This window comes from Marinomonas sp. SBI8L, from assembly GCF_001624705.1.
Classification (GTDB): Bacteria; Pseudomonadota; Gammaproteobacteria; order Pseudomonadales; family Marinomonadaceae; genus Marinomonas.
In genome coordinates this window covers 1-57,671 of sequence record NZ_JSEO01000005.1, presented here as the reverse complement: position 1 = coordinate 57,671, position 57,671 = coordinate 1, and the positions used below count along the sequence as shown (strand labels likewise).

48 protein-coding genes and 4 tRNA genes (1 of these 52 running past the window's edge) are annotated in these 57,671 nt (G+C 41.4%); 41 read left to right on the top strand and 11 right to left on the bottom strand.

Annotation, left to right across the window (positions count from 1 at the left end):
• Together OA91_RS08605 and OA91_RS08600 are read right to left on the bottom strand one after the other, a co-directional pair.
• Window positions 1-548 carry the start of an HlyC/CorC family transporter gene (locus OA91_RS08605; protein WP_063337918.1) on the bottom strand. It extends 709 nt beyond the left edge of the window, so only the first 548 of its 1,257 coding nucleotides appear in the window; it begins with the start codon at window positions 546-548; the stop codon falls past the left edge of the window.
• Between the two features lie 79 nt (window positions 549-627).
• Entirely contained in the window at window positions 628-1,398 is a 771-nt protein-coding gene (locus OA91_RS08600) for a cytochrome C assembly family protein (protein ID WP_063337917.1), read from the bottom strand.
• A gap of 128 nt (window positions 1,399-1,526) precedes the next feature.
• Here OA91_RS08600 and ffh point away from each other — a divergent pair, with 128 nt between their 5' ends.
• From ffh to OA91_RS08500, 20 genes are all read left to right on the top strand, one after another.
• Window positions 1,527-2,906 carry a signal recognition particle protein gene (gene ffh, locus OA91_RS08595; RefSeq protein WP_063337916.1) on the top strand — a complete coding sequence of 460 codons (1,380 nt, stop codon included), beginning with the start codon at window positions 1,527-1,529 and terminating at the stop codon, window positions 2,904-2,906.
• 279 nt (window positions 2,907-3,185) lie between these two features.
• Window positions 3,186-3,434, top strand: coding sequence for a 30S ribosomal protein S16 (rpsP, locus tag OA91_RS08590; protein WP_009833903.1), 249 nt, complete (start codon window positions 3,186-3,188; stop codon window positions 3,432-3,434).
• Between the two features lie 14 nt (window positions 3,435-3,448).
• A complete protein-coding gene (gene rimM, locus OA91_RS08585) occupies window positions 3,449-3,994 on the top strand; it encodes a ribosome maturation factor RimM (RefSeq protein ID WP_046017845.1) in 546 nt (181 codons plus the stop codon).
• Between the two features lie 20 nt (window positions 3,995-4,014).
• A complete protein-coding gene (gene trmD, locus OA91_RS08580; protein WP_046017846.1) occupies window positions 4,015-4,767 on the top strand; it encodes a tRNA (guanosine(37)-N1)-methyltransferase TrmD in 753 nt (250 codons plus the stop codon).
• 72 nt (window positions 4,768-4,839) lie between these two features.
• On the top strand, window positions 4,840-5,202 hold the full coding sequence (rplS, locus tag OA91_RS08575) for a 50S ribosomal protein L19 (protein ID WP_046017847.1): 363 nt from the start codon (window positions 4,840-4,842) through the stop codon (window positions 5,200-5,202).
• Window positions 5,203-5,304: 102 nt separating this feature from the next.
• Complete coding sequence (locus tag OA91_RS08570; protein ID WP_063337915.1) at window positions 5,305-6,042, top strand: thioredoxin fold domain-containing protein; 738 nt, start codon at window positions 5,305-5,307, stop codon at window positions 6,040-6,042.
• Between the two features lie 183 nt (window positions 6,043-6,225).
• Window positions 6,226-7,527 (top strand): homoserine dehydrogenase, encoded by a 1,302-nt coding sequence (locus OA91_RS08565; RefSeq protein WP_082827845.1) that lies wholly within the window; start codon window positions 6,226-6,228, stop codon window positions 7,525-7,527.
• A 43-nt stretch (window positions 7,528-7,570) separates the two neighbouring features.
• Window positions 7,571-8,956, top strand: coding sequence for a threonine synthase (gene thrC / locus OA91_RS08560; protein WP_046017849.1), 1,386 nt, complete (start codon window positions 7,571-7,573; stop codon window positions 8,954-8,956).
• A gap of 107 nt (window positions 8,957-9,063) precedes the next feature.
• The gene (locus tag OA91_RS08555) at window positions 9,064-9,783 is read left to right on the top strand and encodes a 16S rRNA (uracil(1498)-N(3))-methyltransferase (protein WP_063337914.1); all 720 of its coding nucleotides are present in this window, start codon (window positions 9,064-9,066) and stop codon (window positions 9,781-9,783) included.
• 53 nt (window positions 9,784-9,836) lie between these two features.
• On the top strand, window positions 9,837-11,564 hold the full coding sequence (recJ, locus tag OA91_RS08550; protein WP_063337913.1) for a single-stranded-DNA-specific exonuclease RecJ: 1,728 nt from the start codon (window positions 9,837-9,839) through the stop codon (window positions 11,562-11,564).
• A gap of 137 nt (window positions 11,565-11,701) precedes the next feature.
• On the top strand, window positions 11,702-12,547 hold the full coding sequence (gene folD, locus OA91_RS08545) for a bifunctional methylenetetrahydrofolate dehydrogenase/methenyltetrahydrofolate cyclohydrolase FolD (RefSeq protein ID WP_063337912.1): 846 nt from the start codon (window positions 11,702-11,704) through the stop codon (window positions 12,545-12,547).
• A gap of 198 nt (window positions 12,548-12,745) precedes the next feature.
• A complete protein-coding gene (locus tag OA91_RS08540; protein WP_063337911.1) occupies window positions 12,746-13,333 on the top strand; it encodes a UPF0149 family protein in 588 nt (195 codons plus the stop codon).
• An 82-nt stretch (window positions 13,334-13,415) separates the two neighbouring features.
• A complete protein-coding gene (locus OA91_RS08535) occupies window positions 13,416-14,717 on the top strand; it encodes an aminopeptidase P N-terminal domain-containing protein (protein ID WP_063337910.1) in 1,302 nt (433 codons plus the stop codon).
• A gap of 37 nt (window positions 14,718-14,754) precedes the next feature.
• The gene (ubiH, locus tag OA91_RS08530; RefSeq protein WP_063337909.1) at window positions 14,755-15,981 is read left to right on the top strand and encodes a 2-octaprenyl-6-methoxyphenyl hydroxylase; all 1,227 of its coding nucleotides are present in this window, start codon (window positions 14,755-14,757) and stop codon (window positions 15,979-15,981) included.
• 36 nt (window positions 15,982-16,017) lie between these two features.
• Window positions 16,018-17,211, top strand: a complete 1,194-nt coding sequence (locus OA91_RS08525) for a UbiH/UbiF/VisC/COQ6 family ubiquinone biosynthesis hydroxylase (protein WP_063337908.1) — start codon at window positions 16,018-16,020, stop codon at window positions 17,209-17,211.
• 200 nt (window positions 17,212-17,411) lie between these two features.
• Window positions 17,412-18,815 (top strand): DUF4856 domain-containing protein, encoded by a 1,404-nt coding sequence (locus OA91_RS08520; RefSeq protein WP_063337907.1) that lies wholly within the window; start codon window positions 17,412-17,414, stop codon window positions 18,813-18,815.
• Window positions 18,816-18,883: 68 nt separating this feature from the next.
• Window positions 18,884-19,885 (top strand): sterol desaturase family protein, encoded by a 1,002-nt coding sequence (locus OA91_RS08515; protein ID WP_063337906.1) that lies wholly within the window; start codon window positions 18,884-18,886, stop codon window positions 19,883-19,885.
• 82 nt (window positions 19,886-19,967) lie between these two features.
• Window positions 19,968-21,041: a Fe(3+) ABC transporter substrate-binding protein gene (locus OA91_RS08510; RefSeq protein ID WP_063337905.1), complete on the top strand. Its 1,074-nt coding sequence runs from the start codon at window positions 19,968-19,970 to the stop codon at window positions 21,039-21,041.
• 53 nt (window positions 21,042-21,094) lie between these two features.
• Window positions 21,095-22,747, top strand: coding sequence for an ABC transporter permease (locus tag OA91_RS08505; RefSeq protein ID WP_046017860.1), 1,653 nt, complete (start codon window positions 21,095-21,097; stop codon window positions 22,745-22,747).
• A gap of 26 nt (window positions 22,748-22,773) precedes the next feature.
• A complete protein-coding gene (locus OA91_RS08500) occupies window positions 22,774-23,847 on the top strand; it encodes an ABC transporter ATP-binding protein (RefSeq protein ID WP_046017861.1) in 1,074 nt (357 codons plus the stop codon).
• An 89-nt stretch (window positions 23,848-23,936) separates the two neighbouring features.
• Here the strand turns inward: OA91_RS08500 and OA91_RS08495 are convergent, their stop codons facing one another.
• Window positions 23,937-24,803, bottom strand: coding sequence for an HDOD domain-containing protein (locus tag OA91_RS08495; RefSeq protein ID WP_046017862.1), 867 nt, complete (start codon window positions 24,801-24,803; stop codon window positions 23,937-23,939).
• Window positions 24,804-24,964: 161 nt separating this feature from the next.
• Between OA91_RS08495 and OA91_RS08490 the strand changes: the two genes are divergently transcribed.
• Window positions 24,965-26,170, top strand: coding sequence for a class I SAM-dependent rRNA methyltransferase (locus OA91_RS08490; RefSeq protein WP_197477782.1), 1,206 nt, complete (start codon window positions 24,965-24,967; stop codon window positions 26,168-26,170).
• Window positions 26,171-26,228: 58 nt separating this feature from the next.
• On the opposite strand, the gene OA91_RS08485 is transcribed toward OA91_RS08490, so the two are convergent.
• Entirely contained in the window at window positions 26,229-26,885 is a 657-nt protein-coding gene (locus tag OA91_RS08485) for an HAD family hydrolase (RefSeq protein ID WP_063337904.1), read from the bottom strand.
• Window positions 26,886-27,034: 149 nt separating this feature from the next.
• Between OA91_RS08485 and OA91_RS08480 the strand changes: the two genes are divergently transcribed.
• From OA91_RS08480 to OA91_RS08460, 5 genes are all read left to right on the top strand, one after another.
• Window positions 27,035-27,538, top strand: coding sequence for an RNA pyrophosphohydrolase (locus OA91_RS08480; protein ID WP_036181759.1), 504 nt, complete (start codon window positions 27,035-27,037; stop codon window positions 27,536-27,538).
• Window positions 27,539-27,563: 25 nt separating this feature from the next.
• The gene (gene ptsP, locus OA91_RS08475; protein WP_063337903.1) at window positions 27,564-29,849 is read left to right on the top strand and encodes a phosphoenolpyruvate--protein phosphotransferase; all 2,286 of its coding nucleotides are present in this window, start codon (window positions 27,564-27,566) and stop codon (window positions 29,847-29,849) included.
• Between the two features lie 100 nt (window positions 29,850-29,949).
• Window positions 29,950-30,762, top strand: a complete 813-nt coding sequence (gene lgt, locus OA91_RS08470; protein ID WP_063337902.1) for a prolipoprotein diacylglyceryl transferase — start codon at window positions 29,950-29,952, stop codon at window positions 30,760-30,762.
• 67 nt (window positions 30,763-30,829) lie between these two features.
• Complete coding sequence (locus OA91_RS08465) at window positions 30,830-31,663, top strand: thymidylate synthase (protein ID WP_063337901.1); 834 nt, start codon at window positions 30,830-30,832, stop codon at window positions 31,661-31,663.
• A gap of 29 nt (window positions 31,664-31,692) precedes the next feature.
• Entirely contained in the window at window positions 31,693-32,208 is a 516-nt protein-coding gene (locus OA91_RS08460) for a dihydrofolate reductase (protein ID WP_046017867.1), read from the top strand.
• Window positions 32,209-32,278: 70 nt separating this feature from the next.
• Here OA91_RS08460 and OA91_RS08455 read toward each other — a convergent pair whose 3' ends face one another.
• The 3 genes from OA91_RS08455 to ilvD all read right to left on the bottom strand — a co-directional run bounded on the left by OA91_RS08455 (window position 32,279) and on the right by ilvD (window position 36,544).
• Window positions 32,279-33,514, bottom strand: coding sequence for a diguanylate cyclase domain-containing protein (locus OA91_RS08455; RefSeq protein ID WP_063337900.1), 1,236 nt, complete (start codon window positions 33,512-33,514; stop codon window positions 32,279-32,281).
• A gap of 141 nt (window positions 33,515-33,655) precedes the next feature.
• Window positions 33,656-34,498: a 23S rRNA (adenine(2030)-N(6))-methyltransferase RlmJ gene (locus OA91_RS08450; RefSeq protein WP_063337899.1), complete on the bottom strand. Its 843-nt coding sequence runs from the start codon at window positions 34,496-34,498 to the stop codon at window positions 33,656-33,658.
• 189 nt (window positions 34,499-34,687) lie between these two features.
• Entirely contained in the window at window positions 34,688-36,544 is a 1,857-nt protein-coding gene (ilvD, locus tag OA91_RS08445; protein ID WP_063337898.1) for a dihydroxy-acid dehydratase, read from the bottom strand.
• Between the two features lie 132 nt (window positions 36,545-36,676).
• Here ilvD and OA91_RS08440 point away from each other — a divergent pair, with 132 nt between their 5' ends.
• Window positions 36,677-37,894, top strand: a complete 1,218-nt coding sequence (locus OA91_RS08440) for an EAL and HDOD domain-containing protein (RefSeq protein WP_046017871.1) — start codon at window positions 36,677-36,679, stop codon at window positions 37,892-37,894.
• Between the two features lie 1,055 nt (window positions 37,895-38,949).
• On the opposite strand, the gene fdxA is transcribed toward OA91_RS08440, so the two are convergent.
• Together fdxA and mutS are read right to left on the bottom strand one after the other, a co-directional pair.
• Window positions 38,950-39,273 (bottom strand): ferredoxin FdxA, encoded by a 324-nt coding sequence (gene fdxA, locus OA91_RS08435; protein ID WP_063337897.1) that lies wholly within the window; start codon window positions 39,271-39,273, stop codon window positions 38,950-38,952.
• Window positions 39,274-39,415: 142 nt separating this feature from the next.
• The gene (gene mutS / locus OA91_RS08430) at window positions 39,416-42,040 is read right to left on the bottom strand and encodes a DNA mismatch repair protein MutS (RefSeq protein ID WP_063337896.1); all 2,625 of its coding nucleotides are present in this window, start codon (window positions 42,038-42,040) and stop codon (window positions 39,416-39,418) included.
• Window positions 42,041-42,154: 114 nt separating this feature from the next.
• Here mutS and OA91_RS08425 point away from each other — a divergent pair, with 114 nt between their 5' ends.
• The 3 genes from OA91_RS08425 (at window position 42,155) to OA91_RS08415 (ending at window position 45,607) form a co-directional block, all read left to right on the top strand.
• Complete coding sequence (locus OA91_RS08425; RefSeq protein ID WP_082827844.1) at window positions 42,155-42,679, top strand: CinA family protein; 525 nt, start codon at window positions 42,155-42,157, stop codon at window positions 42,677-42,679.
• A 110-nt stretch (window positions 42,680-42,789) separates the two neighbouring features.
• Window positions 42,790-43,845 (top strand): recombinase RecA, encoded by a 1,056-nt coding sequence (recA, locus tag OA91_RS08420; RefSeq protein WP_197477778.1) that lies wholly within the window; start codon window positions 42,790-42,792, stop codon window positions 43,843-43,845.
• Between the two features lie 190 nt (window positions 43,846-44,035).
• The gene (locus OA91_RS08415; RefSeq protein WP_063337895.1) at window positions 44,036-45,607 is read left to right on the top strand and encodes a hypothetical protein; all 1,572 of its coding nucleotides are present in this window, start codon (window positions 44,036-44,038) and stop codon (window positions 45,605-45,607) included.
• Window positions 45,608-45,632: 25 nt separating this feature from the next.
• Here OA91_RS08415 and OA91_RS08410 read toward each other — a convergent pair whose 3' ends face one another.
• Window positions 45,633-46,091: a regulatory protein RecX gene (locus tag OA91_RS08410; RefSeq protein WP_063337894.1), complete on the bottom strand. Its 459-nt coding sequence runs from the start codon at window positions 46,089-46,091 to the stop codon at window positions 45,633-45,635.
• 212 nt (window positions 46,092-46,303) lie between these two features.
• Between OA91_RS08410 and alr the strand changes: the two genes are divergently transcribed.
• From alr to OA91_RS08370, 8 genes are all read left to right on the top strand, one after another.
• Window positions 46,304-47,383 (top strand): alanine racemase, encoded by a 1,080-nt coding sequence (gene alr / locus OA91_RS08405; protein ID WP_063337893.1) that lies wholly within the window; start codon window positions 46,304-46,306, stop codon window positions 47,381-47,383.
• 266 nt (window positions 47,384-47,649) lie between these two features.
• A complete protein-coding gene (gene alaS / locus OA91_RS08400) occupies window positions 47,650-50,265 on the top strand; it encodes an alanine--tRNA ligase (RefSeq protein WP_157203812.1) in 2,616 nt (871 codons plus the stop codon).
• Between the two features lie 42 nt (window positions 50,266-50,307).
• Window positions 50,308-51,549 carry an aspartate kinase gene (locus tag OA91_RS08395; RefSeq protein ID WP_063337891.1) on the top strand — a complete coding sequence of 414 codons (1,242 nt, stop codon included), beginning with the start codon at window positions 50,308-50,310 and terminating at the stop codon, window positions 51,547-51,549.
• A 162-nt stretch (window positions 51,550-51,711) separates the two neighbouring features.
• The gene (gene csrA / locus OA91_RS08390) at window positions 51,712-51,900 is read left to right on the top strand and encodes a carbon storage regulator CsrA (protein ID WP_046017879.1); all 189 of its coding nucleotides are present in this window, start codon (window positions 51,712-51,714) and stop codon (window positions 51,898-51,900) included.
• Window positions 51,901-51,990: 90 nt separating this feature from the next.
• Window positions 51,991-52,080: transfer RNA gene (locus tag OA91_RS08385), tRNA-Ser, on the top strand.
• 11 nt (window positions 52,081-52,091) lie between these two features.
• Window positions 52,092-52,168: transfer RNA gene (locus OA91_RS08380), tRNA-Arg, on the top strand.
• A gap of 61 nt (window positions 52,169-52,229) precedes the next feature.
• Window positions 52,230-52,306 (top strand) — tRNA-Arg (locus tag OA91_RS08375).
• 46 nt (window positions 52,307-52,352) lie between these two features.
• Window positions 52,353-52,429: transfer RNA gene (locus OA91_RS08370), tRNA-Arg, on the top strand.
• Window positions 52,430-52,708: 279 nt separating this feature from the next.
• Here OA91_RS08370 and OA91_RS08365 read toward each other — a convergent pair.
• Window positions 52,709-53,635: a tRNA dihydrouridine synthase gene (locus OA91_RS08365; RefSeq protein ID WP_063337890.1), complete on the bottom strand. Its 927-nt coding sequence runs from the start codon at window positions 53,633-53,635 to the stop codon at window positions 52,709-52,711.
• Window positions 53,636-53,870: 235 nt separating this feature from the next.
• On the opposite strand from OA91_RS08365, the gene OA91_RS08360 reads away from it, so the two are divergent.
• The 3 genes from OA91_RS08360 to OA91_RS08350 are packed head-to-tail and all read left to right on the top strand — an operon-like array spanning window position 53,871 to window position 57,145.
• On the top strand, window positions 53,871-54,125 hold the full coding sequence (locus tag OA91_RS08360) for an OadG family protein (RefSeq protein WP_046017881.1): 255 nt from the start codon (window positions 53,871-53,873) through the stop codon (window positions 54,123-54,125).
• Between the two features lie 46 nt (window positions 54,126-54,171).
• The gene (gene oadA / locus OA91_RS08355; protein WP_063337889.1) at window positions 54,172-55,959 is read left to right on the top strand and encodes a sodium-extruding oxaloacetate decarboxylase subunit alpha; all 1,788 of its coding nucleotides are present in this window, start codon (window positions 54,172-54,174) and stop codon (window positions 55,957-55,959) included.
• Window positions 55,960-55,972: 13 nt separating this feature from the next.
• The gene (locus OA91_RS08350; RefSeq protein WP_046017883.1) at window positions 55,973-57,145 is read left to right on the top strand and encodes a sodium ion-translocating decarboxylase subunit beta; all 1,173 of its coding nucleotides are present in this window, start codon (window positions 55,973-55,975) and stop codon (window positions 57,143-57,145) included.
• The last annotated feature ends 526 nt before the right edge of the window (window positions 57,146-57,671 follow it).

Here is a 57,671-nt window from a genome sequence, read left to right as displayed (position 1 = left end):
CCATTAGCTTCATTTACTATGGTTCTAAGCTCTTCCGTGCTCAATTTGTCATTACTGTTTTGATTCGCTTGAACGCCCAATATGCGTAGTAGGCCGTTTGAAATAAAGTTAACTAATACAACTAATGGGTAGAGTAGCTTTAATAATACTGATAAGGCCCAAGAAGCGGGAAAGGCTATTTTCTCAGGGTGGATCGTTGCCATTGTCTTAGGTGTGACTTCGGCGAAAATGAGAATGACGAGTGTGAGTGAGGCGGTTGCGATAGCGACACCAGCATCACCCCAAATACGTACAGCAATTACAGTGGCAATTGCAGAAGCTAGGATGTTAACAAAGTTGTTACCAATTAAAATAACGCCGATAAGGCGGTCAGGTCGTTCAAGTAATTGGCTAACTTTTTTAGCTGACTTGTTCTTGTTTTTAACCAGGTTTTTTAAACGGTATTTGTTTATTGAAAGCATGCCTGTTTCAGAGCTTGAGAAAAAGGCAGAAAACAAAATCAAGAAGAAGAGTATTCCGAAAAGAATACTTAAGGGTATGTCGTTCAAAAAGGGTTGACCTCAGTTAATTTGATAAGTGGATTATTAGTTGTTCAATAGTCCCTGTCAAACCCCTAAACAACTAAATTTACTTGGTGAGAATGAATTGCAGCACTATGCTGCTTCCGAAGTAGCCAAGCATAAGCAAAATAAAGCCACTTATCGTTAGCTTTACTGATAGTTGTCCGCGCCATCCAGCCCAGTGTCTTCCTACCAAAAGGCCTAAAAAGACGAGCCAAGATGCAATAGTAAAGAAGGTTTTGTGGACTAGTTTTTGAGCGAACATATCATCGATAAAATAAAAGCCAGTGATTATCGTAATAGTGAGTAGAATAAAGGCGCACCAAATAAACTCAAACATGAGTCTTTCAAGTACCTGTAAAGGAGGCACTCTTAGTAGTTGGCGCAGCTTATGATGTTTAAGTTGATACTCTTGTAATGCTAATAAAATGCCAACACCACACGCTGCGGTGAAAAGGCTATAAGCAACCGCGGCGATGAGAATATGTGCCGAAGTGCCTAACGAGTGAATGTGGAAAGGCTCTAATTGCCAAGGTTGAATTGCATTGAGGGCAATCACTAGGGCTGCTAAAGGGTAAGCCACGCACAATAGTAAGGATAAATCTTTGTTACGGTTACTGAACCATAATACAGTATTGCCTATTAGTGCTATTAGCATTCCTATCAGTAAAAAATCGAAGCCATCCTTGTTTAAAAATAAAACAGACAAGGCATAGACGTGAGTGGCAATGGATGCCGCTCCTAAAAATTGAGACCTTTTACTTTCAGGGCGCTTGTAATACATTGCACCAGCGGCAAAAGTTGAAAATGTGGCGAGCCAAAGTGTTAGCTGAATCATGAATCTCTTATATCCAAAGAGTAAAGGTATAGGGTGTAACCCATTTATCCGTTATAATAGGGCCAATTTCATCTTGGATAAACCATATACTTGGTTTTTTCCTCACAGAGCAACATTTTGAGGCTAACATGTTCGACAATTTATCGAATCGATTGACCTCCTCGCTAGATCGTATCCGAGGACGGGCAAAGTTAACAGAAGATAATATCAAGGAAGTATTACGCGAAGTGCGTATGGCGCTATTAGAAGCCGACGTTGCTTTACCTGTCGTAAAGGCTTTTATAGATAGTGTAAAAGAAAGGGCTGTTGGAACTGAGGTTTCAAAAAGTTTAAGTCCTGGTCAAGTGTTCCTGAAAATTGTTAAACAGGAACTTGAGAAGGTTATGGGTGAAGCGAATGATGAGCTTAACCTGAAAGCTAAGCCGCCAGCAGTGATTTTGTTAGCGGGTTTGCAAGGTGCGGGTAAAACAACCTCTGCAGCAAAACTGGCTCGTTATTTAAAAGAGCGCCATAAAAAATCTGTCGCGGTTGTGAGTGCTGACGTATATCGTCCAGCGGCGATCAAGCAGTTACAAACCTTGGCTAATGAAATTGGTGTGGACTTCATCGAGAGTGAAGCAACGCAAAAGCCAATTGATATTGCAAATAACGCCATTGATGAAGCGCGTAAGTCCCATAAAGATGTCTTGATTCTTGATACTGCGGGTCGATTAGCAGTCGATGAAGAAATGATGGCTGAGATTAAAGCCCTTCATGCAGCTATCGATCCAGTTGAAACCTTGTTTGTTGTTGATGCAATGACAGGTCAAGATGCTGCGAATACGGCTAAAGCCTTTGGTGATGTGCTGCCTTTAACCGGTGTTGTGTTGACGAAAACAGACGGTGATGCACGTGGTGGTGCTGCTTTATCTGTACGTCATATTACCGGTAAACCAATTAAATTCTTAGGTGTGGGTGAGAAAACGGAAGCCCTTGAGCCTTTCCACCCAGATCGTCTTGCTTCTCGTATCCTAGGTATGGGTGACATGCTTTCCTTAATTGAGGAAGCTGAGCAGAAAATTGATAAAACCAAGGCTGAAAAGCTAGCGGGCAAATTGCAGAAAGGTAAAGGCTTCGACTTAGAAGACTTTAAAGAGCAATTGCAGCAAATGAAAAACATGGGTGGCATGGGTGCCATGCTAGATAAGTTGCCTGGGATGGGTGGTCAAATGGCCAATATCCAAGACAAGGTTAATGATAAAATGTTTGTGCAAATGGAAGCTTTAATTAATTCCATGACTGCGCAAGAGCGTCGTAACCCAGATGTTATTAATGGCTCTCGTAAAAAACGTATCTCAGCGGGTGCTGGATTGCAGATTCAAGATTTGAATCGACTATTGAAACAGCATAAACAAATGCAAAAAATGATGAAGAAGTTTAGCTCTAAGTCAGGCATGAAGAAGATGATGCGTGGTATGGGTAGTATGATGCCGGGTGGTTTTCCTGGTGGTGGCATGCCAAAAATGTAAAATACCTGCGAAAACCTTTATTCGTGTTGTATTACAAGAAAACGGCTGCTTTTTTAAGTGGCCGTTTTTTTATGTCTTTTTATTCCAAAAGCTTGTTATAAAAGGGATCCTCAGTTCAAACCTCCATCTTGTTGCGGCTGATGATAAAATATTCAGCTTCAAATGCAGATGCCTCTTTTGTTTTTCTGTCGAATCGACTAGAATATGCCGCCTTCTTGAATTCCGACCTAATTTTGGGTGAATCAAGAAGAGTTTTCGTTAAGCAATAAGGAACCGATTATGGTAACTATTCGTCTTTCTCGTGGAGGCTCTAAGAAGCGTCCTTTCTATCACTTGAACGTGGCTGATAGCCGTCGTGCACGTGATGGTCGTTACATCGAGCGTCTTGGTTTCTTTAACCCTGTTGCTCGCGGTCAAGAAGAACGCCTACGCATCGATTTAGATCGCGTTGACCATTGGGTTGGTCTTGGTGCTCAGCTTTCTGATCGTGTTGCTCAGTTAGTTAAAGATGCTAAAAAAGCCGCTTAATTATTGAGGTAACTATGTCTGCGATTAAACAAGCAGCCGCTCCAGAGCAACCGCTTGCTGTCGGACGCATTACTTCTGTATACGGTGTAAAAGGGTGGGTGAAGATTTATTCACACACTGATCCAATTGAGGGCATTTTTAAATATTCTCATTGGTGGCTTAAAACCCGTACAGGGTGGCAAGCAATAGAGTTAAATCAAGGGCGACTTCAGGGTCGTGGTTTGGTTGCTGCGGTTAAAGGATATACAGATCGCGATCTTGTTAAAGAGATTTGTGGCTTGGATATCTATATCGAAGCACAAGATCTTCCTGATCTTGATGAAGGTGATTATTACTGGAGTCAGTTAGAAGGTCTTAAAGTGATCACTGAAGAGGGTGTCCTCTTAGGTAAGGTTGCTCAAATGATGGAAACAGGCGCTAATGATGTGCTTGTTGTTCGTGCTTGTGAAGGTAGTCTTGATCGTGAGGAGCGATTGATTCCTTATGTACCAGATATGTATGTTTTAAATGTAGATTTGAAACAAGAGCAAATGCTGGTTAATTGGGATCCAGAGTTTTAAACGCAGACTCGAGGTATTAAGTGCAGATTAGTGTTATTTCTCTATTTCCTGAGATGTTTCAGGCCATTACCCAGCATGGTGTAACGGGCAGAGCAGTTAAATCAGGTTTGGTAGATATTAACTTCTTTAATCCGCGTGATTTTACCCATGACAAGCATAAGACTGTCGATGACAGGCCTTATGGTGGTGGTCCAGGGATGCTGATGAAAGTTCAGCCTCTCAAAGATGCGATTGCGGCAGCACGTAGTGTTAGTCCAAACGCAAAAGTAATTTTTCTGTCCCCTCAAGGGCGTACGCTGACACAGGAAGGCGTGCAATACCTAGCTAAACAAGCAGAACTTGTTCTGGTAGCTGGGCGTTATGAAGGTGTTGACGAACGTTTAATTCAATCTGAGATTGATGAAGAGTGGTCAGTCGGTGACTTTGTTCTAAGCGGTGGTGAGTTGCCAGCAATGGTGTTAATGGATTCTGTGTTTCGCATGGTTCCAGGAGTGTTAGGTAAAATGGCGTCAGCTGAAGAAGATTCTTTTTCAGATGGATTGCTAGATTGTCCACACTATACTCGTCCCGAGGTACTAAATGAGGCGCCTGTTCCGCCGGTACTGCTTAGTGGAAACCATGAGGAGATAAGACGTTGGCGTTTAAAGCAGAAGCTCGGAAGAACTTGGCAACGCCGGCCAGACCTTTTGCAAAACCTTGAGTTGGACAAGGAACAGCAGAAGTTGTTGAAAGAGTTTATTCACGAGACTGAAGATTCAACCTCGGCAGAGTAGGAAACGTGAACTCGTTGGGCTGGGAAGATGTTCTCAGCCAGACGAGAAACCAAATCATTGGGAGTCAAATCCATGAGCAACAAAAATAAAGTGATTCAGCAAATTGAATCAGCACAAATGACTAAAGAAGTCCCAGCCTTCGGACCTGGTGACACTGTAGTTGTTCAAGTTAAAGTTAAAGAAGGTACACGTGAGCGTCTACAGGCCTATGAAGGTGTTGTAATCGCAAAACGTAACCGTGGTCTTAACTCTGCATTCACTGTTCGTAAAATTTCGAACGGTATCGGTGTAGAGCGTGCGTTCCAAACGTACAGCCCAATCGTTGAGAGCATCGAAGTGAAACGTCGCGGTGATGTTCGTCAAGCGAAGATTTACTACCTACGTGAACGTTCTGGTAAGTCTGCTCGTATCAAAGAGAAATTGGCTAAACGCTAATCTCTTTAAAAAAGGCGACCTAGGTCGCCTTTTTTTATGGAACTTTTACATAGATTCATGGCCTAATAAGCATCTTTCGGATGTTTGGATTTAGAGGTTTTCATGAAGAAAATGTTAGGTTTCATTAAACAAACGCTTGTTCTGAGTGTTTTGTTGCAATCAATGCATGCTTTGTCAGCAGAGAGTGATATAAGTAATGCCATTTCGAATATAAAAAATAATATCAGTAAAAGCCTGCCTCAATATCAAATTAAATCGATTGAAGTTCATGAGAAATCTGGCATGTATACCGTCCAGCTAGACTCTGGCCCTGTTCTTCATGCAACGCCGAATGGGCAATACTTTATTGTTGGTGACCTTTATCGTGTGGAACCAGAGGGTCTGGTAAATGAAACTGAAGAAGCTAAACTGGCTCAGATAGAAGTTTTACCACAAAACGAAATGGTAATTTACCCAGCACAAGGTGAAGAGAAAGCGCATGTAACTGTGTTCACTGATATTTCATGTGGTTACTGTCGTATGCTGCATAAAGAAGTGCCTGAATTAAATGAAATGGGTATTACTATTCGATATTTAGCTTTCCCTCGTGCAGGTATCGGTTCTGAGCCTTACCAACAAATGGTAAGTATTTGGTGTTCTGACGATCCTAACGAATGGATGACGCGTGCTAAATCTGGTCATAAAGTGCCACAAAATAACTGTGAAAACCCAATCGCTAAGCAATATGGTTTAGGTCAGTCTATTGGTGTGCGTGGAACTCCAAGCCTAGTTTTAAGTACGGGTGAATTTATCCCAGGTTATCTACCAGCGGCAGAGTTAGCGGCTAAATTGGGCTTATAGCCCTCTCTTTTTCTTCCTTTCTATGAAAGCCATTCATGCCAAGATGAATTAAGCGTTTTAGTCAGACAAACTGCCTGATTAGAACGCTGGCTTTGTCTGCTTCTGGCGTTATAATAGATTCAATTTTTTATCATAGATGTGCAATGACGCATCTAAATAACGTTAGCACTGTGGGGTACTATTTTGAAACCGGTAAAAGTCGGAATTTGTGGGTTGGGAACTGTGGGTTCCGGAAGTTTTAACATCCTTCGTAACAACGCAGAAGAAATTACACGACGTGTTGGCCGTAGCATTGAGATTGAGCAAGTGGGTGCTCGTCGTGATAATGCTTCTGTTGATACTTCTGGTGTAAATATTACCCGTGATATTTTTGATGTAGCGAACAATCCAGAAATCGATATTGTGATTGAGTTAATCGGTGGAACCACGGTAGCAAAAGACTTGGTATTAACTGCGATTGAAAATGGCAAACATGTGGTAACAGCTAACAAAGCTTTGATTGCAGAATATGGCAATGAAATCTTTGAAAAAGCACAAGCTAAAGGTGTAATGGTTGCTTTTGAGGCTGCTGTCGCTGGCGGCATGCCAATTATTAAAACAGTACGTGAAGGCTTGTCTGCCAATCGTATTGACTGGTTAGCTGGTATCATCAATGGTACTGGTAACTTCATCATGACTGAAATGAGTGAGAAAGGTCGTGCATTTGATGATGTACTAGCTGAAGCACAAGCGCTAGGTTATGCCGAAGCGGATCCAACTTTTGATGTTGAAGGTATTGATGCTGCACACAAACTGACTATCCTTGCTTCCATTGCTTTTGGTATTCCTCTGCAATTCGAACGCACTTACACTGAAGGTATTAGCCAGATCACAGCACAGGATGTGAGCTTTGCAAGCGAACTAGGGTATTACATTAAGCACCTTGGTATTGCTCGTCGCACTCAAAAAGGTGTTGAACTGAGAGTGCATCCAACTTTGATCTCTAAAAAGCAGTTATTAGCTAATGTAAATGGCGTAATGAATGCTGTTATGGTCCAAGGCGATGCTGTCGGACCTACTTTGACTTATGGTGCAGGTGCAGGTGCTTTACCAACAGGGTCTTCTGTTGTGGCTGATGTGATCGATGTGGCTCGTACATTAACGGCTGATCCTGATAATCGTGTTCCACATTTGGCTTTCCAAGCAAATGCTTTATCTGACCTAAAAGTTCTGCCAATTTCAGAAGTGGAATGTGGTTATTTCTTAAATATGACAATTCAGGATAGAGCAGGTGTTCTAGCGAACATTACTCAGCTTTTATCAGAAAACGGCATCAGCATTGAGTCTGTTATTCAGCGTGAGCGTGATGATATTGAACTTGTTTCGCTTGTTGTAATGACTCACACAGTGAAAGAATCAAATATGAATGCGGCGATTGCAGCAATCGAAGCCTTGCCTGATGTGGCGGGTAAAGTTCAGCGTATTCGTGTTGAGAGCTTAGCTTAAGTTACCAAGTGAATTGTCAGTTTAGTTTTATAGAGAAAAGATTATGAAATACATATCCACTCGTGGAGATGCACCAGCACTGTCATTTGGTGATGTTTTATTAGCGGGACTTGCTAATGATGGCGGCTTGTATGTGCCAGAAGAATTACCAAAATTTAGCCAAGAAGAAATTGCTTCTTGGGCTGACCTTAGTTACCAAGAGCTTGCATTTAAGGTGATGTCTCCTTTTGTTGCAGGTGAAATTCCAGATGATGAATTTCGTCGTATGATTGATGAAGCCTATGCAGGTTTTGATCATAAAGCGGTTGCGCCTATGGTGCAGACGGATAACAACGAATGGGTATTAGAGTTGTTCCGTGGCCCAACTTTGGCATTTAAAGATTTTGCTTTGCAGTTACTTGGCCGCTTGATGGATTATGTACTAAGTCAACGTAAAGAAGAATTGGTTATCCTTGGTGCTACCTCTGGTGATACAGGATCTGCTGCGATTGAAGGTTGTCGTCATTCTGATCACCTTAAAATCTTTATTTTGCATCCTTATCAGCGTGTTTCTGATGTCCAGCGCCGTCAAATGACAAGTGTTATCGATGATAATGTTTTCAATATTGCTGTGAAGGGTAATTTTGATGATTGTCAGGGCATGGTTAAAAACAGTTTTGCTGATCAGTCTTTCTTGAATGGCGGTAAACTTGGCGCGGTAAACTCAATCAACTGGGCGCGTATTATGGCTCAGATTGTTTATTACTTCTCCTCGGCTTTATCTGTTGGTGGGCCTCATCGTAAAGTGTCTTTCTCGGTACCGACAGGTAACTTTGGTGATATTTTTGCGGGTTACCTTGCTAAGCAAATGGGTTTGCCTGTTGATCAGCTTGTGGTTGCGACTAACCAAAACGATATTCTGCACCGTGTTATTGCTGAAAATGACATGAGTCGTCAGTCTTTGAATGTTACCTTATCGCCAAGTATGGATATCATGGTTTCAAGTAACTTTGAGCGTTTATTGTTTGATGCTCATGGTCGTGATGGTGAGTCTATTAAAGATCTGATGGCTCGCTTTAATCAAGGTGATGTGTCGCTAAGTGATGAAGCTTGGTCTTTTGTTAAGTCAAACTTCGACAGCTACAAAGTTGATGATGCACGTACTTGTGAGGTTATCAAACAAGTATTTGATGATACTCAATACCTACTAGATCCTCATACAGCAATTGGCTTAGATGCGGCACGTCATTGCTGGAAAGATAAGTCTGTGCCTATGATCACTTTGGCAACAGCTCATCCAGTTAAATTCCCTGAAGCGGTTGAAAAGGCAGGTTGTGAGTCACCTAAACTGCCAGACCATATGGCTGATTTGTTTGAGCGTGAAGAAGCTTATGAAGTGCTAGATAATAGCCTTGAAGATGTACAAGCTTTTGTTACTAAAAACATTTAATTAAATGTTTTATAAAGGCCTTACTCCATTCGAGTAAGGCCTTTTTTAATGCCTTACTAAAACGAAACATCCCCTTTTGTTACTTTCTTAAAGATAATGACACAGTTATGAATATCATTTTGTTAGACCCTACGCAGGCAATTGATGCCCATCGTTATCAGCTCGATTCTCGTCAAGCAGAACACCTAAATAAGGTGATTAAAGCTGAATCTGGCGACAAATTACGAGTCGGTATTATTAATGGGCTTATGGGGGAAGCGAAATATTTAGGGGAGAATAGTGAAGGGTTTGGTGAGGTTGAGATTATCCATTTAACGCAGCAAGCCCCAAAACCTTTGCCACTTACCTTAGTTTTAGCGCTGCCACGTCCCAATATGCTCAAGCGTACTTTGTTGAATATCAGTGCTATGGGGGTAAAAAAAATTATCCTGTTGAATTCAGCTAAAGTAGAGAAAAGTTATTGGCAATCACCTGTATTAAAGGCTGATAACTTACAGCGTATCTTGCTAGAGGGATTAGAGCAGGCGCGAGATACTCACTTGCCAGAGTTGCAAATGATGACCCGTTTTAGGCCTTATGTTGAAGACCTATTACCCAGAGAGATGGCCGGTAAGTTAGCTTTATTAGCCCACCCTTATCAAGCAGATGATTGTCCGATTAACCTCACTCAAGAAAGTATTCTCGCCATAGGGCCAGAGGGTGGTTGGAATGAGTTTGAAGTGAGTAAATGGCACGAAGCAGGCTTTAAAAGTGTACACCTTGGTGAGCGTATTTTGAAAGTAGAAACTGCTGTGCCTGTTTTATTATCCAGACTCTACCCTGCTTAACCTGATGGCAATTAAAGCTAACCAAAGACAATCGTTTTTTAGAGGAGTATTAAATGAGTAAGAAAATACTACACAGACCAGTTCTGGAAAGTCATCAAAGCTTCTCTTCAGCGATTCCTTTGACTATGCAGCGTATCTTACAGACACGAAATATTACTAATGAATCAGAGCTGGAATATCGATTGGCCAGCTTATTAAGGCCTAATGAGTTAATGGGGCTCATACCTGCGGTAACTATTTTGGCAGATGCAATTGAAGCTGGTGAAAAAATTCTAATCGTAGGTGACTTTGATGCAGATGGTGCGACAAGTACTAGTTTAGGGGTTTTAGCTATGCAAGCTATGGGGGCTATTGATCCAGAATTTTTAGTGCCAAACCGATTTGAATATGGCTATGGATTGACGCCAGAAATAGTTGAAGTAGCTCAAGAAAGTCAGCCTGCTGTGTTAGTGACTGTGGATAACGGTATTTCAAGTATTGAAGGGGTGAAAGTCGCCAAATCATATGGCATCAAAGTGGTGGTTACAGATCACCATTTGCCGGGCGATGAGTTACCAGAGGCAGATGCTATCGTAAACCCCAATCAACATGGGTGCGGTTTTGATAGTAAAGCGATGGCAGGTGTCGGTGTTATCTTTTATGTGATGAGTGGGCTTCGCGCAGAGCTTAAGGCGCGTCGCTGGTTTGAATTACAACATATCCCAGAGCCTCGAATGGCAGATTATTTAGATTTAGTTGCTTTAGGAACGGTAGCAGATGTGGTGCCGTTAGATGCGAATAATCGTATTTTGGTAAAGCAAGGCTTACAGCGTATTCAAGCGGGTCACGCACGCCCTGGTATATTGGCTTTATTAGAGGTTGCTAATCGCGATGTGAGTCAAATTAAAGCATCGGATTTGGGGTTTGCAGTCGGGCCAAGATTGAATGCGGCAGGGCGTTTGGATGATATGTCTCTAGGGATAGCTTGCTTGTTGACTTCTAATGTTCAGCAGGCAAAGCGTTTGGCGCAAGAGCTGGATCAGCTTAATCGCGAGCGTAAAGACATAGAGTCTGAAATGAAGCAGCAGGCTGAATTTGTGCTCGAAAAAATTGTAGCCGATGAGCAAGATTTACCGAATGGTATGTGCTTTTACGATGAAACTTGGCATCAAGGCGTGATTGGTATTCTAGCATCGCGTATGAAGGATAAGTGTTATCGACCTGTGATCGCCTTTGCCAAAGTGGATGATGAAGAAATAAAAGGCTCAGCACGTTCTATTCCTGGTTTACATATACGTGATGCTTTAGATTTATTGGCAAAACGACATCCTCATTTATTGAGTAAGTTTGGTGGTCACGCTATGGCTGCTGGAATGAGTATTAAAGAGAAGCATTATACGGAATTTGCGCAAGCTTTTGATGCCGTGGTGACTGAGCTAGTTAGTCCTAGTGATCTCGAAGATTGTTTATTGACTGATGGTGCGTTAAGAGCAGAAGACTTTAGCCTAAGTTTTGCTGAAATGATTCGTCAATGTGGGCCATGGGGGCAGATGTTTCCTGAGCCTGTCTTTGATGGTGTGTTTGATGTTATTCAACAGAGAATTGTAGGGCAAAAACATTTGAAGCTCTTGCTAAGGGAGCCAAATGAAGGCTTGTTGTTAGATGCTATCGTTTTCTTTATCGACTTAACGCTTTGGCCTAATAATACTGAGCAGGCCCGAGTTGTATTCAAGTTGGACATCAATGAATTTAGAGGGCAGCGTAATATTCAATTGTTAGTGGATTATATAGAGGCAGTTTAACAATCTATTGATTTGAGGTCTGACAATAATTCCTAAGGAATATCTGTTTGATTATGCAGTAAGCTGCCTATTCGAGCCGATTCTAAGGTACAATAGCTTACCCTAAATCACGATCTACTTACTGTTGGAGTTAATTCATGACTGCATTGGTTCTTGATGGCAAATTATGTGCTGAAGAAACCGAAACCCGTCTAAAAGCTCAAGTTACTGAGCTTAAGAAACGTACTGGTGGAACCCCTATCTTGGCGACAATTTTGGTTGGTGGCGATCCTGCGTCAGCAACTTACGTTAAGATGAAAGGTAACGCTTGTCGCCGAGTTGGAATGGACTCTATGGCAATTGAGCTGCCTGAAGAGACGTCTACAAACCAGCTTCTTGCTACTATCAAAGAGCTGAATGAAAACTCAGATGTACATGGCATTTTGTTACAACACCCTGTTCCACCTCAAATTAATGAGCGTCTATGCTTCGATGAAATTGCTGCGCATAAAGATGTTGATGGCGTGACCTGCCTAGGCTTTGGTCGCATGGCGATGCAAGAGCCTGCATACGGTTCTGCAACACCTGCTGGCATCATGCGCTTATTAGAGCATTATGATATTGATTTAGCTGGTAAGCATGTTGTCGTTGTTGGTCGTAGCCCAATTTTAGGTAAACCTATGGCTATGATGATGCTCAATGCAAATGCGACAGTGACAATTTGTCATTCTCGTACTCAAGATCTACCTAGCTTTGTGAAACAAGCCGATGTCATTGTTGGTGCTGTTGGTAAGCCTGAGCTTATTAAAGCTGATTGGATCAAGGATGGCGCTGTTGTTGTTGATGCAGGTTATCACCCAGGTGGTATTGGTGATATCGAACTAGGACCTTTAGTTGATAGAGTTTCTGCTTATACTCCAGTTCCTGGTGGCGTTGGTCCAATGACAATTAATACACTTATCTTGCAAACGCTTGAGTCTGGTTTAAAGCAGTTAAATAATTAAATCAGCGAAAGAGGGAGCGCTTATAGGCGAGTTGCTCTCTCTTTGTGGTTGTTATGATGATTGCAATTCATCAAATTGATGCCATATAGAGTAATAAGATTAGAAATATAGCTAAGCCGCATCAAAAGTGCGGCTTACTTGTAAGTAAGCATAGGTTTTACTTATCGAATTAATAACAGTTAAGGGTTAGGGGTTTTCATGTCGACTGAAATGCTTAAAGATGCATTAGATTTTGATCTTATTGCGGATGTGTTTGTAACTGAGTCTATTGGGGCTTCACCAGCAGAATTGCATGGTCAATTATGTGGTTATCTCGCCTCTGGTGTGACTTTATTATTAGAAGATTGGATCGCTATGGTGGTTGAGTTTTGTGATATTGAAAGTTGGAAGGAAGAAGCAAGTCGAGATGCCATTGTCGAGCTCTATACCGCAACTCAAGCATTATTTGCCAATGGCGAGTATGCATTGGACCCTGTTATAGCAGATGAAGATTCAAGTCTAAGTGATCGTGGTGTTACTTTGGCAGAATGGGCGCATGGCTTCTTAGCGGGTTATGGCTTGTCAGGGCAAAAACAGAATTTGTCTGATGATACGACACAAGTATTGCGTGATTTTGCCAACCTATCTGGTATGAAAGGTGAGATGCGTGAGTTAGAAGACAGTAATGACAATGAGAAAGACCTTACTGAGCTGATTGAATATGCCAGACTGTCTGCCATGATGCTGTATTCAGAGCACCATGAAGTGCAGCCGCAAGATAAAAATAATCAAACAAAGATACATTAAGTCTAAATTGAACTTAGTGTATAGCAGCAAATAAATGCTGCTTTTTATTGTTTCTATTATCCATCTAATTTGAGAGGTGAAAATGAATTTGCCGATTGCCAACTTCCAAGCTCGTCGTCAATTATTACAAGCAAAATTACCAGAAGGATTTGTTGCCATTGTGCGTGCAGGTGAGTTATGTGCTCGTAACAGTGATTGTGATTTTGAATTTCGACCGAATAGCCATTTCTTTTATTTGACTGGTTATGCAGAGCCTGGTGCTTACGTATTGATTAACAAAACACAATCTATCTTATTTAATCTACCAAAAGATCCTGAGAAGGAACAATGGGATGGATTTCGTCATGGGGTTCAAGGTGCTGTTGAAAACTTTGCGTTTGATAAGGCTTTCCCTTTAGACGATATGGATGAGCAAATCATTAGCTTATTAGATGGTAGTCAGTCAGTTTGGTTTGATTTCTCTGATGATGTTTTACAGCAGCAAATAGTAAGCTGGCAACAAACCTTGGCTAAGAAAGTAAGGCAAGGTGCGCAAGCCCCTGCTCAGTTTAATCAGTTAGCAAGTCTTCTAGGTGAGATGCGTTTGATCAAGGACGCTGAAGAAATTGCCTTAATGGAAAAGGCTGCACAAATCAGTGTCAAAGCACATCGGTTAGCTATGCAAACTGTGAAACCTGGTATGAAGGAATATGAGCTAGAAGCTGAGCTGAATTATTGCTTTATGAAATCAGGCTCAAGAACGCCCGCTTACAATAATATTGTTGCTTCTGGTAGTAATGCTTGTACCTTGCATTACATAGAAAATAACGCAGAGATCAAGGATGGTGATCTAGTCTTAATTGATGCGGGTTGTGAGCTAGGGTTTTATGCGTCTGATATTACTCGCACCTTCCCTGCCAATGGTAAGTTCTCTGAGCCACAAGCAGCACTCTATAATCTAGTATTAAAAGCGCAAAAAGAAGCGATTGATGCTGTCGTTGTAGGCTCTAAATACACCGACTTTCATGATGTAGCTGTGCGTGTATTAAGCCAAGGCCTGATTGAGCTTGGGCTACTGCAAGGTGAATTAGAAAGCGTGATAGAGGATAAAGCCTATCGCGATTTTTATATGCATAATACCGGCCATTGGATTGGCATGGATGTACATGATGTAGGGGCTTATAAAGTTGAAGCTGAATCACGTCCACTTGTTCCAGGTATGGTAGTTACAGTAGAGCCTGGTTTGTATGTCTCAAAGGGCAATATGCAAGTTGATGAAAAGTGGCGTGGCATTGGTATACGTATTGAAGATGATGTACTAGTGTCTGAATCTGGCCCTGTTATTCTGACTCACGGGCTTGTTCGTGATATTGATGAAATTGAAGCCTTGATGCAGAAGCACTAATTTTAAAATTGAATAAATTGGGTAGGAGATTGGCCTAATGACAGCAGATATCTTAATTGTTGGTGGTGGCCTAGTGGGCGCATCCTTTGCGCTAGCTTTAGCAAGTCATAACCGAGAGTTAAACATTTGTATGGTGGAGTCTATAGAGGCTTCATCGGAATCTCAGCCAAGCTTTGATGATAGGTCGACAGTCTTAAGTAAATCCAGTGCGAATATTTTTGCTGATATGGGAATTTGGCCTCATTTAGCCAATCTGGTAGCACCTATCCAACATATTCATACATCAGAAAAGAGGCAGTTTGGAATGTCTCGGCTCCATGCTACTGACTATGATGTTGAGGCTATGGGTTACGTTGTGGATAACAAAGGCCTAGGTACACAGCTTTATTCACAATTAAAAGCCTTTTCTAATGTACAAATACTGTCTCCCGCTAAAGTAACGAATTTAAATGCCAAAGCTGACTATTATCAGGCAAGTGTTTTAGATTTGGACTCTGGTGTTGCTGCTGACTATCAAGTTAAATTGGTTGTTATGTGTGATGGTGGTCGTTCTGACTTAGCCAAACAGTTGGACTTGACTCATCAAGTAAAAACGTATGATCAAGCAGCACTTATTGCCAATATTGAGTTGCAAAAGCCTCATCAAGGTTGGGCTTATGAGCGTTTTGCTAAAGAAGGTCCGATTGCCATGTTACCTTTGCCTAATTTTCATGGAAGAGACAGATCAGCGCTTGTCTGGACTACATCTATGTCATCCTTAGATGAGAGAATGGCTCTGTCTGACGCGGACTTTTTATCTGAATTACAGGCTGAATTCGGGCATAGATTAGGCCGTTTTAAAGCGGTTGGAGAAAGAACCTATTACCCGCTCAAAATACAAAAAGCCAATGAGTTTGTTCGCTCCCGTTTGGCTATCTTAGGTAATGCGGCTTACACACTTCACCCAGTTGCAGGTCAAGGGTTTAATCTTGCTTTAAGAGGTGTTGCATTACTTGCCCATAATGTCTTGTCGAGTCTAGCTAAGGGTGCAGATATCGGGGCGCTTTCAAACTTAAATCAATTCGCTATTGAGCAAGATAAAGATGCCAAACGCATTCAAACGGCTAGTCATGGTTTAGTATCTGTTTTTGCTGCTCAAAACCTTCCTATTCGTTTTTCTCGTAATTTAGTTAATTTAGCGCTAGATCACTGTCCACTTGCTAAGGGAAGCTTTGCCCGTGCAGCAATGGGGCTGGATGTACATAAGCCCACCATACGAATTTGAATGAGCTGGCGAGTAACAATTTAATAAGGTGAGATAATGAAAAAGTCTTATGACGTAATTTTGGTCGGGGCTGGCATGGTCGGAGCTCTAGCTGCAAACCTTCTTGCCCAGCAGGGCTTTATCGTAGCACTGGTGGATAAAGGAAATGGTCAGTGCCAATTATCCGAGTTTCCTTATTATGATTCTAGGGTCAGCGCCATCTCACGTCATTCTCAAGCACTTATCGAAAAGAGTGGTGCTTGGCAGTTAATGGATGCTAAACGTTTGACTCCCTATCACCAAATGAAAGTTTGGGATGGGCTAGGTACAGGTGAAATTGCTTTTAGTTGTGATGATGTACATTTAAGGGAACTCGGTCACCTAGTTGAAAATCAGGTGCTGAATCAAGCTTTGCTAACCCAGTTAGAAAGCCATCATAAACAGGTTGATTGTTTTTATGCCGCTTCTGTTAGTCAGTATCAAAAACACGAATTGGGTGTGCAGGTAAGTTTAGACGATGGGAAAACCATATCTGGACAGTTATTAATCGCCGCGGATGGTGCAAATTCTTTAATGCGCGCTCAAGCACAAATTGAGACGAAAGAATGGGATTATCAACATAACGCGATTGTCGCGACAATTGAGCTAAATAAAAGTCATGAAAATACCGCATGGCAAAGTTTTGGTGAAGAAGGCATTTTAGCAATATTGCCTATGCCTAATTTTGAAGGCCGTCATTTTGCATCAATTGTTTGGTCTGTTCCTCCCAATGAAGCAGAAGCCTTATTATTACTCAGTCCAGAGATGTTTTGTCAGCGTTTGAATTATGCAATCTCGAATGAGTTTGAGGTGTTAAGTCTCATTAGTAAGCCTATTTCTATTCCTTTAAGGCAAAGGCATGCTTTGCAATATGCACAGTCTGGTGTTGCGTTAATTGGTGATGCGGCTCACACCATACACCCTCTCGCAGGCCAAGGTGCAAATTTAGGTTTTGCGGATGCTGGCGCTTTGGTTGATGTTTTGAGTAAAGCAAAGGAAAGAGGCGAATCCTTATCTAATGACAGAGTGTTAAGGCGATACCAAAGAGCCAGAATGTCTGACAATATCCGTATGTCTGCCAGTATGGAATTTTTTAAGCGCTTATATGAAACACAATACCCTTTAGCTGTTTTTGCTCGAAATAAGGGAATGGGCTGGATGAATAATCAAAGACTTGTTAAAAATCATATCATTAGTTTGGCACTGGGCTGATATGTGATTTTCTTGCAAAATAACTGTCAATTATATGAAAAGTGGTTGTGTGACTTTTGTAAGCTTTAAGTGAAATTTTATTAAACAGAAATGATAACGACTAGCATTTTCATTATGGATGCGCTACTTTATGGCGGTTCACTTTTCTCATCGCTAACTTGTTGAGTAAGTACATTTAATTCTTTGTGTCAGAGGCCATCATGTCATTCAAACCTTTTGCTCTTGCTACACTTGTTACTTCTATCGGTTCTAGTGCTGTTTTCGCCGGTGAAGTCTATAACGAATTTCCAGTGACTGTTGCAGGTTACCAAGGTAGTGCAACTTCATCTGTGTCTTATAGCGGTCAAGCTGCGAGACACGTTATCCATAATTCTTTAAAAAAGACTATTTCTAAAGGACAAGGTAAGCAGGATGCTGATCAAGCCGCTAAATTAGCGCTTTATTTTGAAGCAAAGGATGCTGACAGAGCCATTTTAGACCCTGTATCTAAAGAGGGTTTTGCAATTAAGCAAACTACTGTTGGTGAAATCTCTAAAGGCAAGAATCTATCTTCAAAGGCTTATAAAGGTGCTGTAACTGCTTGGCCAGGTAATATGACTGGTCAAGAAGTGCTAGAAGATATGATAGCTAAAGCCGCTAAGGTGAAAGGTGGTTTTGATCCTGTAAATGGCTACGACTATACTCAGCTAATTTCTAAATTCACCATGGGGGCGGTTTTCTATAACCAAGCTGTAGATGGCTATTTAGACGAAAAACTAAATAACAGCAAAAAAACCAATGATAAAGCTTACAAAGAAGGGGCTGCATACTCTGCAAAAGAGCATTATTGGGATGAAGCTTTTGGTTATTTCGGTGCACCAGCTCACGCTCTAACACTAGATGCTAAAAGTTTGTACGGTATTGCTAAGAAAGACCCTAAGTATTTCTCAGCAGCTGATTATAACAAAGATGGTGTTGTCGATCTTAAAACCGAAATGGTTTATGCGCACGCATACTATGCTGCCGGTTCTGATAAATCAGGCAAAACTAACTACCTAAATAACATCGTTAGTGCATTCTACGATGGCCGTGCATTAATTCATGACGCTCAGGGTACTAAACTTGACCAAGCTCAGATGGCTAAGCTAAATGATTATGTGAATACTATTCGCGTAAACTGGCAGCAAGTGATTGCAGAAGCTGCGTTTAAATATGCTGGTTCTGTGTATAAAGACCTTGATAAGTTAAGTGTAATCCAAGAAGCAAATGGTGATGTGACTAAAGCATACCGTGCTTATGCAAAACATTGGGGTGAGCTAAAAGGTTTTGCTATGGCATTACAAGTTGGCGGTGAAGATCTAGGTGAAACAGCGGTTAAATTGAATCGCTTAACTGGTTTTAGCCCAGTATTGCTTGGTGATACACAAGTGATTGCTCGTAATGTTAAAGGTGAGTTTGTACAGTCTTCAAGCATTTCAATGGAAGAGTACAAATTACACATGATGAAGATTCAGTTGCTATTGGCTGAGCGCTTTAACCTGAAAGCTCGTTCAAATGATGTTCTTGCGGGTATGGATGAGTTAGCAGCTAAACTTAGCTCTTCAACTTCTATCGAAAACGACTAATAGCCATTAGTTGTTTATCTTAGTTAGTCTATTTAAGGCTAACTAAGAGAGTATGAGATTATGCTGTAATGGAAGTATTCTGGAATGAGTATTGGCAAACACTTTTTGGGGGTCTAATTAGCCCTCAAAAGAGAGTGTCATTAGCTTATTTAGTAAGTGCTTTCATTATAGCGATTTTATGTTTAACCCTTTTTAGTAAGCTTTCCATAAAAAACGCTCTGCGTCATGTCTTTCAGGCCAAAGTTTGGCTATCAGCAACTGCATTTGCTGACTATAAAACCTTAGTCATTAATGCCTTTGTTCTTAAGTTAATCTCACCTTTTTTATTAGCTAAGATGCTGGTTGCTATCTGGTTGTTTGAGCAATGGCATTGGTTAATGCCTGATAAACTTGAGGCGAATATTTGGCCAACCTGGTTGGTCGTGCTCTGCTTCACGATTTTTCAGTTTGTGTTAGATGACTTTTGTCGATTTTATCTGCATAGATTGATGCACAAATGGCAATTTTTATGGGCTTTTCATCAGGTACATCATTCCGCAACAGAGCTAAATCCTTTTACTGTGTTTAGAACGCATCCAGTAGAGTCTGTGCTCTTCTCTTTACGTTCAACGTTAAGCCAAGGCTTTTCAATTGCCTTGTTCTTTTATTTATTCCCTAATCAAGTGGATATTTACATGGTATTGGGTGTGAATGTCGTGATTTTTGCTTTTAATCTTCTAGGGGCTAATTTGCGTCATTCGAATGTGATGCTTTGTTACCCTCATTGGCTTGAGAAAGTTTTAATTTCGCCTGCTCAACATCAAATTCATCACTCTGTGGCGAGAGAGCATTGGGATAAGAATTTTGGTGTCGTGTTAGCCTGTTGGGATAAGTGGTTTAAGAGCTTGCATCATTCCGATCCAACTCAAACGCTTAAATTTGGATTGGGCTCGAATACAGGAAAGAATCATAATTCTCTACTTGCTTTGTATCTATTGCCTTTTTTGCAATCAGCTCGCTTTCTATGTATTGAACCTTGTCAATTAGTGGTTAAAAAACTGAAGGTGGTATTAGAAAAGCGTAGGGTTTAAATATAAATGGTAATTGATTTCATTTATAATCAATTTAATATTTTCAAGATTTTTTATCAGGATAAATACGGCGACACTTTATATGTTAAATTTTAATTCTAAAACACTTGTTACCAAACTTGCTCGTCCTCATTTAAAGCTTTCTTCTATCTTGTCTTTTATTTTAGCTTCAGGCCTATCTTTACCTGTTATAGCTGACGAAGAAGTGAATGTTTACTCCGCTCGTAAAGAAGCTCTAATCAAACCTATGCTTGATCGTTTCGAAGAGGAATCAGGTGTCGCAGTCAACTTAATTACAGGTTCTGCCGATGCTTTATTAAGACGTTTACAAGTTGAAGGTGAATATAGCCCTGCGGATATATTTATTACTGTAGATGCCGGTCGTTTACATAGAGCAAAAAAAGCGGGTGTATTACAGCCGTTTCAAACTGCAAAAATAGATGAGCTCGTTCCTGAGCATCTGCGTGATAGTGATGATTACTGGTACAGCTTGTCACAGCGCTCACGCACTATTTTTTATGCTAAAGATAAAGTGACACCTGAGCAGCTATCTAGTTATGAAGCGTTAGCAGATAGTGAGTGGAAAGGCCGTATTTGTGTCCGCTCATCAGGAAATATCTATAATCAATCTTTGGTTGCTTCTATGATAGAAGTGAATGGCGCAAAGGCGACCCAAGAGTGGGTGAAAGGTTTGATGGCTAATTTGGCTCGACCTCCTTTTGGTGGTGATACAGACTTATTGAAAGCTGTAGCCACAGGCGTTTGTGATGTAACCATTGCTAACACTTATTACTTTGGTCGTATGATGAAGAGTGATAATGCATTAGATCAATTAGTGGCAGAAAAAGTTGGTGTGTTTTGGGCTAACCAAGCAGAATCAGATCGTGGTGTACATATGAATGTGAGTGGTGCGGGTATTACTGCAGCATCAGTCAATAAAGACAGCGCAATTAAATTAATTGAATTTTTATTATCTAATGAAGCCCAAACTTGGTACGCAGATGTGAACAACGAATATCCAGTTGTTGATGGTATTGCACCTCCTGTAAATCTAGCAAGCTTCGGTGACTTTAGAACGGATAAAATTAGCCTAACAAAGTTGGGTGATAATAATTTAGAGGCGGTTAAAATTATGGATGCAGCGGGTTGGAAGTAACCTGCTACTCTGTATTTAATGCTTTAACTAAACAGAATAAGTAGAAAGGAATGATGTTGGATTTGGCCAAAAGAATGACCTTATTTCGACCAAATTGGTTGATGCTTATTTCTGTTGCGGTTGCACTTCTGTTGGCTTTGCCTGTTTTGGTTATCTTGACCAATGTCCTCACAGGTCAAGCCAATGTTTGGCAGCATCTTATTGATACTGTCCTAACTGACTATATTTCTAGTTCCTTATTATTAATGTTGGGTGTCGGTGCAGGCAGCCTTTTGCTAGGTGTACCAACCGCTTGGTTAACAAGTGTGTGTCGTTTTCCTGGGCATAAATGGCTAGCTTGGGCTTTGCTATTACCCTTGGCAGTACCAGCTTATATTATTGCTTATACCTATACTGGTTTATTAGATTTTGCTGGCCCTGTTCAAACCCTCATTCGTGATCTAACAGGTTTATCTTACGGGGAGTATTGGTTTTTCGAAGTGCGTTCTCTGCCCGGTGCAATTGTGATGTTATCACTTGTGCTTTATCCCTATGTTTATCTCATGTCTCGGGCTGCATTTTTAGAACAATCGGCAAATACATTAGAAGTAAGCCGCTCTTTAGGGTATAGCCATACTCGCTCGTTTTTTAAGCTCGCCTTACCTTTAGCAAGACCTGCCATTGTTGCAGGTGTGACACTAGCCTTGATGGAAACCTTAGCCGATTACGGCACGGTTAAATACTTTGGGGTCGCCAGTTTTACCACGGGTATTATGCGTACCTTTAATGGTTTTGGTGATGCGGCTGCGGCATCTCAATTAGCCTCAGTGCTCTTGTTATTCGTTACTTGCCTTATTTTGTTAGAACGCTATTCAAGACGCCGTATTAGTTATCACTCTTCAGGTATTCGTAAGGCATCTAACCGTAAAATTGAGTTGAATAAGAAGCAAGGTGTACTCGCAGCGCTGGTGTGCTTTTTACCTGTCTTTTTAGGTTTTATTGTGCCGGGATTGCAGCTAACTTACTGGGCTATTTTTAGTTCAGAAGGAATAGATTCTTCATTTATTCAACTGGCTTGGAACTCCTTGTATCTTGCTGCGTTAGCCGCATTGATTGCGGTAGTTTTAGCACTTATATTAGCTTATGCAAGCCGTTTGAATAAGCGTAAAGCGGTGCAAGCTTCTGTTACTGTCGCTGGGTTAGGATACGCTTTGCCGGGTACTATTATCGCAATTGGCATTATTATCCCATTTGCATGGTTAGATCATAAGATTATCGCTTGGGTTCAAGAGGTATTCGAGGTGAGATTTGGTCTGATTCTATCCGGTACCTTGTTTGCGCTTTTATTCGCTTATACTGTTCGATTTATGGCAGTTTCGCTTGGTGCTGTTCAAAGTGGGTTGGGTAAAATTACCCCTAGTTTAGATGCTGCGGGACGCTCTTTAGGTTATAAGCCTATGGATGTGTTACGTAAAATACATCTACCTTTGATGAAGAGTTCGGTATTAACGGCATTATTGATTGTCTTTGTTGATGTATTGAAAGAGCTACCAGCCACTTTAATATTAAGGCCGTTCAACTTTAATACTTTGGCTGTTAGGGCGTTTGAGCTTGCCTCAGATGAGCGATTAGCTGATGCTGCACCTGCTTCCTTAATGATAGTGTTGGTGGGTTTAGTTCCTGTTATTCTTCTGAGTCGTTCGATTGGCTCAGGTCAAGCACATTAACCTTGAGTACGTTTTAAGTGAGAGATATGACTTCATTACCACCTGCTCATATGTTGACAGATTTAGATATTAAGAATGTATCTGTTTCCTATGATGATAAGGCCATTATTCAAGGCGTTAACTTTAAGCTAGTCGCTGGGCAAATTGGCTGTTTGTTGGGGCCGAGTGGCTGTGGTAAGTCAACTTTGTTAAGAGCTATTGCGGGCTTTGAGCAAGTCTCTGCAGGGACGATAGAATTAGATGGTAAGGTGTTATCTGAGCCAGGTTCTTTGATTAACCCTGAGCAAAGAAATATCGGCATGGTGTTTCAAGATGTCGCTTTATTTCCACACTTAACCATTAGTCAGAATATTGAATTTGGTATTCAGCATTGGAGTAAATCCGAGCGTCAGCAGCGTACAGAGCACTTATTAAAATTAGTTGGCTTGAGTGGATTTGAAACTAGGTATCCAAGTTCTCTGTCGGGTGGTCAACAACAGCGTATTGCACTGGCACGTGCTATGGCGCCTAAACCTAAACTCTTGTTAATGGACGAGCCCTTTTCTGGTTTGGATGCCAAGTTAAGAGAAGAGTTAGTGCCTGATGTAAGGGCAATTCTCTTAGCTGAAAAAATGAGCGCGATTTTAGTTTCTCATGATCAAATGGAAGCCTTTGCGATGGCTGATCAGATTGCTGTCATGAGTGAAGGACAAATTCATCAATTAGATACGGCTTATCAGATTTACCATAAGCCAGCGACAAGATTTGTTGCGAGCTTTATCGGACATGGGGATCTGTTACCTTCAAAAGTGTGTGGCTCAAACTGTGTGGTTTCAGATTTAGGTGAAATCAAAGGTAAAACCGATCATGGCTTTAAAGCAGATGAAGAGATTGACTTGTTAATTCGCCCTGATGATATCCTGCATGATGATGATAGTGAGTTTATGGGGGAGATAGTCAGTAAGTGGTTTAGAGGTTCTCACTTTTTATATAGAGTGCGTTTAGCGTCGGGCAAAGTCGTATATTGCTTTGCATCTTCGCACCATAATCATTGTGTTGGTCAGTCAATTGGTTTGTCTGTGCATTTGGACCATTTGGTGTTATTTCCAAGAGAGTCTTAGTTCGATTTAAAGTATGTAAAAAAGCAAAAAAAGGAAGCGTATTAGCTTCCTTTTTTTATATTTGATACATCTGCTTTGCCAAGTTTAGGTTAACTAACGCCAACACCTTGCTCATGGCAAACTTCAATAATCCCTTCAAAGTCATATGGGGTTAACTCTAAATGCTCTAGGCAATAATGGCCGACTTTCTCCCATTCATGGTCAAATTGTGCATTACCTACTAGTTTATAAGTGCTGCAAATATGTTCTGCCATTTTTAAGATAGACGCAAAGGTTAGCGTTTTTGTATCACCAGCAATACGTTCGCCAAAAAGCTTTTCAAGTCTGTGTTGATGAGCGATTACATGGGAGCAGGTCTTAGGTAGGCCCCAAGATTTAGCAAGGTAATAACCTATTACAGAGTGGTTTGTCTTGAAGTGTTTGTTTTCTAGGTTAGTCAGTTGGAAGTCTGGATCGTTATAACCTTCTTCTAATACTGGCTGATAACCTTTGAAACGCTGCATCATAAGAGGAATACCAGCATTATGAAAAAGGCCTAATGCATAACATTCATCTTGATACTTAAAGCCAATTTGTTTAGCGATACTTGAGCAGACTGCCGCCACATCCATGGCATTGTCCCAAAAGCTGTGTAACGAAGCGATAGAGTCATCTGAAAGCTCACTTTTAACCGCTAATGCATTGATGATATTCGCCACACTATTAATACCAAGCATCATAACGGCTTGCTTAATAGAGGTGATTTTTCTTTGTAAACCAAAAAATGCTGAGTTTACAAATTTCAGCATGGCAGCGGAAAGGCCAACATCTTGTGAAATAATTTGGGCGATTCTATCCATGTCAGGCTCTGGCATGGCTTGTTCCATATGAAGATCGACCATCACCTGAGGTTGTGGTGGTATGGTGATGCCTTGGAGTACACGTTTTAATTGGTCTGTGCTTAGGTCGGAAGACATGACTACTCGATAAAATTTACAGGATAATGTCAGTATGAAAACGCTACAAAATGGGCGCAGCAAAGAATAATAGAAAATTAATCGTACGAAAACGATTAGAATGCCGCAAAATCATAGCAAAATCTAGCCCAGTAATTATAATGCTTTTTTCTCTTTCGTGGATGATTATTTTGAGTGTAATACGACTAAAAGGCCAAGCGGACAGACGTTTAAGAGCAGGCCATCAATGGATTTACAGTAATGAAGTAAATACAGATGCTACGCCTTTGAAACAGTTTACCGCTGGTGATCAGGTAGTAGTCGAAGCAGCTAATGGCAAGCCATTAGGAATAGCTATGATTAATCCAAGTACCTTGATTTGTGGCCGTTTGATTAGTCGTGACCTTAAATCGCCTATGGATAAGTCTCTAGTTGTGCATCGCTTAAAAATTGCTTTGTCATTGAGAGAGTCTGTTTACCCAGCCCCATATTATCGTCTTGTTTTTGGCGATTCTGATGGCCTTTCAGGTCTAGTTGTTGATCGTTTTGCTGATATTTTAGTGGTACAAATTTCGACGGCTGGTATGGAACGCATTAAAGAAGAGATAGTGACAGCCTTGCAAGAAGTGATTAAACCTTCAGCTATCTTGATGAAAAATGATGGCAAGATGCGCGATGTGGAGGGTCTAAACTCTTATGTAGAAGAAGCCTTTGGCACCGTGCCTGAAGTTGTTTACCTGCAAGAAAATGATGTTTTGTTTGAAGCGCCTGTTTGGGACGGCCAAAAAACAGGTTGGTTCTATGATCACAGAGAGAACCGCAAAACCTTGCAAACCTTTAGCCCTGGGAAACGTGTGCTAGATGTATTTTCTTATGTCGGTGGATGGGGTGTGCAGGCGGCTTCTGCTGGTGCGACTGATGTGACCTTTATTGACGCTTCTGAAAAAGCATTAGGTCATGTAGAAAGTAATCTGACGATGAACCAGTACGAAGGTAATGCTAACTTGATGCAAGGGGATGCTTTCGAGTCTATGCAATCTCTGATTGATGATAAACAAAGGTTTGATGTGGTTGTGATAGATCCGCCAGCTTTTATTACTCGTCGTAAAGATACTAAATCAGGTGAGAGTGCCTACTACAGAGCAAATCAGCTTGCGATGCGTTTGGTAGCAAAAGGCGGCACCTTGGTGACGGCATCTTGCTCAATGCATTTAAAAGAAGAGAAATTACATGAGATTGTTCGTAGTAACTCTCGTTCACTAGAACGTTTTTCTCAGCTAATTTATCGTGGAACTCAAGCGCCAGATCATCCAGTTCATGCATCAATTGAAGAGACAGAATACCTAAAAGCACTTTTCTATCGTGTCCATAATAATATGGGGCTTTGATAGTCAGGCGTAACATATAAAAAGGCAGCTTAGGCTGCCTTTTTATATGTTATTGATATTAATCTCGTAACGAAATGTGTTGCCAGTTTCTTTGTTCAGCAAGCTGGCTAAGTTTGTCATCACCATCAACAACAATCGGCTGGCTAACCAATTCGAGCAGAGGTAGATCGTTATGAGAATCACTATAAAAATAGCTGCCTTCCAGCGTATGGCCTGTTTCTTTAAGCCAAGCATTTAACCTTGTAACTTTGCCTTCCTGAAAGCTTGGAATCCCCGTGACTTTACCCGTATAGCGATCTTCGATGATCTCTGGCATAGGTGCAATAAGGTGATCCATACCAAAATATTGACTGATCGGGCCTGTTACAAATTCATTAGTGGCCGTGATTATCATCAAGAAATGGCCTTTTTCTTTATGCTCTTGAACCAGCTTTAGGGCTTTTTCTTGCATCATAGGCATGATCTTTTTAGCCATAAAGGCATTATGTAAATCTTCAAGTTGAGCCTGATTGAATTGGGTTAATGGGGCTAAGCTAAAGGCTAAGTATTCATGAATATCTAGGCCACCTGATAGGTAATCTTGATAGAATTTATCATTAGCTGTTTTATATGTATCAGCATCAACTATGCCTTCTTCTACTAAAAACTGCCCCCAATTGTAGTCACTATCACCCGAGAGTAGGGTGCCGTCTAGATCAAAAATTGCCAGTGTCACAGGACTTCCTCAATACATGATTTTGCCTGAAAGTATACCTTTAGTGAGAATAATTAACAGCGGTTCGATTTGTGAAGAAGGGGGAAATATGGAACAATGGCGTAATTTATTTTAACTTTCGAAAGAACGATTTTAAAAGGTAATAGCTCGTGATTGATGCGGACGGATATAGACCGAATGTGGGCATCATACTGATGAACGAGCGTGGCCAACTTCTTTGGGCTCGACGAATTGGACAAAATGCTTGGCAGTTTCCACAAGGTGGGATTAAGCATGATGAAACGCCGGAAGAGGCGCTTTTTCGTGAACTCAAAGAAGAGGTGGGGTTAGAGCCTCATCAAGTAGAAATCATCGGGAAAACCCGAGGTTGGTTACGTTACCGTTTGCCAAAACGTATGTTGAGGCACAATAGTAAGCCGCTTTGTATCGGCCAGAAACAAAAGTGGTATTTGTTATCCATACGCTGTGCTGATGCTTGTGTATGTGTAGATTCAGCAGACTGTCCAGAGTTCGACGGTTGGCGCTGGGTTAGTTATTGGTACCCTTTAGGGCAAGTTGTGGCATTTAAAAAAGATGTGTATCGACGGGCGCTAAAAGAGCTTATTCCTAACGCTCATAAAAGGTTAAAGAAACTCGATAAATCCGTGGCCTAACGGATTTTTGCTTGTAAGGAAAGCTATGCTAGGTTTGCTCAGACGTATTACACAGGAAGTAACAGCGGCTCAGTCGCTGCCTGCTGCACTGGACATCATTGTTCGTCGTGTACGACGCGCTATGCGCGCCGAAGTTTGCTCTATCTACCTAGTTGATCCTAACTCTCAAGATTATATTTTGATGGCAACTCGGGGCTTAAACTCCGAGGTAGCGGGACAAGCAAGTCTTAAACCTGATGAAGGTCTTGTTAGTTTAGTTGGGCGTCGTGCTGAGCCTGTTAACTTAGAAGATGCCCACTCTCACCCTTCGTTTCATTATTTGAAAGGTACAGGGGAAGAGAGATATCAATCCTTCCTAGGTGTTCCTATCATTCACCATCGCCAAGTACTTGGTGTATTGGTTGTGCAGCATGAAGATAAGCGTCGCTTTGATGAAGGTGAAGAAGCCTTTTTAATTACCTTGTCGGCTCAGTTAGCAGGTGTTATTGCGCATGCTGAAGCAACTGGGGCTATGACAAGCTTAAACTCAAATGCGAAGCCAGAGGGTGATCTTAGATATAAAGGGATTGCTGGAAGCTCTGGTGTTGCCATTGCTAAAGCAATTGTTGTGTATCCGCCTGCGGATCTTAATGTTATACCGGATCGCAAGATTGATGACATTGAGGCTGAATTAAGTGCTTTTAATGCCGCTTTATTAGCTGTTCGAAAAGACATCAAAAAAGCAGGGAATAGACTTTCTAAGCATCTTTCAAGTGATGAAAAAGCCTTGTTTGATGTTTACCTGAAAATGCTAGACGACAATGCCCTTGCTTACGAAATAGAGCAAAAGGTTCGAGGGGGCAATTGGGCTCAGGGTGCTTTACGTGAAGTTATCCAATTCCATATTTCCCACTTTGATCGTATGGATGACCCTTACTTAAGAGAAAGAGCGTCTGACTTACGTGATTTAGGGCGACGTATTCTGTCGCATTTACAGGAAAATGCTCCCAATCTTGCTGATCGTTTTAGCGAATCCGCCATTATTGTAGGAGAAGAGTTGACGGCTTCCATGTTAGGGGAAGTGCCGCTTGATAAAATTAAAGGTTTAGTTTCTGTTATGGGGTCAGGTAACTCTCATGTGGCGATTTTAGCGCGTGCCATGGGAATACCTACCGTCATGGGGGCTTTGGATTTACCTTATACTCAACTTGAAAACGTCGATATGATTATTGATGGTTATCAAGGTCAGGTATTTACCTACCCATCTGACACTCTCATTGAAAGCTTCCAGCAAATTGTTGATGAAGAAAAAGCCCTAGAGGAAGAATACCTTACCCTTAAAGATTTACCTTGCGAAACCTGTGATGGACATCGCTTATCTCTTTTTGTTAACACAGGTTTATCTGCGGATATCTGGCGCTCCTTGGATCGTGGAGCAGAAGGCATTGGCCTTTATCGTACAGAAGTACCATTTATGGTACGCGAACGTTTTCCTACTGAAGCTGAGCAGGTTGCTATTTACCGCCAACAACTTGAAGGTTTTGCTCCAGCGCCAGTGACTGTACGTACTCTGGATATTGGTGGAGATAAGGCCTTGCCTTATTTTCCTATTAATGAAGAAAACCCATTCTTAGGTTGGCGTGGTATTCGAGTTACCCTAGATCATCTAGAGATTTTCTTGGCGCAAATTCGAGCCATGATTAAAGCCAGTTCTGGCTTACATAATCTTAAAATTTTATTGCCTATGATTTCGAATGTCGCAGAAGTTGAAGATGCTTTGGCTTTAGTTCGTCGTGCTTATGCTGAAATAAAAGAAGAAGGTTATGATGTAAAAATGCCCGAAGTTGGGGTGATGATCGAAGTACCAGCGGCCGTTTACCAAGTTAAGCAACTCGCTTCTTTGGTAGATTTTATGTCGGTGGGAAGTAACGATTTAACTCAATATTTGTTAGCTGTTGATAGAAACAACCCTAGAGTTGCAGATTTATATAATAGTTTCCACCCGGCTGTTTTAAGAGCATTGTTGAATATTGTAATAGAAGCTCAACATGAATCTATTAGTTTAAGTGTCTGTGGAGAAATGGCGGGTGATCCAATGGGGGCCATTTTATTAATGGCGATGGGTTATGACATTCTATCCATGAGTGCGACCAGCTTGCCTAAAGTAAAAGCCGTGATACGTAATATCACAGAAGAGCAAGCTCAGCTCATGTTGGAGCAAGTGATTAGCTTAGCTCATGCTGATGCGGTAGTGCAGACAATGAACCGTTTAATGCGAGAAGCGAATATAGAGCGTTTAGTGCGTCCAAGTAAGAGTAAATCCAGTAAATAATTAAGATTGAGTCATGAGATTAATGAACCTAATTCTTAATTAAGGCTCTTATCCAGAACACAAAATTAACTAAAAACGCTTCTTATTAAGTAGATAATTTATGATCGACTACCCAAATATTGACCCAGTTGCAATTGAGATTGGACCACTTGCTGTGCATTGGTATGGCATCATGTACCTCATAGGTTTTGCCGGCGCTTATGTGTTGGGTAACTATCGTGCGAAACGTTCTGAAGGCGCTTGGAGTCAAGAACAAGTCAGTGACATGATATTTTACGGCGCCATGGGGGTTATCCTTGGAGGCAGAATTGGTTATGCCTTTTTCTATCAGTTTGACCGATTATTAGCCGAGCCTTTAAGTATTCTACGAGTATGGGAAGGCGGCATGTCTTTCCATGGAGGCTTAATTGGTGTCATTCTCGCTATGGTGCTGTTTGCTCGTAAATACAAGAAGCACTTTGTTGATGTCATGGATTTCCTTGCTCCATTAGTTCCTATTGGCTTAGGGACTGGCCGATTAGGTAATTTTATTGGTGGTGAGTTATGGGGACGTCAAACAGATGTGTCTTGGGCGATGATTTTTCCAACTGACCCTCTTCAGCTTGCTAGGCACCCTTCTCAGTTATACCAGTTTGCTTTAGAAGGTGTTTTACTCTTCTCAATACTTTGGTTAATTTCCCGAACGCCTAAGCCTCGCTATTTAGTTTCGGCAAGCTTTCTAGCCTTTTATGGCTTATTTAGAATCTTTGTTGAGTTTTTCCGTGAACCAGACTCTCATATTGGCTACATCGCTTTTGGTTGGTTGACGCAAGGACAATTACTTTCAGTACCCATGGTACTGGCTGGTTTAGCTTTGATTATTTATAGCTTGCAAAAACAGCAAATCAGCCAGCCTTTAGCAACAAAAAAATAAGCGTTGAAAGGGGCTTCTCGCCCCTATATGATGCGCCGCATAAAAGATCAAAACATAGGTAATAAATATGCTTCCTTATATTCAACTTCTTAATGATGTCCTCGAAAATGGACAGTTTAAGGGTGACCGCACTGGCACAGGTACCTATAGCGTTTTTGGCCGTCAAGTTCGTTATGACTTAGCAGAAGGTTTTCCTTTATTAACGACTAAAAAGCTGCATATACGTAGTATCTTGCATGAGCTTTTATGGTTTTTAAAAGGCGAAACAAATATTCAGTATCTGACAGAGAATGGCGTGACTATTTGGGATGAGTGGGCAACAGAAGAAGGTGAACTTGGTCCTGTTTATGGTGCCCAGTGGCGTTCTTGGAAAGGTCATGATGGAAAAGAATATGATCAGGTTTCTGAATTAATTAAAGGTTTGAAAAGTAACCCTAATAGCCGTCGTCATATTATTAATGGTTGGAATGTTGCTTGTTTACCTGATGAATCTAAAGCCCCTGATGTAAATGCGGCAGAAGGGCGAATGGCGTTACCACCTTGTCATGTGCTCTATCAATTTTATGTCTGTGATAACAAACTAAGTGCTTCACTGTACATCCGTAGTAACGACTTGTTTTTAGGTAACCCTTATAACACCGCGTCTCTGGCGTTCTTGACGCATATGATAGCGCAGCAATGTGATATGGAAGTGGGTGAAATAGTGATCTCAATTGGTGATTGTCATTTATATAGCAATCATATAGAGCAGGCTAAAATTCAAGTTCAGCGTACCCCTAAAGCATTGCCAAAGCTGAAAATTCATAGGAAGCCTGAGTCGATTTTTGATTATAAGTTTGAAGACTTTGAAATCCTAGATTATGACCCAGAGCCTCATATTCCTGCACCTATTGCGATTTAAATATTACCCTGAATAAGTGAGGTAAATGAATGTTATCCTTAATTGTTGCTATGGCACAAAACAATGTCATTGGCATTAATAATAGCTTGCCTTGGCACTTACCGAATGACCTTAAGTACTTCAAAAAAGTGACCATGGGTAAGCCTATTATTATGGGGCGTAAAACTTACGAATCTATTGGTAAGCCATTGCCTGGTCGTCGTAATATTGTGATTACCAGACAAGCTGATTATCAGGGTGTTGGTGAGAATGATGCGATAGATGTTGTAACATCGTTAGAGCAAGCGATTGAACTAGGGGAAAGTATTGCCTTGGTTGAAGGTCATGAAGAAGTTATGGTGATTGGTGGCGCTGAAATATACAAGCAAGCCTTAGTGGAAGCTGATCGTTTATACATTACTCATGTATTGGCTGATGTTGAGGGGGATGCTTACTTCCCAGAGCTTGATTGGTCTTTGTATGATGAAGTAGGTCATGAAGATTTTGAAGCATCTGGCCATAACCCTTATGACTATCGTTTCAGTATTTATCAAGCGAAAGACTGAGATTAGGTCTATCTTCTTTCCAAATAAAAAATGCACTTTTAAGTGCATTTTTTATGTCTAAATTTTATTTCTATTTTAACTCTAAAATAGTGTCATCATTGGCATAAGCTTCAACCGCATTGTTAGCACTTTCTGCTAGCTCTTCAATCGTTTCACCGTCTTCGGGGAAGGTTGCGACGCCAGCACAGATAGAAAGTGAATGTGAATCACCATCTTTCTTAGTGAAATTCAGGCTATGAACAGAGTTTATTGCCTCATCCAGCATTTGCTTTGCATCTTTGACGTTAGTGTTAGGAAGTAGCAGTAACAATTTATCAGAGGCAACTCTGGCTAAAATGTCTCCCTCACGAATATTTCGATAAAGATCTTTTGCCGCCATTTTTATGATTTGATTCTTATCTTCGTAAATGAGTTGGCTAAGCGCGCCATCCGCATTGAGGTTGATTTTTACCATGGTTAATGGCGTGTACTGGCGTTTTGCTAAGCCCAATTGCTTTTTAAAGTGTGTCGTCGCCGCGCTGTGAGTAAGTAGTCCTGTTAAGTCATCAAAGGTTGCTTGTCGACGTAAATGCTTCTCTAGCTTCTTCTGAGAGCTTATATCCTCAATAAAACCGACAGTCTTAGCGATACTGTTATCACTGTTGACGGCATAAATTAGGCCTCTTTCTTTGACCCAAAGATAATTGCCATTGCCTTGTAATATCCGATAGCTGGCTTCGTAGTTTTTGCTGGCTTCTGCAATATGTTGTTCGACAATTTGTTTGAGGTTCGCTAAATCTTCAGGGTGTACCAAGCAATGCCAAGTGGCTGTTGATTTTGGGCTGGATTGAACCGAGCAGCCTATCAAATCACATAATGACTCTGAACACTCTACTGCATCGGTTTCTATATCCCATACCCAAAGCCCAGATGAGGACTCAGATAAGGCGAGTTTTAACAATGAGTTTTCTGCGCTAGCAAGGTCTAGGTGTTCAGCGCTGTATAAACAAACCAGAAAGTGATCTTCATCTAGCTCTTGAAAATGCAGCTCTGACTTTATTTCTTTCTCGCCTAATAGGAAGGTGTCACAACAACGGGCCGCTTTGTCACTTTGCATTGTCTTGCTAAAGCTTTGCCACTGATCCTTAGTTTGAGTATTTTGACTGAGGCTGAGCCAGTTAGTGGGTAAGTCATGCTCTTGCTTGTTAAAAACATCTGCAAAAGCTTGGTTATGTTCAAGAATGTCGCCACTGGTTTTATGCAAAATAAAAGCAGATGTTGGCATGAGCTTAAAGGCATTTTGAAAAAAACGATTATCGGCTGACATTTTCTACTCCACTTTTATTTTAGGTTGCAACTAACCTGTCCCTGAATAGCATTAGTCATATTTATTAAGACTAATGCTTTTTTGGTTTTACGGTAAACTTTTTCTCAAGTCTACGCCATTTGTGTTAACACTTGTTGATTATTATTCTGGTGTAATCCAGCGTAGCTGAAAACTTGATTTTCTGTCTTCTTGTAAAAGTTCTTTTAATACAGGCAAAAACTCTTGCGCTTCACTCTCTAGTTTCCATGGTGGATTAACGATTATCATACCGCTGCCATTCATGCCTTTGTCCGCATTGTCGTCACGGATATTTAATTCGAGTAAAAGCGTATTACGAATTTTTGTTCTTTGTACTGAATTGATGAGTCCATCAGCTTGCTTGCGTGAAAGTACTGGGTACCAAATAGCATAAGTGCCATGGGCAAAGCGTTGATGACCTTCAACTAGGGCTTTAACGACCGTTTTATAATCTTCTTTGACCTCGTAAGGAGGGTCCATTAAAACCAATCCACGCTTTTGCGGTGGTGGTAGCATGGCTTTAACTGCTGCGAATCCATTCCCTTTTTCAACATTAGCGCGACGTTTGTTTGGAAATAAAGCGGCTAAGGTTGGGTGATCCTTTGGATGTAACTCACACAGGTGCATCTTATCTTTTTGACGGGTGTAAGCTTCAACGACCTTAGGGCTGCCTGGGTAAAGTTTAAGGTTAGTTGTTGGGTTCATCTCTTTAACAATTTTCAGAAAACGCTTGATGCTTTCTGGTGGGTTTTTAAGCTCAAGTAACTGCGAGATCCCTGTCTTGAACTCTTTGTTCATTTGGGCTTGCTGAGAGTCTAATGCGTATTGGCCAATCCCAGCATGAGTATCAAGATAAAAGAAAGGTGATTCTTTCGCGGTTAAATGATGGCAAATTTGGCTCACAACAAGGTGTTTCAAAATGTCGGCATGATTGCCTGCATGATAAATATGGCGATAGCTAAGCATAATGGCTCTCTAAATAAAAAGGCCGTGGGATCACCCCACGGCCTTGGTGTCTACTGATACGCTATTTTATTGAGAAATAGCCAGTAGCGATAGTCACCAACACAATTAGTCTCCTAATAGTGTTGGTTTATTGTCTGTGCCTTGAACTAAATGGATGGCGTTTAGATAAAAGCAATCCAAATACTTTGGCTACATTGATTCGCCATCTATCAAGTCAAGATTACGAACCGCGCCTTTATCCGCGCTGGTTGCAAAATGAGCATAGACTTTCAGGGCTGGCGTTACTTTACGTGGTCTTACTTTCTCTGGTTTCCAAGCGTTTGCACCCTTGGCTTCCATCGCAGCACGACGTTCAGCAAGCTCTTCATCAGACAGTAAGACATTGATAGTACGGTTAGGGATATCAATGCGGATAATGTCACCGTTCTCAACCAAACCAATGGCACCACCTGATGCTGCTTCTGGGGATACGTGACCAATAGATAGGCCTGATGTACCACCAGAGAAGCGACCGTCAGTTAGCAGTGCACAGGCTTTACCTAAGCCTTTAGACTTAATGTAAGAGGTTGGATAAAGCATTTCTTGCATGCCTGGGCCACCACGAGGTCCTTCGTAACGTACGATTACAACATCACCCGCTTTTACTTCATCTGCGAGTATGTTGCTCACAGCTTCATCTTGAGATTCCGTGATGTGAGCTGGACCTTCAAATACGAGGCAAGACTCATCAACCCCAGCACTTTTAACGATGCAGCCGTTCAAGGCGATATTACCTGTTAGTACCGCAAGGCCGCCTTCTTGAGAGTAAGCATTCTCAATGTTACGGATACAGCCAGCTTCACGGTCTCCGTCAACAGAAGGCCAACGTGTTGCTTGGCTAAATGCTGTTTGAGTAGGAATGCCTGCAGGACCTGCTTTATAAAACTCCATGACTTCTGGCGTTGGCTTACGCATTATGTCCCAGTTTTCTAGGGCTTCTGTCATAGTTGGTGCGTGAACTGTGTGTACTTGGTTATGTAATAAGCCTGCACGGTCAATTTCACCCAAAATCCCAAAAATACCGCCAGCTCTATGTACGTCTTCAATGTGGTATTTAGGTGAGTTAGGTGCCACTTTACAGAATTGAGGGATTTTACGAGATAAACGGTCGATGTCTTCCATCGTAAAATCAACACCTGCTTCATGAGCAATAGCCAATAAATGCAAGATGGTGTTTGACGATCCACCCATGGCAATATCAAGTGTCATACAGTTTTCAAAAGCTTCGTAAGAGGCAATGGCTCTTGGTGACCAATGAGCTTCATCTTGCTCGTAAAAGCGTTTAGTAATATCAACAATACGTCGACCCGCTTCTAAGAATAACTCTTTACGATCAGCGTGAGTGGCTAGCATGGTGCCATTACCTGGTAGGCTTAGGCCCATTGCTTCGGTCAAACAGTTCATAGAGTTAGCTGTAAACATACCTGAGCAAGAACCACAGGTAGGGCAAGCAGAGCGCTCGTATTCAGCAACTTGTTCATCCGTTGCGTTATCGTCCACAGCGATAACCATAGCATCAACAAGGTCTAGTTTATGTTCTGAAAGCTTGGTTTTACCTGCTTCCATTGGGCCGCCTGATACAAAAATAACAGGAATATCAAGGCGCATTGCAGCCATTAACATGCCGGGTGTGATTTTGTCACAGTTCGAAATACAGACTAGCGCATCAGCACAATGGGCATTAACCATGTACTCAACAGAGTCAGCAATTAAGTCGCGAGAAGGTAAGCTGTACAGCATGCCGTCATGACCCATAGCAATACCATCGTCCACAGCAATGGTATTAAATTCTTTTGCAACGCCGCCAGCTTTTTCAATTTCACGTGCTACCAGCTGCCCCATGTCTTTTAAATGGACATGACCTGGTACAAATTGAGTGAATGAATTGGCTACCGCAATGATAGGTTTATGAAAATCTTCATCTGTCATTCCGGTGGCACGCCATAAGGCGCGAGCTCCGGCCATATTACGGCCGGAGGTAGTAGTTTTTGAACGATATACTGGCATGTTAACCCCACATGGTACTTTTGTATCTTTTAAGGTTAAGCATGTTACCAAGTTTATTTGTAACACCCAATGGCAATTTCTTGGGAATCGGGCGACACTAGCTATGTATTCTTTATTTTGGCCAGATGAATTATGGAAAATAGGTTCGATATTTACACTCTTGTTACGCTTGCCCGTCAGCCTATTCTAGACGCGAAGCAATCTATTTATGGTTACGAGCTTTTGTATCGTGGTAGCGGTACAGCAACGGACGCTGAAATTTTTGATGATGTCAGTGCAACCGCACAAGTGGTCTCAACGGCCTTACTTGAAATTGGTATGTCTAATTTGGTGGGTTCGGGCAAGGCCTTTGTAAACTTCCCTAGAACCTATTTGTTAAACCCAAGTGGCGTACCATTAGACCGTGAACAAGTTGTGATTGAAGTATTAGATAACTCTAACTTTGATGCGGTTTTACTTGCTTCCTTAAGAAAGTGGAAAAATTCAGGTTATGACATAGCGTTAGATGATTTACGCTTTGAAGCCAAATTGACGCCATTTATAGAGCTTGCAAGTTTTGTGAAGCTAGACCTACAAGCACTAGGGCGGGAAGCATTTATTACTGAACTAGAAGCCTTTAGAAATTTCGATATAAAAGTGATTGCCTGCAAGGTAGAGACTTGGGACGAGTTTAATTTCTGTCGCATGTTAGATGTGGACTTCTTTCAAGGATACTTTTTTGAGAAACCACAAACCATAGAGCGTAAAGCGGTCAAAGTGAATAGTATGACCTTGTTACAACTGATGGCTGAGTTACTTAAAAGTAATGAGCTTTCAGTGGACGAGCTAGATCGTATCGTGAGCCAAGATGTTGGTCTAGTTCACAAGCTTTTAAAGTATTTAAACTCCCCCGTTACAGGGCTCATCGCCTCAGTAGACAGTGTTAAGCTTGCGATTGTGCTGGTGGGTGCTGAACAATTAAAAGCATTAACTAGCCTGTTACTTATGTCTGAAATGGTTGGTGATAGGCATGCATTGCTGCAACAGGTTTTAATTCGAGCTAAGCACGCTGAGTTGTTTGCAGTGAAAATGGGATACGCAAATCAAGATAAATATTTTCTTGCCGGTATGCTATCCATGATAGATGTGTGCATGGGGATGGACTTACCTGATGTTCTCGCCTCCTTACCTTTGCCAGGTGAGCTTGCGAGTGCGATAGTGAATAGAAGTGGCAAGATAGGGTTAACCTTGACCCAAATTGAGCAATATTCCAAAGGGCATCAAGTAACGGGGACAGTACCACAAGAAACGCTGAAAGAAACTTATTTAGAAGCCATTTCTTGGGTTGATGATTTCTTGAGTACGATTTAGATTTTTAACTTTTGTTTGAAACTGCTTTTTTGTGAGAAATGGCCTACATATTTGTAGGCCATTTCTTTTTGTTTTGTAGGTGTTGAGGTTTTTATCTTGTAATTTATTTTTAACTTATTGAAAAATAATGAAAATATTTATTTTTACTATCTCTTTGAAAAATTGCAACTTGCTAAAATGCTGTTACATTAAAGACACCCAAAGGGAAACTCATGGAATGAAGTGGAAGTAAGGATTGCTGAATACAGGATGTATTTAGGGCTTTTAGGAGTCAATCACAGGGATTTGTGATCAGTCGAAGGGAATCGGTCGAACGGATTTGATAGCTAATTTTACATCGATGTAAATTAGAAGCCAGGATAGGTTTAAATCACGAACGATAATCAAATGGATTTCCACTCATTGAATGAGTGACTTAATGGAATAAGAGTGAAAATAGGGCAGCATTAAGCTGCCCTTTTTTGTGCCTGAATTTTCCTTGCTGACAATCAGCAATGTCTGACTTTTGCTTTAATTTACCGAGAAAATAATCAGGGCAAGGTTTGTTAATCAGAAAATTTAAAAATAAATCGAATAATTTGTAAGAGATCGCCTACATCTATGTAGGAAATATCTTGTTGTTTTGTAGGTGTTGGTGATAAATGTCTGTAATTGATATGTAAGCTATTGAAAAATATGGTTTTATATTGATTTATTTGATGTTATTAAGAACTTGAATCTTAGCTATTTGATGGTAAATTAAAGACATCCAAACGGAAACTCATGGAATGAGACGGAAGCAAGGACTGCAAGGTACAGGATGTATCGAGGATGATGGGAGAAAGATTACAGGAAGTAATCAGTTGAACGGAATCTGTCAAAGGATTTGAACTAATCGACAAAGAGTGTCGGTTAGGATCTAGGAAAGATTAATAGTCACGGATGATGACGAAAAGGAATTTCAGCTCATTGGATGAGTCGCTTAACAGGATGTGAGTGAAAAATAGGGCAGCATAGGCTGCCTTTTTTTTGCCTAGAGAAAAGTAAGTCTAATGGTTTAGACTTACTTTAAGCTTTTACTTCTCTAAATGTTCTAGCTTATCTTCAACGCCATCCCAGGTTGCAGCATCTTCTAGCGCATCTTTCTTTTCTGTGATGTTAGGCCAAACGTTAGCAAGATCTGCGTTTAGTTCGACAAAGTGCTCTTGATCTTCTGGTAGCTCATCTTCTGAGAAAATAGCGGATGCTGGGCATTCTGGTTCACATAGGGCGCAGTCAATACATTCGTCAGGGTTGATGGCAAGAAAGTTTGGGCCTTCATAAAAACAATCTACTGGACAAACCTCTACACAGTCGGTGTATTTACAACGGATACAGTTATCAGTTACGACGAAAGCCATAAGCTATCTCCTTCAAGTGGGTAAGCAAAATTACCGCTAAAATAAAATTGCTCGTATTCTAGTTGCTAAGCTAGCTAAGCGGCAAGATGATATCCATTTAAAATATATCTAACCTTAATTAAATCTACTTATATGCTGGCTTTTAAATGAGTTCTTTTAGTTCGTATAGCGCATCTAGTGCTTGCTTGGGTGTTGTCTCATCTAGATCAATATTTGTTAGCTTATCTTTTACCTCTTGATCTAGGGATGAACCAAACAAATCTGCCTGCATTGGTGCTGGTTCTTGTGCCGCTTGAGTGTAATGTGCTTTTGGCGTTTGAATACTGGTTTTAGTTGAATTTGTTGTATCCTGACTGGAGGCTTCCAGCTCAGCTAGTTTGTCTTTCGCGGCTTGAATGACACCTCTTGGTACGCCGGCTAGCTGTGCCACTTGCAGTCCATAGCTCTGGTTTGCTGCACCGTCATGTACCTTATGCAGGAAGACAATAGAATCTTCGTACTCAGTCGCTGTCAGGTGGACATTGGCTGCATTTTTAAGCTCGTCCGCAAGAAGAGTCAATTCGAAGTAGTGAGTCGCAAATAGCACATTACACTTCACCTGATTAGCTAGATGATCAACCGCTGACCAAGCTAAAGATAAACCATCGAAGGTGCTTGTGCCTCGACCAACTTCATCCATGAGGACAAGGCTTTTCGGTGTCGCATTGTTGAGTATGTTAGCTGTTTCCGTCATTTCTACCATGAAGGTCGAGCGGCCACCGGCTAAGTCATCAGAGGAGCCCATACGAGTAAAGATACGGTCAACTAAAGAAAGGTTCGCCGCTTCTGCAGGGACAAAGCAACCCGTGTGGGCAAGCAAAGTGATAAGTGCAATCTGTCTCATATAGGTGGATTTACCACCCATGTTTGGACCTGTAATCATTAATAATGAACGCTTAGGGTGCATGACCAAGTCGTTTGGAATGAAAGGCTCGGTAATGACTGACTCAACGACTGGATGTCGTCCTTCAATGATTTCGATACCGGGTTTGTCAGCCAGCACTGGGCGAACATATCTATGGCGCTCTGCTCGTTCTGCAAAGTTAGCCAGTACATCTAATTCAGATAATGCATTACTGCTTGTTTGTAATTTAATTAGCTCAAGGTTAATTGTATTGAGTAGCTTCTCATAAAGCATTTTCTCTCGTGCTAATGCTTTGGATTTAGCGCTAAGTGCTTTGTCTTCAAAGGTCTTAAGCTCAGGTGTGATAAAGCGTTCAGCATTTTTTAATGTCTGGCGACGTACATAATCAACAGGTGCTTGATCTGAATGTAGACGGCTGATTTCAATATAGTAACCATGGACACGATTGAAGCCGACTTTGAGTGAGTTGATACCTGTGCGGTCTTTTTCTCTTTGCTCAAGTTCTGCAAGGTAGTCAGTTGCGTTCGTTGACAGTGCTTGTAATTCATCTAGTTCGCCATCATAACCTTTGGCAAAAATACCACCATCACGGACAACAGAAGGCGGGTTCTCAACTAAGGCCACCGCAAGCTCTTGGGTCAATTCTGGAAGCGGTGCAAGCTGTTGGTTGAGCTCATTTAGCCTCACATCTTCAATCGGTGAGATTAACTGTTTGATTTTAGGGATCGCTTCAAGAGCAAAACGTAACCTTAAAAGGTCTCTTGGTCTTGCTGAACCAAGTGCAACACGAGCAAGGATACGCTCAATATCACCCGCCTCTTTTAGCTCAGGTTTGATCAAATCATAAGTGTATTGATTTAATAAACTTTGCACTGCATCTTGTCTGGCATTAATAATATTCAAGTTGCGGCTAGGCTGATGTAACCAACGCTTTAAGAGTCGGCTGCCCATAGGAGAAGAGCAGCGATCCAGTACGGATGTTAGTGTGTTGCTAGTGCTACCTGAAAGGTTTAAATCTATTTCAAGGTTGCGTCGAGTCGCACCATCTATTTGTACGCTTTCGTCCTTGTGTTCAAGTGTGATGGCTTGAATATGAGGCAGAGCAGAGCGTTGTGTGTCTTTTGCGTATTGCAGTAGCGCACCGGCAGCAGCGATAGCGGCACCGAGTTCTTCACAACCAAACCCTGTTAGGTCTTTAGTATCGAACTGTTGAATTAATTGGCGATAGCAAGATTCATAGTCAAAGTGCCAAGGGCCTAATTCGCGCACCCCTTTTTCTAAAGTGATAAGATTTCGATTAGGGAAGTCTTCGGATACTAATATTTCTGTTGGTGCTAAACGTTGTAGTTCACTGTCAAAGGCATCTACTCCTTCAACTTCAAAAACAGAGAAGCGTCCACTGGCCATGTCTAAGTAAGAAAAGCCGTAAATGTCGCCTTGCTTTTGAGATAAATAAGCGATGGAAACAAGTAGGTTTTCTTTTCTTTCTTCAAGGAATGCTTCGTCACTTAAAGTACCTGGAGTTACTATGCGAGCAACTTGGCGTTCAACAGGCCCTTTGCTGGTGGCAGGGTCTCCGACTTGTTCGCAGACAACAACGGATTCTCCCATGCGAACTAATCGAGCAATATAGTTCTCTGCAGCGTGGTAAGGGATACCTGCCATAGGGATAGGTTGCCCACCAGAGTGGCCTCTTGATGTCAGCGTAATATCTAACAGATGAGCGGCTTTTTTAGCGTCGTCATAAAAGATTTCATAAAAATCACCCATACGATAAAAGAGTAATTCATTTGGGTGTTGTGATTTGAGCCCAAAATATTGACGCATCATAGGGGTGTGGTTATCTTTTGCCGCTTGACTCATGGTGTAAATCGCTCGATTGTTATCCTTAAATTAGGGCGTTATTCTACGGCAAAAGACGAATAGGTTTAAGCGCTTGTTTTAGCATTCTAAAACTTCATTAATGAGAGGTGAAAATTGCAGGAAATTAAAGAGACAGGGCAGGATATAGAGCGATTAGTTGCAAAGCTAGCAGCGCATCTTTCTTCTCAGAAAAAAATGTTAATTACAGCTGAGTCTTGTACCGGCGGTTTGATAGGTGCGAGTTGCACACAAATGGCAGGGAGTTCTGCTTGGTTTTTTGGTGGTCTCATTAGTTATGACAATCTTGCTAAAGAAAGAATGCTTAAGGTGACAGCACAAAGTTTGCAGAATTTTGGTGCGGTCTCAAAAGAAGTGGTCGCACAAATGTGTTTAGGAGCACTCAATTACGGTGCCGATGTCAGTGTGGCTGTAAGTGGGGTTGCAGGCCCTGGTGGTGGCAGTGATGAGAAGCCAGTGGGGACGGTTTATATCGGTTGGTTAACCAAGGAAATGGTTAACCAAGGAAAAAGTGCGTTAGTGCAGCGTTTCCAGTTTGCAGGGGATCGAAACGCAGTGCGTGAACTGACTTTGTTAAACGCGATTCAAGGTCTATTGTCGCTAGAAAATGACGCAAAATAAGACTTAAATAAAAATACTGTTTTTTTGTACAGTGTTTTGTTGAAGTCCTGAAAAAAAAGCGTTAGAGTTCAGCATAACAAAATTACTCAAATATTCGAAAGGTTTTAAACATGTCATCTATAGCTGATAGCAAGAAAAAAGCGTTAGACGCAGCGCTCTCACAAATCGAACGTCAGTTTGGTAAAGGCGCCATCATGAAGATGGGTGAAGGTGCGAAATTAGACATTGAGACTGTTTCTACTGGTTCTCTAGGCTTGGACATTGCACTAGGTGCTGGTGGTTTGCCTTTCGGTCGTATTTGCGAAATCTATGGTCCAGAATCTTCAGGTAAAACAACGCTAACTTTGAGTGTTATTGCCGAAGCACAAAAGCAAGGTAAAACCTGTGCTTTTATCGATGCCGAGCATGCACTAGATCCAAGTTATGCTGAAAAGCTGGGTGTAAATATTTCTGACCTTTTAATCTCTCAGCCTGATACGGGTGAGCAAGCACTTGAAATCGTTGACATGCTAGTACGTTCTAACAGTGTTGATGTTGTGATTGTCGATTCTGTTGCAGCCTTGGTACCTAAGTCTGAGATTGAAGGCGAAATGGGTAGCTCATCGGTTGGTGTACAAGCACGTTTGCTTTCTCAAGCTATGCGTAAGCTTACTGGCTCAATTAAAAATGCTAACTGCCTTGTTGTTTTCATTAACCAAATCCGTATGAAAATCGGTGTTATGTTTGGTTCTCCAGAAACAACAACAGGCGGTAATGCGCTTAAGTTCTATAGTTCTGTTCGCCTTGATATTCGCCGTATCGGCAGTGTTAAGCAAGGTGACGAAGTGGTGGGTAATGAAACCCGCGTGAAAGTCGTTAAAAACAAAATCGCGCCGCCATTTAAGCAAACTGAATTCCAAATTATGTACGGTGCGGGTATCTACCGCATGGGCGAGATTATTGACTTGGGTGTTAAACAAGGCTTTGTTGATAAGTCTGGTGCTTGGTACGCATATAACGGTAGCAAAATTGGGCAGGGTAAAGCTAATGCTGCTCAATTCCTTTCTGATAATCCAGAAATCGCGACTGAAATTGAAGGTAAGATTCGCGAGCAACTATTGCCAAAAGATCTACCAGCTGAAACCGAAGACTCAAAAGAAGAAGAGGGTGATTTGCTTAAGCTATAGCCTTTCTATTGAGTTTGTTAAAAAAGGTCGCCTAGTGCGACCTTTTTTTTGCTTATCTGTTTTTATTTGTTATCAGACTTGAATGGTTTTAAGAAGGTGTGTTTTATTTCTGTATGATCTATTTTAAATCTAGTTAAGCTATTAATTTGAAACACTAGTTTAATACTCCTTAATTTTTATTGGGTTTTAAATGACAACATTGATTATTGTTTTAGGCGTTTTGTTATTGCTATCGGCGGGCTTTTTTATTTATGCCTTGTGGAGCTATATCGCAGCCAAGAAAAACCAAGGAAAGAATACACAAGAAAGTGATACTAACTCAGAAACTGATAATCTTGTGACTGAATCAAAGCCTGCGGAGACAAAATTACAAACGCAAGCAAATGTTTTGGCTTTACTGGAGCAGCAAAAGGTTATCGTCAATGAGTTAAGGCAATCTTTGGTTGAACAAGATAGGTTAAAGGTGGCGATACTAGATTGTTGGGAGTTGTTCTTAAGCTTAGAAACTCAGCTAGTGAATAAAGATGTAAGTGTGCATGAAATAGATCAAAAGCTTGAGGAGTTTATTCCTCTTACGCAAGAGAGTGGGTTTTCTGAAATGCTGGAATCACTCGTTAAAAAAATTGCGGCACAAAGAAGCTTGGCACAGGCCATTGATAAAGACATAGAGCACAAAAATCAACTCCTTATGTCTAAGATGAGTGTGAATGCTGAGTTGAATGAAAAGTTTGATCGTATCAAGTCTGAATTAGAAGTTGAGCCTGAGGTCGATTTAAAGCTTTCAGAGATGCGGGTTGAGTTGGTTCAAGTATATCAACTTGAAAACACGATTAGGGCTAAGCTCCGAGAGTTGAAAGAGGCGCCTGATAACACTTCTGAAGAGTATCAATTGGCGCTCGAGCTCTTTTTAAATAGTAGTGAACTGGATGACTTTATTGCGCCATTGCAGAATGAGTTTGGCGATAAAATAGAAGAGTTAAAAGCGGTTGCAGAATATCAAGCAAATACGATTAATGAACTAAAAGCGATTGTAAAAGAGACAAAAGAGCAGCAAGAGTCGAGCAAATACAAAATTGATTATGACATTATCGTGGTGAAACTAGAAAAAAGTCTGTCTGATAAAAAGCAGATACTCACTCGTTTAGAGTTAAAACTAGAAAGCTTACAAATGGTTAAAGCTAAGTTGAGTCAAGATGCACAGAAACACGATCGACTAGTGAATGAAAAAGATTATGAGCTGCAGTTGGTTAGCCAATCACAAGAAAGTGAGATGGCGAATATGCAATCTATCTTTTCTCAGAAACAAATCAGTTTAAATAATATGGAGAAGCAGCTGGATGCCGCGCCATTAAATGATGAGTCACAAGCTTATGCAAATGAGTTAGCTGAGAAAGTCACGGCATTTAAGCTTATGATGAGTGAGTCTGAGATGTTTGTGGAAATGCTTGAGTTTGAGCTGGAAGCAGAGCAAAAAAAGAGTGCGGAGCTGCAAACTAGGCTTGCTGAATTATCTGAGTATGTGATGCAACAAAGCCAAAGGGTTGAATCAATTGATAGGCAAGACTCAATTCAGCTAGAAGAGGCAAACACTGAGTTAGAAGCTGAAATAAATACTATGCGAAAAGAGTTCGAAAGAAATAATGCTGGTACCACTGAAGCAGCAGACTTACAGAAAAAAATTGCTGAAATTGATGAACGCGTGATAAAAATGAAACAAGAATATGCTGAAATGGAAGATAAATTCTTATCTTCCTTGTTGTGAGGGGAGGTAGTTAACTATCTCCTGGTTAAACCTCATTTATATCTTCTTGAATGGCATAGTTGATCTGATCTGATGTAAAGCCCCTATATTGTAAATAGCGATATTGTTTGGCTTTAGTCAGATAATCCTTGCTAATTTGAGCGCCAAACTTACTGAGTTTGACCTTAAAAGCTGATTCGAACCAATCAAAGTCTGCTTCTTCAAAACTTTGGGTTATGATGCTCTGCTCTACCCCTTTTTGTTTGATTTCACCTAATATGCGTATTTTTCCATAACCACTTTGTTGTTTATAGCGAATATATGACTCGCAAAACCTTTGATCGCTCTGATAGTTGTCTTGAATTAATTTATGCAAAACTTCTTCTATCTCTTCACTGTTTTCTTTAAAACGTGAGAGAAGCTTTTGTCTTAGTTCAGACTGACTTTGCTCTCTTCGCGCCAGCATGTGTAGTGCTGACTCTCTAATTTGTACCTGAATATCCATTGTTGCTTTTAGCTCAGATTAATTTGATTAGAATGTTACATTAGAAATGGAAAATTAAAATCTCACCGTTTGGTTTAATTTTCTTTATTTATATCTTTTTGTAATTTATTCATCTTTAAAGTTGAAGATATTGAGATTATATGACTGCAAAATATATGTGAAAATAGTTTTGTCTACTTTGATTGTAATCCTGTTCATTAATGAGGTGAAAGATGGCTAGGCCATTAACGGCGCATATTAATCTTGCTGCGATAAAGCATAACTATGACTTAGCTAAAAAATTACAGCCTAATGCTAAAGCTTTTGCTGTTGTGAAAGCCAATGCTTATGGACATGGTGCTGCTCAAGTCGCTCAGTATTTGGATGACTCTGTTGATGCATTTGCTGTCGCGGCAATTGAAGAAGCCCTCGAATTACGAGAAGCAAATGTCAGATCACCTATCCTTTTATTAGAAGGCGTTTTCGAAGCTTCTGAATGGCAAGTTTGTGAAGATTATGATTTCTGGGTGGCAATAGAAAATGAAATCCAACTAGAGGGCTTTTTAAGTTCTGGCGTTAAGCTAGGTAAGGTTTTTCTTAAATTGGATTCTGGTATGCACCGTCTTGGTGTACAACCAAGTGCTATTGCGCCTTATGTTGCCCAATTGAAGTCTTGTGAAAGAATAGGTGAGTTGGTTTTGATGACGCACTTCTCAAGTGCTGATGATCTTAATAGTCCAGCAACACACGAGCAATTAGATGTGTTTAAACAAACTCATGACGCTTTTTCTGAGCTAGAAGTTAGTGTGGCGAATTCGGCAGCGATACTTAAATGGGCATTGCCAGAGGGCGGTTGGATCCGACCAGGTATTATGCTTTATGGTATTTCTCCTTTTGATGAAATTAGTGCGCAAACCTTAGGCCTAAAGCCTGCGATGACACTCACGAGCCAAGTTATCTCCCTTAGAGATATTGCTGATGGTGAAGCCGTAGGTTACGCCAGAGCATATGTTGCAAAAGGGCAAAGTAAAATTGCTACAGTGGCAGTCGGGTATGGTGATGGCTATCCTCGTATGGCTGACCATCAAACGCCTGTTTTAGTTAAGCAAAATCCTTGCTGTATATCTGGGCGTGTTTCTATGGATATGATTACGTTAGATGTGACTTCTTTGCCTCAAACTCAAGTTGGTGATGAGGTAATTCTTTGGGGGGAAGGTAACCCTGTAGAAAAAGTTGCAGCCCATTCATCGACGATTGCTTACGAGCTTGTTACTCGAATGACGGGTAGAGCGAAGCGTCAATATCATAAATAACACCACTTCTTCTGTCTGGCTCTCTTTTAGGTAAAAGTGAGTCAGACTTTTTATCTGAAAAACCTGCCTTTTTAAGTCGTTCTTTCCTGTTATTGCTCTGAAAAGCGCAATAAATGAAAAAAAACGCAAAAACACTCAGTTTCTTTTGAAAAGCACTGTATTTTCCGTGTACTATTTTGTGCTTTTCTGTCTTAACTTTTTCTCTGTATAAAGTCAGAGAAAACTAAATTTATCGCCCAAGAAACAATATAGAGTCTCCCCTGAAAATGAAGAGTTCAGAGCTACGCCAGTCATTTCTAAAATATTTCGAGAGTAAACAGCACCAAGTTGTTGACTCAAGTTCATTAATCCCAGGAAATGATCCGACCCTGTTGTTCACCAACGCGGGTATGGTTCAATTTAAAGATGTTTTCCTAGGTACTGATGATCGTTCCTACACACGAGCAACAAGTTCTCAGCGTTGTGTGCGTGCCGGTGGTAAACATAATGACCTAGAAAATGTAGGTTATACCGCTCGTCATCATACTTTTTTTGAAATGCTGGGTAATTTCAGTTTTGGTGATTACTTTAAAGAAGATGCGATTAAATATGCTTGGGAGTTTCTAACTTCTGTCTTAAAGCTGCCAACTGAAAAACTACTTGTCACTGTATATGCTGATGATGATGAAGCATGGGATATCTGGGCTCAAAAAATCGGAGTGCCAGAAGATCGAATCATACGTATTGGTGACAATAAAGGTGCTCGTTACGCCTCAGATAATTTCTGGCAGATGGGTGATACAGGCCCTTGTGGTCCTTGTACTGAAATTTTTTATGATCATGGTGAGCATATTTGGGGTGGGCCTCCAGGTTCCCCAGAAGAAGATGGCGATAGATTTATTGAAATCTGGAATGTGGTTTTCATGCAGTTTAACCGTGATGCAGATGGCAATATGAATCCATTAGCTAAGCCTTCCATTGATACTGGTATGGGCTTAGAGCGTATCGCTGCTATCTTGCAGGGTGTGCATAGTAACTACGAAATTGACATGTTCCAAAACCTGATTAAAGCTGCAGCTAAAGCTGTTGGAACTGATGATTTAGAAGCTCAGTCACTGCGTGTAATTGCTGACCATATCCGTTCATGCTGCTTTATGATTGTTGATGGCATAGTGCCTTCTAATGAAGGTCGTGGTTATGTGTTAAGACGTATTGTTCGTCGTGCGATTCGTCACGGACACAAGCTAGGTCAAAAGCAAGCTTTCTTTAATACGCTTGTTTCTGCTCTGGTTGTTGAAATGGGTGATGCCTACCCTGAATTAGCGAAACTTGCAGACCGTATCCAAGCTATTTTGCTTAAAGAAGAAGAGCAGTTCGCAAAAACACTTGAGCAAGGTATGCGTATCCTTGATGAGGCAATTGCTGAGCTTGGGGATAAGAAAACAATCTCAGGTGAAACTGTCTTTAAGCTATACGATACCTACGGTTTTCCTGCCGATTTAACGAATGATGTTGCTCGTGAGCGAAACCTTGATATAGATGATGAAGGTTTTGAGAAAGCAATGGAAGAACAGCGTAATCGCGCTCGTTCCGCAAGCCAATTTACTATGGATATGTCAGGCACAATTGAAGCAGGTGATACAGACTTCACAGGTTATAACGCTTTGGTAAGTGATTGTGTTGTAGAAGCGCTTATTCTAGGTGGTGAAAAAGTTGAAACACTAACTGCTGGCCAGTCTGGCATTATCGTTCTAAAACAAACTCCTTTCTATGGTGAGTCTGGTGGCCAAGTTGGTGACCAAGGTTGGCTTCGTGGTAATGGTGCTTTCAGTGTTACCAATACTACAAAACAGGGCAAAACGCACCTTCATCATGGTGAATTGCGTGAAGGTAGTGTGAGTGTGGGCGATACCTTGACTGCTGCTGTTGATGCCAGTCTGCGAGCTGCAACTGGGTTAAACCACTCTGCTACTCATTTGATGCATGAAGCATTGCGCCGTGTTGTTGGTGATCATGTTCATCAAAAAGGCTCTTTGTGCGATGCTGAGCGTTTACGTTTTGACTTCTCTCATTTTGAAGGTGTTACAGCAGCAGAAATAGAACAAGTCGAAGACATGGTGAATGAGCAAATTCGCCTTAACCATGAAGTTGTTACTGAAGTAATGGATATCGAAAGTGCAAAAGCCAAAGGCGCTATGGCCTTGTTTGGTGAAAAGTATGATAGCCAAGTGCGTGTATTGACAATGGGTAGCGATTATTCTGTTGAGCTTTGTGGTGGTACTCATGTTAAGCGTACCGGTGATATTGGTTTATTCAAAATAGTTGCAGAAAGCGGTATAGCTGCTGGCGTACGTCGTATTGAAGCTATCACAGGTAAGGTAGCTATTGATTATACCCGTGCAACCGATAAGTCAGTACAGCAAGTGGCAGCTTTGGTTAAAGGTAATAAAGACAATATGATCGAGAAAGTGACTGCGCTTTCGGATCAGAATCGAGCACTACAAAAAGAGCTTGATGTAATTAAAGCTAAGTTGGCTGCTCAAGCTGGTTCTGATTTAGCCTCTCAAGCAGTTGATATCGAAGGCGGTAAGCTATTGGTTGCTCAGGTTGATGTTGAGGATCCAAAAGCATTGCGTGACATGCTAGATGAGTTGAAGAGCAAACTAGAGTCTGGTGTTGTACTGCTTGCTAGTGTGAATGATTCAAAAGTAAGTCTGATAGCAGGTGTTACTAAAGAGTTGACGAAAAAGGTGAAAGCTGGCGATCTAATTAAGATGGTAGCACCTTTGGTTGACGGTCGTGGGGGCGGTCGACCAGATATGGCACAAGCTGGGGGTAATAATCCAGCAGGTTTGCCAGAGGCGTTAGAATCTGTTCAGCCTTGGGTCGTGAGTAAATTGTAAAAAAGCCGTTAAGGCAAATAATGTGGGTTTAAATAAAAAACTATGGCGTTGTTAGTTCAAAAATATGGCGGCACATCGGTAGGCTCTGTAGAGCGTATCGAGGCCGTAGCTGATCGAGTGCAAAGGCACCGTGAGCAAGGTGATGATGTAGTTGTTGTTGTCTCAGCTATGAGTGGCGAAACAAATCGTTTGGTCGCTTTAGCTAAGAGTATGCAAGAAGTGCCTGATCAAAGAGAGATGGATGTGCTGTTATCGACAGGTGAGCAAGTCACTATTGCTTTACTGTCTATGGCATTAAAAAATCGTGCTCTTGATGCTCGTTCTTATACGGGCTCTCAAGTGCGTATTACTACTGATAGTGCACATGGTAAGGCTCGTATTCAAGAAATTGATACAGAGGCTATGCGTACGGATTTAGATGCGGGCCGTGTTGTTGTGGTTGCTGGTTTCCAAGGGGCGGATGAGTTTGGCAATATCACTACCCTTGGTCGTGGTGGTTCTGATACAACAGGTGTTGCCTTGGCTGCTGCTTTGAAAGCGGATGAATGCCAAATTTATACTGATGTTGATGGCGTATACACGACTGATCCTCGAGTTGTAGATAGTGCTCGTCGTTTAAATAAGATTACGTTCGAAGAAATGTTAGAAATGGCGAGCTTGGGCTCAAAAATTCTACAAATTCGTTCTGTTGAATTTGCTGGTAAGTATCAAGTGCCTTTACGTGTACTTTCTAGTTTTACTGAAGGTGAAGGCACATTGATTACAACTGAGGGGAATGAAGATATGGAACAACCAGCTGTTTCTGGAATTGCGTTTAACCGAGATGAAGCTAAATTAACCTTACAAGGTGTGCCAGACATTCCAGGTATAGCCTCTAAAATCTTGGTACCTATTAGTGATGCAAACATCGAAGTAGATATGATTGTTCAGAATGTCTCAGCAGATGGAACAACAGATTTTACCTTTACTGTACATCGCAATGAATTTGATCAAGCGATGGAGATCCTGCAAGCTATTCAAGCTGAGCTTGGTGCACGTGGTGTTGTAGGTGATGCTAAAATAGCGAAAGTGTCTATTGTTGGTGTTGGTATGCGCTCTCATGCTGGTGTAGCGAGTACTATGTTTAAAGCGTTAGCTGATGAGTCTATTAATATTCAGTTGATCTCTACATCTGAGATTAAAGTCTCTGTCATTATCGATGAGAAATATATGGAGTTGGCTGTACGTTCACTTCACTCTTCTTTCGAATTAAGCGGAACAGGCGTTAAAGCTGAAGCTGAATAGTCGGTATCAGAGGCGAAATTAAGTATAAGCAAAAAGTCTAGGTGAAAATATTGGCGTATTTTTCATCTAGACGCTACAATTCGCTTTGTAAGTCATTTCTTACAAAGAAACGAGGTGATTTCCTCAAAATCGCTTCACTAAAGGATATTAAAGGAGAAACCTATGCTTATACTTACGCGCCGTGTTGGTGAAACTCTAATGGTTGGTGATGAAGTCTCTGTAACTGTGCTTGGTGTTAAAGGTAATCAGGTACGCATCGGCATTAACGCCCCAAAAGATGTGTCTGTTCACCGTGAAGAAATCTACCTTCGCATCCAAAAAGAGCAAGATGAACAAGAAGTTGAAGATTAATTTAAAAAAAGTCTTTACATCTTAGAATAGCAATATATACTACGCCGCACTTGTTACGGAGAAGTTTTTTATTTCTCTTGTGCGTGTAACGGAGAGTTGGCCGAGTGGCCGAAGGCGCTCCCCTGCTAAGGGAGTATGGGTTAACACTCATCGAGGGTTCGAATCCCTCACTCTCCGCCATTTTTTCTGATGCATCCGTAGCTCAGCTGGATAGAGTACTCGGCTACGAACCGAGCGGTCGGAGGTTCGAATCCTCCCGGATGCACCATTTAAAATGATGAAGTTCTTCTAGAAAATCCAGTTCTAGATTATAGGTAAGTTTCTGTTGTGCATCCGTAGCTCAGCTGGATAGAGTACTCGGCTACGAACCGAGCGGTCGGAGGTTCGAATCCTCCCGGATGCACCATTTACTCCCCACCTCGTAAACTTAGCAATTTACAAAAAAGATTACTGCATCCGTAGCTCAGCTGGATAGAGTACTCGGCTACGAACCGAGCGGTCGGAGGTTCGAATCCTCCCGGATGCACCATTCTTTCTTTTTAAAAGTATTTTCTTTTTCTCAAGCTCAACAAAACTGTTTTCCTGTTTTCCTGTTTTCCTGTTTTCCTGTTTTCCTGTTTTCCTGTTTTCCTGTTTTCCTTTGCCGGCCTTTTATTCTGTGCCTGTCAGTTGTCTTTCTATTTGAGTGGTCACAAGCCATAACTTTGTGATTTCTAGGTTTTGATCTTGGGGTGAGTTGGGCCGGATAGAGATAGCGATGTTTATCTGATAGGGTGAGGGCTAGATAGCCATCCTTGGCTGGTTAATGCTATTTGATGTAGTTTTCTACTTGTTGGAAGAACTCGCTAGCAGAATGGCTTTGTCTGAGAGGTTTCAGGTTTTGCTCAATAACAGGGAAATGTTTTCTTAAGCTGCCGCACCATTGTTTTAGTCTGCCGAGCTTAGGGACTTCATCATAATGGCCATCTAGTAACTTGTAGTAGCTTTCGAACAGTTCAGGTAGTTGTTGGCTATAGTCTATAGGAACAAGGCCTGAGAGTGCTTGTCTGATTTCTTGGAAAACAAAAGGGTTTTCTAATACCCCTCTGCCTATCATAAATTCATCACAGCCAGTGATAGCCTGACAGGCAAGTAAAGACTTGATGCACTTGATGTCTCCGTTGGCAACAAGATGCATGTTTGTTCTCGATTTGATTTGGCCTATTTTTTCCCAGCGAGCAGGCGGCTTGTAGCCATCCTTCTTAGTGCGCCCATGTATTACAAGTTTGGTAGCACCTGCTTTTTCTATGGCATCTACGTTTTCAAAAAGTAGGCTTTCATCTTCAAAACCTAATCTGATTTTTGCTGAAAGAGGGATGTGTTCGGGAAGTGCTGTTCTGATTGCGCTGACAATCTCATATAGATTATCGGGGCTTTGTAATAAGAAGGAGCCTCCGCCGTGACCGTTTACTCTTTTTGCAGGACAGCCAAAGTTGATATCTATATGTGTTGCACCTGATTGAATGGCATTAAGTGCGCTTGAAGCCATAGTTTCAGGGTTGCTACCAAGCAGTTGGGTGTGTACTGGGTGGTCATAGGCCGTATGGGCTTGATGGATGTTTTCCGGCACCATTCTGGTGAATGTGTGTGCTGGTACTGGATATTGAGTTACCCGCACAAATTCAGATACAAAGTAGTCCATTCCGCCGATTTTAGACAAAAGTTGGCGCATGGTATGTTCCATAATGCCTTCCATTGGTGCTACTGCTAGTCGAGGCTGGGTGTTTTTTGAGCTGTTTTGGGGCGGAATTGGGGTATTGAGTCGTGTGTGTATCACAAATAACCAAACTGTTATGCAAAAAAAATATGAAACTGTTCTGGTTTGTGGTAAAAATGAACACAACCAAATACAAGTAGTCTGCTGCTGGTGTGAATATGATCACATAAGTGGACTTCAAGCAAGATGATTAACCTTTAGCCAGGGGGATAAAATGAACACATTAGTTGAAGACGGTTTAGGATTGATGATTTTAGGAATGGGATTTGTATTCACATTTCTAGTGATTCTGATTGTTGCGACTACTTATATGTCGTCTTTGTTAAATAAGTATTTTCCTGAAGCTGAGCCTGAGGTTCAAGCTAAGAAATTTGCAGCTCCTACGCCAGCACCTGCTGGTACTGTTGATGCGACATTGACTGCAGTCATAACTGCGGCAATTCATCAGCACAGAGCTAAATCACAATAATATAATTCTAACTTAACTATCTACACCATTTTTAGAGGCTGAAATTATGACAACAAGCAAGCAACCTCTTGGCATTACTGATGTTGTGCTTCGCGATGCTCATCAATCTTTATTTGCAACACGTCTACGTATCGATGATATGTTACCGATTGCAGAAAAGTTGGATCAAGTAGGTTATTGGTCGCTTGAATCTTGGGGCGGCGCTACGTTCGACTCCTGCATTCGTTTCATTGGCGAAGATCCATGGGATCGTATTCGTGAATTGAAAAAAGCCATGCCAAATACACCACAGCAAATGTTGCTACGTGGTCAAAACTTGTTGGGCTATCGCCACTACGCAGATGACGTAGTTAATAAATTTGTTGAGCGTGCAGCTACAAATGGCGTAGATGTGTTCCGTATCTTTGATGCCATGAACGATCCACGTAACCTAGAAACTGCAATTAAAGCAGTTAAAGGTATGGGAAAACATGCGCAGGGTACTATCTCTTATACAAAGAGTCGTGTTCATACTACTCAGAACTGGGTTGATTATGCGAAACAACTAGAAGACATGGGTGCTGAATCTATCGCGATCAAAGATATGTCAGGTATCTTGACGCCTTATGATGCATTTGAATTGGTGTCACTGCTGAAAGCGCAAACAGATTTAGAAGTTCAGCTGCATGCACATGCTACTTCTGGTTTGTCAGATATGACAATCCTTAAATCTATAGAAGCTGGCATCGACCGTGTTGATACAGCAATCTCTTCTATGTCGATGACTTATGGGCATAGTGCGACTGAGTCAGTTGTTGCTGCGCTTCAAGGTACTGATCGTGATACAGGTTTAGACCTTGGCTTACTTGAAGAAATTGCAGCTTACTTCCGTGATGTTCGTAAGAAGTACGCTAAGTTTGAGGGTTCTCTACGTGGTACAGACTCTCGTATCCTAATTGCTCAAGTTCCTGGTGGCATGTTAACTAACATGGAGTCACAGCTTAAAGAGCAGGGTGCTGCAGACAAGTTTGATGATGTACTGGCTGAAATTCCGCGTGTACGTGAAGATCTTGGATTGATTCCTCTTGTAACGCCAACATCACAAATTGTAGGTACTCAAGCAGTACTGAATGTTTTAACTGGGGAGCGTTATAAATCAATTTCGAAAGAAACTGCAGGTATTCTTAAAGGTGAATATGGTGCAGCTCCTTCTGAGTTTAATGCTGAGCTACAAACTCGAGTATTGGATGGTGCTGAAGCAATTACTTGTCGTCCAGCTGATTTGCTTGAAGCTGAAATGGATAAGTTAACAACAGAACTTGAAGATATTGCAAAAGAGAAGGGCTTGAAGCTTTCTGGTGAGCAAATTGATGATGTTCTAACTTATGCTCTATTCCCTCAAATTGGTCTGAAGTTTATTGAAAATCGTGATAATCCAGATGCATTTGAGCCAGTTCCTGGTACTGAGCCTGAGGTTACATCTGCACCATCTGCTACTCCTGGTGAGGCAAGTGTTTACACTGTAAGTGTTGGTGGTCAGGAATATGTTGTTCAAGTTGCCGATGGTGGTGATGTGACAAATATTCAGCCAACAGGTGCTGCACCAACTGCGGCTGCTCCAGTAGCTGCTGCCCCAGCTGCTTCAGGTGAACCTGTTCCCGCACCACTTGCGGGTAATATCTTTAAAATCCTAGTATCTCCAGGTCAACAGGTTGAGGAAGGTGAAACTATCTTCATCCTAGAGGCAATGAAAATGGAGACTGAAGTCTCTGCACCTAAGAGCGGTGTTATTGGGAATATCCAAGTTAAAGAAGGTGACTCTGTTCAAGTGGGTCAAACCTTAGTTACTCTGTAGAGGTTTCGTTAGAATGGAAAGTAAATTACTCAACCTGTATCACGATACAGGTATCTACCAGCTTGAATTTGGTCAAGCGGTTATGATGGCGGTGGGACTTTTGTTGGTATACCTCGCCATAAAGAAAGGTTTTGAACCTTTGCTTTTATTGCCAATTGGTATCGGAGCCATTCTTGTTAACATTCCTGGTGCCGGCTTTATGTCAGCGCCAGTGTATGATGCAGCAGGGCATTTGGTTACTCCAGGTGGTCTACAATACTACATTTATCATGGTGGTATTGAGACAGGTTTGTTCCCCTTGCTCATCTTTATGGGTGTTGGTGCCATGACTGATTTCGGTCCTATGCTGGCTAACCCAAAAACACTTCTTTTAGGGGCGGCGGCACAATTTGGTATCTTTGCAACGGTAATTGGTGCAGTAATGCTTGGTGCATTTGGTATCATGGACTTTACTCTCGCTGATGCCGCAGCTATCGGGATTATCGGTGGAGCAGATGGCCCTACAGCTATCTTTGTTGCTAGTCGATTGGCACCTGATTTATTAGGAGCTATTGCCGTAGCGGCATACTCATATATGGCATTGGTGCCTCTGATTCAGCCACCTATAATGAGAGCGCTTACTACTCAAGAAGAACGTGCGATCAAAATGGTTCAGCTACGTCATGTTACTAAAACTGAAAAGATTGTCTTCCCAATTGTAGTGACAGTTTTGGCTGCGGCGTTCTTACCATCAGCGGCACCACTATTAGGCATGTTCTGCTTTGGTAACCTAATGAAAGAGTCTGGTGTTGTTGATCGTCTGAGTGACACAGCACAAAATGCTTTGATTAACGTAGTAACTATTATGTTAGGTTTAGGTGTTGGTTCTAAGTTAAGTGCTGAAGACTTTTTAAATGTTGAAACTTTAGGGATCCTGTCTCTTGGTTTGGTTGCCTTCTCTATCGGTACTGCAACAGGTGTGTTGATGGCTAAAGCATTGAACAAGTTCTCTGCGCACGATATAAACCCATTGATTGGTGCAGCAGGGGTATCCGCTGTTCCAATGGCTGCTCGTGTTGCGAACAAAGTTGGTCTGGAAGCGAATAAGCAAAACTTCCTGCTTATGCACGCCATGGGGCCAAACGTAGCGGGTGTAATCGGATCTGCAGTAGCAGCGGGTGTTATGCTTAGTTATGTAGGTGGTTAATTATTTGGTTGCTGAGTTTTCTTAGCTAGCCTGCCTTTATAGCAGGCTTTTACGGCCAATTTAAAAAAGGGAGCTCAGGCTCCCTTTTTTTATGGGCGAATTCCATTGGGTTGATACTTTGTTTGTTTGCTTGAGTTTGATTGGGGTGGTAGCTTGTTTAAGACTTTGCTGTTTAGCTTAATAAATGTACATAAAGGCTAGCTTTGCTGGCTAAATTGTTTGATAAGTAATCAAACGTATGGCTTGTGGCTATTTATTTGAATTAATTCAGAAAAATAGTAAAAAGCGCTTGCCATAAAATCTGAGATGTATATTATACGCATCCACTGACACGGGGTAGCAAACAAGACTACACCGACAGCTTACCAAGTAAGCAACTACAAACAAAACATTGTTTAGTAAGTCAGACGCTCTTTAAAATAGTTAATCAGATAATTTGTGTGGGCACTCGCTAGAGACTTCAGCAAGTTGTTCGAGTTGTTAATTGTTTATTCAATTGATGTTCGAATGACTACAAAAAAATTGA

Coding starts and splice junctions, on each gene's coding strand:
- alr (WP_063337893.1), top strand. CDS start 46,304: ATGGCTAGGCCATTAACGGCGCATATTAATCTTGCTGCGATAAAGCAT.
- OA91_RS08460 (WP_046017867.1), top strand. CDS start 31,693: ATGTTATCCTTAATTGTTGCTATGGCACAAAACAATGTCATTGGCATT.
- fdxA (WP_063337897.1), bottom strand. CDS start 39,273: ATGGCTTTCGTCGTAACTGATAACTGTATCCGTTGTAAATACACCGAC.
- csrA (WP_046017879.1), top strand. CDS start 51,712: ATGCTTATACTTACGCGCCGTGTTGGTGAAACTCTAATGGTTGGTGAT.
- rplS (WP_046017847.1), top strand. CDS start 4,840: ATGAGCAACAAAAATAAAGTGATTCAGCAAATTGAATCAGCACAAATG.
- ffh (WP_063337916.1), top strand. CDS start 1,527: ATGTTCGACAATTTATCGAATCGATTGACCTCCTCGCTAGATCGTATC.
- OA91_RS08600 (WP_063337917.1), bottom strand. CDS start 1,398: ATGATTCAGCTAACACTTTGGCTCGCCACATTTTCAACTTTTGCCGCT.
- OA91_RS08415 (WP_063337895.1), top strand. CDS start 44,036: ATGACAACATTGATTATTGTTTTAGGCGTTTTGTTATTGCTATCGGCG.
- OA91_RS08515 (WP_063337906.1), top strand. CDS start 18,884: ATGGAAGTATTCTGGAATGAGTATTGGCAAACACTTTTTGGGGGTCTA.
- OA91_RS08465 (WP_063337901.1), top strand. CDS start 30,830: ATGCTTCCTTATATTCAACTTCTTAATGATGTCCTCGAAAATGGACAG.
- OA91_RS08495 (WP_046017862.1), bottom strand. CDS start 24,803: ATGTCTTCCGACCTAAGCACAGACCAATTAAAACGTGTACTCCAAGGC.
- OA91_RS08520 (WP_063337907.1), top strand. CDS start 17,412: ATGTCATTCAAACCTTTTGCTCTTGCTACACTTGTTACTTCTATCGGT.
- rpsP (WP_009833903.1), top strand. CDS start 3,186: ATGGTAACTATTCGTCTTTCTCGTGGAGGCTCTAAGAAGCGTCCTTTC.
- OA91_RS08570 (WP_063337915.1), top strand. CDS start 5,305: ATGAAGAAAATGTTAGGTTTCATTAAACAAACGCTTGTTCTGAGTGTT.
- OA91_RS08350 (WP_046017883.1), top strand. CDS start 55,973: ATGGAAAGTAAATTACTCAACCTGTATCACGATACAGGTATCTACCAG.
- folD (WP_063337912.1), top strand. CDS start 11,702: ATGACTGCATTGGTTCTTGATGGCAAATTATGTGCTGAAGAAACCGAA.
- OA91_RS08440 (WP_046017871.1), top strand. CDS start 36,677: ATGGAAAATAGGTTCGATATTTACACTCTTGTTACGCTTGCCCGTCAG.
- alaS (WP_157203812.1), top strand. CDS start 47,650: ATGAAGAGTTCAGAGCTACGCCAGTCATTTCTAAAATATTTCGAGAGT.
- OA91_RS08365 (WP_063337890.1), bottom strand. CDS start 53,635: ATGGAAGGCATTATGGAACATACCATGCGCCAACTTTTGTCTAAAATC.
- ilvD (WP_063337898.1), bottom strand. CDS start 36,544: ATGCCAGTATATCGTTCAAAAACTACTACCTCCGGCCGTAATATGGCC.
- ubiH (WP_063337909.1), top strand. CDS start 14,755: ATGACAGCAGATATCTTAATTGTTGGTGGTGGCCTAGTGGGCGCATCC.
- OA91_RS08555 (WP_063337914.1), top strand. CDS start 9,064: ATGAATATCATTTTGTTAGACCCTACGCAGGCAATTGATGCCCATCGT.
- recJ (WP_063337913.1), top strand. CDS start 9,837: ATGAGTAAGAAAATACTACACAGACCAGTTCTGGAAAGTCATCAAAGC.
- OA91_RS08455 (WP_063337900.1), bottom strand. CDS start 33,514: ATGTCAGCCGATAATCGTTTTTTTCAAAATGCCTTTAAGCTCATGCCA.
- OA91_RS08450 (WP_063337899.1), bottom strand. CDS start 34,498: ATGCTTAGCTATCGCCATATTTATCATGCAGGCAATCATGCCGACATT.
- ptsP (WP_063337903.1), top strand. CDS start 27,564: ATGCTAGGTTTGCTCAGACGTATTACACAGGAAGTAACAGCGGCTCAG.
- rimM (WP_046017845.1), top strand. CDS start 3,449: ATGTCTGCGATTAAACAAGCAGCCGCTCCAGAGCAACCGCTTGCTGTC.
- recA (WP_197477778.1), top strand. CDS start 42,790: ATGTCATCTATAGCTGATAGCAAGAAAAAAGCGTTAGACGCAGCGCTC.
- lgt (WP_063337902.1), top strand. CDS start 29,950: ATGATCGACTACCCAAATATTGACCCAGTTGCAATTGAGATTGGACCA.
- thrC (WP_046017849.1), top strand. CDS start 7,571: ATGAAATACATATCCACTCGTGGAGATGCACCAGCACTGTCATTTGGT.
- OA91_RS08395 (WP_063337891.1), top strand. CDS start 50,308: ATGGCGTTGTTAGTTCAAAAATATGGCGGCACATCGGTAGGCTCTGTA.
- OA91_RS08525 (WP_063337908.1), top strand. CDS start 16,018: ATGAAAAAGTCTTATGACGTAATTTTGGTCGGGGCTGGCATGGTCGGA.
- OA91_RS08360 (WP_046017881.1), top strand. CDS start 53,871: ATGAACACATTAGTTGAAGACGGTTTAGGATTGATGATTTTAGGAATG.
- OA91_RS08490 (WP_197477782.1), top strand. CDS start 24,965: ATGATTATTTTGAGTGTAATACGACTAAAAGGCCAAGCGGACAGACGT.
- OA91_RS08500 (WP_046017861.1), top strand. CDS start 22,774: ATGACTTCATTACCACCTGCTCATATGTTGACAGATTTAGATATTAAG.
- mutS (WP_063337896.1), bottom strand. CDS start 42,040: ATGAGTCAAGCGGCAAAAGATAACCACACCCCTATGATGCGTCAATAT.
- oadA (WP_063337889.1), top strand. CDS start 54,172: ATGACAACAAGCAAGCAACCTCTTGGCATTACTGATGTTGTGCTTCGC.
- OA91_RS08540 (WP_063337911.1), top strand. CDS start 12,746: ATGTCGACTGAAATGCTTAAAGATGCATTAGATTTTGATCTTATTGCG.
- OA91_RS08510 (WP_063337905.1), top strand. CDS start 19,968: ATGTTAAATTTTAATTCTAAAACACTTGTTACCAAACTTGCTCGTCCT.
- OA91_RS08410 (WP_063337894.1), bottom strand. CDS start 46,091: ATGGATATTCAGGTACAAATTAGAGAGTCAGCACTACACATGCTGGCG.
- OA91_RS08535 (WP_063337910.1), top strand. CDS start 13,416: ATGAATTTGCCGATTGCCAACTTCCAAGCTCGTCGTCAATTATTACAA.
- OA91_RS08505 (WP_046017860.1), top strand. CDS start 21,095: ATGTTGGATTTGGCCAAAAGAATGACCTTATTTCGACCAAATTGGTTG.